Origin of the sequence: Ensifer canadensis (assembly GCF_017488845.2) — a bacterium.
Lineage (GTDB): Bacteria > Pseudomonadota > Alphaproteobacteria > Rhizobiales > Rhizobiaceae > Ensifer > Ensifer canadensis.
The window spans coordinates 1-56,273 of sequence record NZ_CP083373.1; the positions used below are offsets into that span (position 1 = coordinate 1).

General features: G+C 57.4%; 57 protein-coding genes and 3 pseudogenes. 31 read left to right on the forward strand and 29 right to left on the reverse strand.

Annotated elements, in window-relative coordinates:
* Window positions 1-1,257 (forward strand): arsenic transporter, encoded by a 1,257-nt coding sequence (locus tag J3R84_RS29550; RefSeq protein ID WP_203528440.1) that lies wholly within the window; start codon window positions 1-3, stop codon window positions 1,255-1,257.
* Window positions 1,258-1,719: 462 nt separating this feature from the next.
* Here the strand turns inward: J3R84_RS29550 and J3R84_RS29555 are convergent, their stop codons facing one another.
* The 8 genes from J3R84_RS29555 to J3R84_RS29595 all read right to left on the reverse strand — a co-directional run bounded on the left by J3R84_RS29555 (window position 1,720) and on the right by J3R84_RS29595 (window position 9,483).
* On the reverse strand, window positions 1,720-2,019 hold the full coding sequence (locus J3R84_RS29555; RefSeq protein WP_203528442.1) for a hypothetical protein: 300 nt from the start codon (window positions 2,017-2,019) through the stop codon (window positions 1,720-1,722).
* Window positions 2,020-2,178: 159 nt separating this feature from the next.
* Window positions 2,179-4,428: a heavy metal translocating P-type ATPase gene (locus J3R84_RS29560; RefSeq protein ID WP_203528444.1), complete on the reverse strand. Its 2,250-nt coding sequence runs from the start codon at window positions 4,426-4,428 to the stop codon at window positions 2,179-2,181.
* A 2-nt stretch (window positions 4,429-4,430) separates the two neighbouring features.
* The gene (locus tag J3R84_RS29565; RefSeq protein ID WP_203528446.1) at window positions 4,431-5,237 is read right to left on the reverse strand and encodes a DUF2189 domain-containing protein; all 807 of its coding nucleotides are present in this window, start codon (window positions 5,235-5,237) and stop codon (window positions 4,431-4,433) included.
* Between the two features lie 213 nt (window positions 5,238-5,450).
* Window positions 5,451-6,332: a cytochrome-c oxidase, cbb3-type subunit III gene (gene ccoP / locus J3R84_RS29575; protein ID WP_203528448.1), complete on the reverse strand. Its 882-nt coding sequence runs from the start codon at window positions 6,330-6,332 to the stop codon at window positions 5,451-5,453.
* Window positions 6,323-6,490 (reverse strand): CcoQ/FixQ family Cbb3-type cytochrome c oxidase assembly chaperone, encoded by a 168-nt coding sequence (locus tag J3R84_RS29580; protein WP_057209352.1) that lies wholly within the window; start codon window positions 6,488-6,490, stop codon window positions 6,323-6,325. Before J3R84_RS29580 ends, ccoP begins: the two co-directional genes overlap by 10 nt.
* A 17-nt stretch (window positions 6,491-6,507) precedes the next feature.
* Window positions 6,508-7,260, reverse strand: coding sequence for a cytochrome-c oxidase, cbb3-type subunit II (gene ccoO / locus J3R84_RS29585; protein WP_203528450.1), 753 nt, complete (start codon window positions 7,258-7,260; stop codon window positions 6,508-6,510).
* Window positions 7,261-7,264: 4 nt separating this feature from the next.
* Window positions 7,265-8,917, reverse strand: coding sequence for a cytochrome-c oxidase, cbb3-type subunit I (gene ccoN, locus J3R84_RS29590; protein ID WP_203528452.1), 1,653 nt, complete (start codon window positions 8,915-8,917; stop codon window positions 7,265-7,267).
* A 362-nt stretch (window positions 8,918-9,279) separates the two neighbouring features.
* Window positions 9,280-9,483: a hypothetical protein gene (locus tag J3R84_RS29595; protein WP_203528454.1), complete on the reverse strand. Its 204-nt coding sequence runs from the start codon at window positions 9,481-9,483 to the stop codon at window positions 9,280-9,282.
* 389 nt (window positions 9,484-9,872) lie between these two features.
* Here J3R84_RS29595 and J3R84_RS29600 point away from each other — a divergent pair, with 389 nt between their 5' ends.
* The 6 genes from J3R84_RS29600 to J3R84_RS29625 all read left to right on the forward strand — a co-directional run bounded on the left by J3R84_RS29600 (window position 9,873) and on the right by J3R84_RS29625 (window position 16,659).
* Entirely contained in the window at window positions 9,873-10,793 is a 921-nt protein-coding gene (locus J3R84_RS29600; RefSeq protein WP_057221677.1) for an ArsR/SmtB family transcription factor, read from the forward strand.
* A gap of 114 nt (window positions 10,794-10,907) precedes the next feature.
* Window positions 10,908-12,416, forward strand: coding sequence for an arabinosylfuranosidase ArfA (gene arfA / locus J3R84_RS29605; protein WP_057221678.1), 1,509 nt, complete (start codon window positions 10,908-10,910; stop codon window positions 12,414-12,416).
* Window positions 12,417-12,442: 26 nt separating this feature from the next.
* Window positions 12,443-13,540, forward strand: a complete 1,098-nt coding sequence (locus J3R84_RS29610; protein ID WP_057218581.1) for an ABC transporter ATP-binding protein — start codon at window positions 12,443-12,445, stop codon at window positions 13,538-13,540.
* Window position 13,541: 1 nt separating this feature from the next.
* Window positions 13,542-14,423 (forward strand): carbohydrate ABC transporter permease, encoded by an 882-nt coding sequence (locus J3R84_RS29615; RefSeq protein ID WP_057221679.1) that lies wholly within the window; start codon window positions 13,542-13,544, stop codon window positions 14,421-14,423.
* Window positions 14,420-15,271, forward strand: a complete 852-nt coding sequence (locus J3R84_RS29620) for a carbohydrate ABC transporter permease (RefSeq protein ID WP_057221680.1) — start codon at window positions 14,420-14,422, stop codon at window positions 15,269-15,271. Before J3R84_RS29615 ends, J3R84_RS29620 begins: the two co-directional genes overlap by 4 nt.
* 77 nt (window positions 15,272-15,348) lie before the next feature.
* On the forward strand, window positions 15,349-16,659 hold the full coding sequence (locus J3R84_RS29625) for an extracellular solute-binding protein (protein WP_203528456.1): 1,311 nt from the start codon (window positions 15,349-15,351) through the stop codon (window positions 16,657-16,659).
* Window positions 16,660-17,541: 882 nt separating this feature from the next.
* Here the strand turns inward: J3R84_RS29625 and J3R84_RS29630 are convergent.
* Window positions 17,542-18,793, reverse strand: a pseudogene (locus tag J3R84_RS29630) (MgtC/SapB family protein); the annotation flags it as partial.
* A gap of 849 nt (window positions 18,794-19,642) precedes the next feature.
* The gene (locus tag J3R84_RS29635) at window positions 19,643-20,050 is read right to left on the reverse strand and encodes an alpha-hydroxy-acid oxidizing protein (RefSeq protein WP_203528458.1); all 408 of its coding nucleotides are present in this window, start codon (window positions 20,048-20,050) and stop codon (window positions 19,643-19,645) included.
* A 363-nt stretch (window positions 20,051-20,413) separates the two neighbouring features.
* Between J3R84_RS29635 and J3R84_RS29640 the strand changes: the two genes are divergently transcribed.
* The 3 genes from J3R84_RS29640 to J3R84_RS29650 all read left to right on the forward strand — a co-directional run bounded on the left by J3R84_RS29640 (window position 20,414) and on the right by J3R84_RS29650 (window position 22,236).
* Window positions 20,414-20,824, forward strand: coding sequence for a PAS domain-containing protein (locus J3R84_RS29640; protein WP_057218574.1), 411 nt, complete (start codon window positions 20,414-20,416; stop codon window positions 20,822-20,824).
* A gap of 501 nt (window positions 20,825-21,325) precedes the next feature.
* Entirely contained in the window at window positions 21,326-21,532 is a 207-nt protein-coding gene (locus J3R84_RS29645; protein WP_057218573.1) for a hypothetical protein, read from the forward strand.
* 206 nt (window positions 21,533-21,738) lie between these two features.
* The gene (locus J3R84_RS29650; RefSeq protein WP_225968602.1) at window positions 21,739-22,236 is read left to right on the forward strand and encodes an adenylate/guanylate cyclase domain-containing protein; all 498 of its coding nucleotides are present in this window, start codon (window positions 21,739-21,741) and stop codon (window positions 22,234-22,236) included.
* Window positions 22,237-22,510: 274 nt separating this feature from the next.
* Here the strand turns inward: J3R84_RS29650 and J3R84_RS29655 are convergent, their stop codons facing one another.
* Both J3R84_RS29655 and J3R84_RS29660 read right to left on the reverse strand, forming a co-directional pair.
* Window positions 22,511-22,756: a hypothetical protein gene (locus J3R84_RS29655; protein WP_057218561.1), complete on the reverse strand. Its 246-nt coding sequence runs from the start codon at window positions 22,754-22,756 to the stop codon at window positions 22,511-22,513.
* 768 nt (window positions 22,757-23,524) lie between these two features.
* Window positions 23,525-23,740, reverse strand: coding sequence for a hypothetical protein (locus tag J3R84_RS29660; protein WP_057218560.1), 216 nt, complete (start codon window positions 23,738-23,740; stop codon window positions 23,525-23,527).
* 396 nt (window positions 23,741-24,136) lie between these two features.
* Here J3R84_RS29660 and aac(3) point away from each other — a divergent pair, with 396 nt between their 5' ends.
* Window positions 24,137-24,955: an aminoglycoside 3-N-acetyltransferase gene (gene aac(3), locus J3R84_RS29665; protein WP_203528461.1), complete on the forward strand. Its 819-nt coding sequence runs from the start codon at window positions 24,137-24,139 to the stop codon at window positions 24,953-24,955.
* Between the two features lie 539 nt (window positions 24,956-25,494).
* Here aac(3) and J3R84_RS29670 read toward each other — a convergent pair.
* The 4 genes from J3R84_RS29670 to J3R84_RS29685 all read right to left on the reverse strand — a co-directional run bounded on the left by J3R84_RS29670 (window position 25,495) and on the right by J3R84_RS29685 (window position 29,575).
* A complete protein-coding gene (locus J3R84_RS29670; RefSeq protein ID WP_347376844.1) occupies window positions 25,495-26,010 on the reverse strand; it encodes an alpha/beta fold hydrolase in 516 nt (171 codons plus the stop codon).
* A gap of 211 nt (window positions 26,011-26,221) precedes the next feature.
* Window positions 26,222-26,611 carry a hypothetical protein gene (locus J3R84_RS29675; protein ID WP_203528463.1) on the reverse strand — a complete coding sequence of 130 codons (390 nt, stop codon included), beginning with the start codon at window positions 26,609-26,611 and terminating at the stop codon, window positions 26,222-26,224.
* Between the two features lie 124 nt (window positions 26,612-26,735).
* Window positions 26,736-28,613: a PBP1A family penicillin-binding protein gene (locus J3R84_RS29680; protein WP_373688534.1), complete on the reverse strand. Its 1,878-nt coding sequence runs from the start codon at window positions 28,611-28,613 to the stop codon at window positions 26,736-26,738.
* A gap of 770 nt (window positions 28,614-29,383) precedes the next feature.
* On the reverse strand, window positions 29,384-29,575 hold the full coding sequence (locus J3R84_RS29685) for a hypothetical protein (RefSeq protein WP_057218555.1): 192 nt from the start codon (window positions 29,573-29,575) through the stop codon (window positions 29,384-29,386).
* A 22-nt stretch (window positions 29,576-29,597) separates the two neighbouring features.
* Between J3R84_RS29685 and J3R84_RS29690 the strand changes: the two genes are divergently transcribed.
* On the forward strand, window positions 29,598-29,912 hold the full coding sequence (locus J3R84_RS29690; RefSeq protein WP_057205554.1) for a PepSY domain-containing protein: 315 nt from the start codon (window positions 29,598-29,600) through the stop codon (window positions 29,910-29,912).
* Window positions 29,913-29,950: 38 nt separating this feature from the next.
* Window positions 29,951-30,565: a general stress protein gene (locus tag J3R84_RS29695; protein WP_057205552.1), complete on the forward strand. Its 615-nt coding sequence runs from the start codon at window positions 29,951-29,953 to the stop codon at window positions 30,563-30,565.
* Between the two features lie 79 nt (window positions 30,566-30,644).
* Here J3R84_RS29695 and J3R84_RS39125 read toward each other — a convergent pair.
* From J3R84_RS39125 to J3R84_RS29710, 4 genes and pseudogenes are all read right to left on the reverse strand, one after another.
* A pseudogene (locus J3R84_RS39125) lies at window positions 30,645-30,965 on the reverse strand (hypothetical protein); the annotation flags it as partial.
* Between the two features lie 192 nt (window positions 30,966-31,157).
* On the reverse strand, window positions 31,158-31,817 hold the full coding sequence (locus J3R84_RS29700; protein WP_057205612.1) for a DUF6766 family protein: 660 nt from the start codon (window positions 31,815-31,817) through the stop codon (window positions 31,158-31,160).
* 138 nt (window positions 31,818-31,955) lie between these two features.
* Complete coding sequence (locus J3R84_RS29705; RefSeq protein WP_057221758.1) at window positions 31,956-32,183, reverse strand: DUF6894 family protein; 228 nt, start codon at window positions 32,181-32,183, stop codon at window positions 31,956-31,958.
* 127 nt (window positions 32,184-32,310) lie between these two features.
* Entirely contained in the window at window positions 32,311-33,234 is a 924-nt protein-coding gene (locus tag J3R84_RS29710) for a hypothetical protein (RefSeq protein ID WP_057221683.1), read from the reverse strand.
* A 178-nt stretch (window positions 33,235-33,412) separates the two neighbouring features.
* On the opposite strand from J3R84_RS29710, the gene J3R84_RS29715 reads away from it, so the two are divergent.
* The 3 genes from J3R84_RS29715 to J3R84_RS29725 all read left to right on the forward strand — a co-directional run bounded on the left by J3R84_RS29715 (window position 33,413) and on the right by J3R84_RS29725 (window position 36,232).
* Window positions 33,413-33,727, forward strand: coding sequence for a hypothetical protein (locus tag J3R84_RS29715; RefSeq protein ID WP_057218552.1), 315 nt, complete (start codon window positions 33,413-33,415; stop codon window positions 33,725-33,727).
* A gap of 403 nt (window positions 33,728-34,130) precedes the next feature.
* Window positions 34,131-34,715 (forward strand): DNA-3-methyladenine glycosylase, encoded by a 585-nt coding sequence (locus J3R84_RS29720; protein ID WP_113567621.1) that lies wholly within the window; start codon window positions 34,131-34,133, stop codon window positions 34,713-34,715.
* A gap of 257 nt (window positions 34,716-34,972) precedes the next feature.
* Window positions 34,973-36,232: a DUF763 domain-containing protein gene (locus J3R84_RS29725; RefSeq protein WP_057221684.1), complete on the forward strand. Its 1,260-nt coding sequence runs from the start codon at window positions 34,973-34,975 to the stop codon at window positions 36,230-36,232.
* Window positions 36,233-36,293: 61 nt separating this feature from the next.
* Here J3R84_RS29725 and J3R84_RS29730 read toward each other — a convergent pair whose 3' ends face one another.
* Window positions 36,294-36,746, reverse strand: a complete 453-nt coding sequence (locus J3R84_RS29730) for a hypothetical protein (protein WP_057218545.1) — start codon at window positions 36,744-36,746, stop codon at window positions 36,294-36,296.
* 112 nt (window positions 36,747-36,858) lie between these two features.
* Window positions 36,859-38,193, reverse strand: coding sequence for a PQQ-dependent sugar dehydrogenase (locus J3R84_RS29735; protein ID WP_113567609.1), 1,335 nt, complete (start codon window positions 38,191-38,193; stop codon window positions 36,859-36,861).
* A gap of 269 nt (window positions 38,194-38,462) precedes the next feature.
* Between J3R84_RS29735 and coxB the strand changes: the two genes are divergently transcribed.
* From coxB to J3R84_RS29765, 6 genes are all read left to right on the forward strand, one after another.
* A complete protein-coding gene (gene coxB, locus J3R84_RS29740) occupies window positions 38,463-39,404 on the forward strand; it encodes a cytochrome c oxidase subunit II (RefSeq protein ID WP_082555704.1) in 942 nt (313 codons plus the stop codon).
* On the forward strand, window positions 39,401-41,920 hold the full coding sequence (gene ctaD, locus J3R84_RS29745) for a cytochrome c oxidase subunit I (protein WP_057221686.1): 2,520 nt from the start codon (window positions 39,401-39,403) through the stop codon (window positions 41,918-41,920). The genes coxB and ctaD overlap by 4 nt, the downstream gene beginning before the upstream one ends.
* 8 nt (window positions 41,921-41,928) lie before the next feature.
* The gene (locus J3R84_RS29750; protein WP_057221687.1) at window positions 41,929-42,306 is read left to right on the forward strand and encodes a hypothetical protein; all 378 of its coding nucleotides are present in this window, start codon (window positions 41,929-41,931) and stop codon (window positions 42,304-42,306) included.
* 23 nt (window positions 42,307-42,329) lie between these two features.
* Complete coding sequence (locus tag J3R84_RS29755; protein ID WP_162255934.1) at window positions 42,330-42,941, forward strand: cytochrome c oxidase assembly protein; 612 nt, start codon at window positions 42,330-42,332, stop codon at window positions 42,939-42,941.
* 17 nt (window positions 42,942-42,958) lie between these two features.
* Window positions 42,959-43,981, forward strand: a complete 1,023-nt coding sequence (locus tag J3R84_RS29760) for a c-type cytochrome (RefSeq protein ID WP_057218538.1) — start codon at window positions 42,959-42,961, stop codon at window positions 43,979-43,981.
* A gap of 123 nt (window positions 43,982-44,104) precedes the next feature.
* Window positions 44,105-44,380 (forward strand): hypothetical protein, encoded by a 276-nt coding sequence (locus tag J3R84_RS29765; RefSeq protein WP_057221689.1) that lies wholly within the window; start codon window positions 44,105-44,107, stop codon window positions 44,378-44,380.
* Window positions 44,381-44,632: 252 nt separating this feature from the next.
* On the opposite strand, the gene J3R84_RS29770 is transcribed toward J3R84_RS29765, so the two are convergent.
* The gene (locus J3R84_RS29770) at window positions 44,633-44,848 is read right to left on the reverse strand and encodes a hypothetical protein (protein WP_156408518.1); all 216 of its coding nucleotides are present in this window, start codon (window positions 44,846-44,848) and stop codon (window positions 44,633-44,635) included.
* A gap of 292 nt (window positions 44,849-45,140) precedes the next feature.
* Here J3R84_RS29770 and J3R84_RS29775 point away from each other — a divergent pair, with 292 nt between their 5' ends.
* Complete coding sequence (locus J3R84_RS29775) at window positions 45,141-45,566, forward strand: CBS domain-containing protein (protein WP_203528467.1); 426 nt, start codon at window positions 45,141-45,143, stop codon at window positions 45,564-45,566.
* Window positions 45,567-45,603: 37 nt separating this feature from the next.
* The gene (locus J3R84_RS29780) at window positions 45,604-46,053 is read left to right on the forward strand and encodes an HD domain-containing protein (RefSeq protein ID WP_057221759.1); all 450 of its coding nucleotides are present in this window, start codon (window positions 45,604-45,606) and stop codon (window positions 46,051-46,053) included.
* A gap of 226 nt (window positions 46,054-46,279) precedes the next feature.
* Here J3R84_RS29780 and J3R84_RS29785 read toward each other — a convergent pair whose 3' ends face one another.
* Window positions 46,280-46,570, reverse strand: coding sequence for a hypothetical protein (locus tag J3R84_RS29785; RefSeq protein ID WP_057221691.1), 291 nt, complete (start codon window positions 46,568-46,570; stop codon window positions 46,280-46,282).
* Here J3R84_RS29785 and J3R84_RS29790 point away from each other — a divergent pair.
* The 3 genes from J3R84_RS29790 (at window position 46,569) to J3R84_RS29800 (ending at window position 49,360) form a co-directional block, all read left to right on the forward strand.
* Entirely contained in the window at window positions 46,569-47,924 is a 1,356-nt protein-coding gene (locus tag J3R84_RS29790; RefSeq protein WP_203528469.1) for a PQQ-dependent sugar dehydrogenase, read from the forward strand. The genes J3R84_RS29785 and J3R84_RS29790 overlap by 2 nt on opposite strands.
* Before the next feature lie 122 nt (window positions 47,925-48,046).
* Window positions 48,047-48,388: a PRC-barrel domain-containing protein gene (locus tag J3R84_RS29795; protein ID WP_057221693.1), complete on the forward strand. Its 342-nt coding sequence runs from the start codon at window positions 48,047-48,049 to the stop codon at window positions 48,386-48,388.
* 333 nt (window positions 48,389-48,721) lie between these two features.
* Window positions 48,722-49,360, forward strand: a complete 639-nt coding sequence (locus J3R84_RS29800; RefSeq protein ID WP_057221694.1) for a BON domain-containing protein — start codon at window positions 48,722-48,724, stop codon at window positions 49,358-49,360.
* 134 nt (window positions 49,361-49,494) lie between these two features.
* Here the strand turns inward: J3R84_RS29800 and J3R84_RS29805 are convergent.
* The 4 genes and pseudogenes from J3R84_RS29805 to J3R84_RS38570 all read right to left on the reverse strand — a co-directional run.
* Window positions 49,495-49,608: pseudogene (locus J3R84_RS29805) on the reverse strand (GNAT family N-acetyltransferase); the annotation flags it as partial.
* A gap of 40 nt (window positions 49,609-49,648) precedes the next feature.
* Window positions 49,649-49,816: a LuxR C-terminal-related transcriptional regulator gene (locus tag J3R84_RS29810; RefSeq protein ID WP_225906355.1), complete on the reverse strand. Its 168-nt coding sequence runs from the start codon at window positions 49,814-49,816 to the stop codon at window positions 49,649-49,651.
* On the reverse strand, window positions 49,777-49,977 hold the full coding sequence (locus J3R84_RS38565; protein WP_255753467.1) for a hypothetical protein: 201 nt from the start codon (window positions 49,975-49,977) through the stop codon (window positions 49,777-49,779). The genes J3R84_RS29810 and J3R84_RS38565 overlap by 40 nt, the downstream gene beginning before the upstream one ends.
* Before the next feature lie 44 nt (window positions 49,978-50,021).
* Entirely contained in the window at window positions 50,022-50,264 is a 243-nt protein-coding gene (locus J3R84_RS38570; protein ID WP_255569864.1) for an autoinducer binding domain-containing protein, read from the reverse strand.
* 651 nt (window positions 50,265-50,915) lie between these two features.
* Between J3R84_RS38570 and J3R84_RS29820 the strand changes: the two genes are divergently transcribed.
* From J3R84_RS29820 to J3R84_RS29835, 4 genes are all read left to right on the forward strand, one after another.
* Window positions 50,916-51,092, forward strand: coding sequence for a hypothetical protein (locus J3R84_RS29820; protein ID WP_156408519.1), 177 nt, complete (start codon window positions 50,916-50,918; stop codon window positions 51,090-51,092).
* 388 nt (window positions 51,093-51,480) lie between these two features.
* The gene (locus J3R84_RS29825) at window positions 51,481-51,855 is read left to right on the forward strand and encodes a hypothetical protein (protein WP_057205516.1); all 375 of its coding nucleotides are present in this window, start codon (window positions 51,481-51,483) and stop codon (window positions 51,853-51,855) included.
* Window positions 51,856-52,242: 387 nt separating this feature from the next.
* Window positions 52,243-53,316: a PAS domain S-box protein gene (locus tag J3R84_RS29830; protein WP_203528482.1), complete on the forward strand. Its 1,074-nt coding sequence runs from the start codon at window positions 52,243-52,245 to the stop codon at window positions 53,314-53,316.
* A 165-nt stretch (window positions 53,317-53,481) separates the two neighbouring features.
* Window positions 53,482-54,561, forward strand: a complete 1,080-nt coding sequence (locus J3R84_RS29835; RefSeq protein ID WP_203530146.1) for an IS630 family transposase — start codon at window positions 53,482-53,484, stop codon at window positions 54,559-54,561.
* 94 nt (window positions 54,562-54,655) lie between these two features.
* On the opposite strand, the gene J3R84_RS29840 is transcribed toward J3R84_RS29835, so the two are convergent.
* Window positions 54,656-55,633 carry a YihY/virulence factor BrkB family protein gene (locus tag J3R84_RS29840; protein ID WP_057221695.1) on the reverse strand — a complete coding sequence of 326 codons (978 nt, stop codon included), beginning with the start codon at window positions 55,631-55,633 and terminating at the stop codon, window positions 54,656-54,658.
* Window positions 55,634-56,273: the final 640 nt, after the last annotated feature.

The following is a 56,273-nucleotide window of genomic DNA, read 5'->3' on the forward strand; positions in this document are numbered from 1 at the left end:
ATGAACGCATTGACCATGACCTGGGGCATAGCTGGCTTGACCGCACTCGGGGTGATTACACGGCCCTTTGCCTGGTCGGAATCAATATGGGCGATGCTCGGCGCGGTTCTGCTTGTTGGGTTTGGGCTTATCGGTCCGACCGATGCCTGGGCTGGTATTGCAAAGGGTATTGATGTCTATCTGTTTCTAATCGGCATGATGTTGCTCTCCGAGCTCGCTCGTCAGGAGGGGCTGTTCGACTGGCTGGCTTCGATCGCCACCACCCACGCCAAGGGATCGCCCAAACGCTTGTTTGTCCTGATCTACGCGGTCGGAGTTGTTGTGACCGTATTCCTGTCGAACGACGCTACAGCGGTCGTGCTCACTCCTGCAGTCTATGCGGCCTGCCGGGCAGCGAAGGTGAGGGACCCTATGCCCTATCTCCTTATCTGCGCTTTCATCGCCAACGCTGCAAGCTTTGTCCTTCCCATCTCCAATCCGGCCAACCTGGTGATTTTCGGAGGCGGGGACATGCCGTCACTATCGCGTTGGTTCGCCAACTTCGCACAGCCTTCGCTCGCCTCTATCATCGTTACATTTCTCGCACTGTACTGGACGCAACGCTCGGTCATTGCGGCTGATGGCGTCGCGTCCAATGTACAGGCCGTGCCATTATCCTTCAGTGCGAAGCTTGCTGGTTTTGCTTTGTGCGGGACGGCCGTCATACTGCTTGGCGCATCGGCGCTGCATTTCGATCTCGGTCTCCCTACGTTTCTCGCCGGTTGTGTGGCAACCGCCGCAGTTCTGCTGATCACGCGAAAAAGCCCTATCGAGACGCTGAAAGATGTTTCGTGGAGTGTGCTGCCTCTGGTCGCCGGCTTGTTCGTCGTTGTTGAGGCATTGAACCGAACAGGACTGATTGATCATCTCGCGCAGTATCTTTCCGACCAGGCATCGGCCTCTCCGGCACAGACCGCAGCTGCTGCGGGCGCAGTCGTGGCTCTGACGTCCAATCTCGTCAACAATCTGCCCGCGGGGATTGTCGCTGGAAGCGCCGTTCAGTTGGCACACGCGTCCGATAAGATTGCCGGCGCGGTGCTGATCGGCGTCGATCTTGGCCCCAACCTCTCCGTCACCGGATCGCTTGCGACGATACTTTGGCTAACCGCGCTTCGCCGCGAGGGACTTCAGATCGGAGCCTGGGCATTCATGAAGACTGGCTTTGTCGTGATGGTGCCCGCGCTCGCTGCTTCGTTGGCCGTCCTCGCGATCCAGTGATCATAGTGGCCAGGCTTTGCTGCAGATCGCTTGGCAACAATCCTGCGCTCTCGTAGGTAGCGAGGGGTAGACTAGAGGCGAGCCGCATGAGGCTGATTTGATGCTGATGTTGGGCGAAATGTCGACTCTCTACAGCCCTGTGCGGGCCAATGCTGTGCTCGATCCTTACGGTTTAGCGCTGACAGGGTTCATGCTGCTCGTAGCCTGGAAAGCGCCGCCCTGGATTGTTGTCAGCTGGTGGGCAGGTGGAGCCTCACTCTCAAAAGAGCGCCGACTGTCGCTGAGGCAGTAGCAACCAGCTGGTCTGTCAGGATGTGTCGCCGGGCTTGGCGGTGTTTTGCTTGCCGCCGATCTCGGCTTTTCGATCGAGCCGGGCGAGGATCACGCCCCATCACATCGCCGCGCCGCATCAAGAGCCGTCGCTCCGTCAAGCTGACCTAGGCTTATGGATGGCCATTCGGCTCAAGGTTGCTCAATGGCCTTTGGTACGCGGCGGCCCCGGACGACGCCTAGAACCGCTCCCAAAGTTCCACCTGTAACCGCGCCTGCGGAACCGCCCGCAAGAACTGCGATGAAGGCGTTCAGCAGTGCAGGCAGGACGCCGGACGCGGCCTGCACGTAAATCCCTGCCGCCAGCCCCAAAACGGCACCCACAATGCCAAGCATAATTGCGAAGCCCGTCACCGTTTCCGACGGATCGATCATTGTTGAAGGTGCGGTGTCATCAATCGGCGGATGTTCGTTTTCTGCGCCTTGCTCCATTTTCCACTCCCTATCGCCGCTTCAATTGCCCACTTGCGAAACGCCCTTGTATCGCCGGCGACCCTCGCCGCTGCACCGTCCAAATCGCTGAACTGGTGTCAGCACACAGGCCGACTGGGCCCATAAGGAGTGCCACGGGTATGAGAACCACCAGATAACTCATGATATCACGGCGGGGTGGCCGCTCCATTGTTCCCAGCGAAATATCGGGCTAGCTAACCGCAAGGAATTGCAAACGACAAGAACCGACGACAACGACATTGCAATTGCTGCTGCTAGCGGCGTGACGCTTCCCGCAATCGCAAACGGAATACTGACGACGTTATAGGCCACCGCGAAACCGAAATTTTGGCGGACAAGATCGTTTGCTCGTTTGGCGGTCTCGATAATGTCTCGCACAGCCAACAGATTATCGCTCAGGAATATGAAGTCAGCATGGTTTCGGCCAATGTCCGAGGCCGTTGATGGCGCGATCGAAACATCGGCTGCGGCGAGGGCAGGGGCGTCATTTAACCCATCGCCAACCATCACGACTTTATCTGATGAGGATTGGAGAGCCCTTATCGCGGCAACCTTGTCAGCCGGGAGCAGCTCCGCGCTGTATCTTTCAATACCGAGACGGTTTGCAACGCGAGATACGGCACGTTTATTATCTCCCGAGACAATACCGAGCGAGGTCCCACCCGCCCTCAGTGTTTGAACCAGCTCTGACGCTCCTGGTCGGACGACGTCCTCAAATTCAAAGACGGCAAGTATCTGATCGTCTCTGGTGAGCACCGAAGCGGTCCCATCGAAGTCTCGTGAAAAGTCCGGAAGGTTCGTTGCCCAGGATGCTCGGCCCAAACGGTAGGTCTGCCCGTGCCTGCGCCCTTCGATACCAAGACCGTGAATTTCGTCTACACTGTCGAATACTTCCGGCTTCGAACCCGCGCGCGTACCCGCATCGGCAACTGCTCGCGCGACGGGATGGTTTGAAAGCTGCGCAAGGCTGGCTGCAATTCCAAGAGCGCCGGGAGGTATTTGCTCGGCCTTGACCAACTGAGGTAGGCCAAGCGTCAGCGTTCCTGTCTTGTCGAACAACACGGTGCGCGCGTGGCATACCCGTTCCAGGGCAGAACCGTCCCTCACCATGATGCCCCGTTCGAAAAGCCGCCGTGTTGCGACGACCTGGACCATGGGAACCGCCAATCCAAGTGCGCATGGGCAGGTGATGATCAGAACCGCGATCGCAGTTGTGACGGCTTGGTGAAGGTCTCCCGAGACGTACAACCAGCCAGCAAGCGTGATTGCGGCAATGGAGTGGACCACCGGCGAATACAAGGCTGCGGCGCGATCCGCCACGCGCCTGTAGTTTGTTCGAGCGCTCTCGGCCGCGTCCACCATGCGTGCCATTTCTGATAAAAAAGAGTCGCCGGCATTTTGGGTCGCAATAACCAGGATTGGGCTACCAGCGTTCAGTACGCCCGCTGACAACGTTGCGCCCACGTCGACGGACCTCCATCGACTTTCCCCTGACACTAAGGACGAGTCGATTTCGGTTCCTCCCTCGTGCACAACGGCGTCGACCGGTACGCGATCGCCTGACCGGACAAGCAGGCGCATTCCCGGCTGAACTTCCTCGAGTGGGGTGTAAGAAAACGTCCCATCCTCATGCACGACGTTGGCGCCCATCGGTATGAGTTTTTGAAGATCATCGATCGCGGAACGTACCTTGCCCCGCATCATTTGATCCAGGGTCCTGCCAGCCAGGAGGACGAAGATGAGCGCCACGCTGGCATCGAAATAAGCATGTCGCGCGCCTGTAAAGGTATCGTACAAACTGAGGATGAACGCGAGGATGATGCCGACACTGATAGGTACATCCATGTTGGTCTGTCCGCTCCGCAGCGCCCTCCATGCGGATGCATAGAAAATCCTGCCGGAGTAGAAGACAGCCGGAAGGGCCAAACCAGCGGAAATCATGTGAAATGCGTTTCGTGTTGCTGGATCTGCCCCTGACCAGACCGAAACAGAGAGGATCATGATGTTCATTGAGCAAAAGCCGGCAACCGCAAGCGCTACCAAGAACGACGACAAGGATTCATCGGCGGACACATCAGTGACGATGTGAGCAGAATAGCCCGCCATGGCTAACGCCCCGATGAAATCGGGGCATTGGGCCTTTTCGCTGTCCCAACTGACTGTGACGCGTCTTCGTGACAGGTTCACGCGCGCGGATTCAACAGCTTGGAGGTCGCCCAACGCCCGTTCGATCTTTGCGATACAACCTGCGCAATGCACCTCAGGTGTAGAAAGGGTTACCTGTCGAAGTCCATTTCCAACACCCCGGCTTGCCAGGAATATTTCCTCGCCACGAGAACGAACCGCATCCTTGTCTGGACAAATATCAGCGAACGAGCAGCAAGCCATGGCTATTTCACCGCTTTATACGCGTGCCAGGTTGCGTGGCCGAGAAGCGGGAAAATGACGATCAACCCGATGCCCGCGGTGGCCACTGCGATCACAAACAGAGCCAAAATCAGCGCACCCCAGAGCAGCATTGGACGCAAGTTGTTCCAGACCAACGCGGCACTGACACCCATCGCCGTGAAGGCATCGATCTGCTGGTCGAGTAGCATTGGAATCGAAAAGGCGCTGATTGCAAAGGAGAAACCTGCGAACAAGGCCCCCACAAATAGCCCCACGGCTAGCATCGCCCAGCCGGTCGGCGTGGTGAGGAGCAGTTCGGCGACGTGCTGGAGGCCGGGGAAGGGGCGAACGCCAAAAAAGAGTGCATAAATCAGGACTGCGGCTCGCATCCACAAAAGCATGAGCATGCAAAGGAGCAATCCTGTGAAAAATACCTGAGCGCCAGCTCTCGGGCGGACGCCAAGCATCCCACCGAAGGTGGTCTGCTGCGCGCTCTCAAGGCGAGCACTCTTCAAATAGAGACCCGACGCCAGAAGTGGTCCGATGATCATCAGACCGGCAACAACTGGAAAGAGAAAGTAATCGCGCCGGGTTGCAAACAATACCCATACCGAGAGGCTGCAAAGAGCGCAGACGACGACGCCATAGGCCAGGCTTTGGGCAGGGGAGATCAAGAAGTCGCGCCAGCCTTTAGCCAGCCAGGTGAACGGGGCGTTTATGGGCAGGTGTCGTTGCCATTTTGGGTTCCAAGTTTCTTCTATACCCGAGACCTCACTAATGAGACGCCTGGTTTTGTTGTGCGAAACCATATGACTCTCCTTAAGCTCGCGATCAGCACGATGACTTGGCTGCCTTGAACTGCCCCGGTCCAGTTCCGGCAACCTTCAGATGCGCTACACATCCAGGATCGCTGTCGTACGCCACAAACAACAAATGAGCATTCGCGCCCACAAAGAGCGCGCATGCCGCAGCAATGAGAGAGAAAACCAGGATGGCCGATTTTGATCGGTGTCTTATCGTCATCACGGCTTCTCTACTCCAAGGGAGTTCACATAAAGAGCCAGGACCTTGATCTCGAGGGGCGTCAACCGCTCGTCCCAAGTTGGCATGTGGCCCTGCCGTCCGCCGTGAACTGTATCGATGATATTTTGAAGGCTACCGCCATACACCCAATACTGGTCTGTAAGGTTGGGTGCCCCAACCTCCTGATTTCCTTGGGCATCCTCACCATGGCACGCAGCGCACGTTGTGAGGAAGACTTCGCGGCCGCGCTCCATTTGCCCGACGTTATCGGCAGTGGAGGCGGCGGGAATAGTGAGGGAGCGAACATACAATGCGACATCCCTGACCTGATTGCGATCCAGCATTTCGTCACGGCCAAAGGCGGGCATCTGCGCCACCCGGCTCTCCTCATGCTGGGTGTTGATCCCGACTTTGAGCGTCTGAGCAATGTTTTCCGGACTGCCGCCCCACAGCCAATCGTCATCCGTGAGGTCTGGGTAGTTATTCCTACCCCGCCCATCGACGCCATGACAGGCAGCACAGTTATCTCCGAACAATTGGTGCCCCATCGATCTGACGGTGGAGATCAAACGTTCGTTGGCTCTGATTTCGTCGAAAGATAGAGTTTCAAGTTGTGTCGTCAGGGCGGCCCGGGCTGATGTGGCACTTGCCAATTTCTCTTCGACGGTTTTGCGCTGGTCGATACCCAGCAGCCCCTTGGTGTAGGTCGAACCAAGCGGCCATGTAGGAAGCAGCACCCACCATAAAAGCGCGAAAATATGCGTGATGATGAGGAAAAGAAGGACCCCTCGCGGTACCGGAGTGTCCAGTTCTTTTATGCCGTTCCATTCGTGCCCGGTTGTTTTGCGGCCGCTAACGGGATCGATTTCGTCTACTTCCATGGCACATCGTCCTCATCGAGAATGTTGTGTTTTGCCCGGTCGAACCGAGCCTTGTTAGACGGCCAGAAAGTGTAAACAAGCACGCAAATCGAGAAGCCGATGAGGTAGAATAAGCCCCAACTCTTGGCTGCTTCAACCAGAGTATCGTGCGTAAACATTTCGGCTCTCCCCGGGTTCAATCGTTGGGATCGGGTGCTTGTTCCGTCGCTGCCGTGTTGGCATAGGCGGCTTCGGTCAGACGGCCAAGCACTTGGAGGTAGGCCACGAGTGCATCCATCTCGGTCACGTTCGTGGCAACGCCATCGAAGGCAGTGACTGTCGTTTTCTCCCCGTATCGCTCGGAGACGCCTGAGGATTGCGTGCTGTCGGGCATTGCCTGGCCGTAGGCGTCAGACGAGGCATTGGCAATCATCGCGTCTGTATAGGGCACGCCAACCACTCGCTGAGCTTGGAGGTGCTCGGCAAGGTCGTTCATCCGCAATGGCGTCCTCGCAAGCCAAGCATATGCCGGCATGTTCGATTCCGGCACAACGTCACGAGGATTGCTCAGATGAGCGACGTGCCAGAAGTCTGAATACTTCCCACCGATGCGGGCAAGATCGGGTCCCGTGCGTTTAGATCCCCATAACATTGGATGATCGTATTTCGACTCGACTGCAAGCGAGTAGGGACCGTACCGTTCAACCTCATCGCGTAGCGTGCGGATCATCTGGCTGTGACAGGCGTAGCAACCTTCCCGGACATAGATATTGCGGCCCGCTAACTCGAGCGGGGTATAAAGCCGCATATCGTCGACGGTTTCGACCGTCTCGTCGATCGTGAACAAGGGGGCAATCTCCACAATGCCTCCTACACTTGCCGCAGCGATGATTGCCAGTACAAATCCGATTGCAGTCCGTTCGAGCTTGCGATGAAACAGTTCTGGCATCGCTTTACTCCGCTGGGCCTGTTGCCGTGTTCTGTGGGATTGACGTGATGGGCGGCGCATCTCCTGCGTAACCACCCACAGGGGCTTCCCGAACGGTCATCCAGATATTGTAGGTCGCAACGATCGCGCCCAACAGGAAGAGGAACCCCCCGAAGGCGCGGGCGATATAATAGGGATACATTGCAACAAGTGAATCGACGAACGAGTAGGTAAGATTGTTGTCTTCACTATAGGTGCGCCACATCAGACCCTGGATGATGCCCGAGTTCCACATGGCAAACACATAGATCAGCGTGCCTGCAAGAGCGAGCCAGAAGTGGACTTCGACCAGCGTGGCTGAATACATGCGTTCCCGTTTCCAGATGGCGGGCACCAGCGTGTACAGTGATCCGTAGGTGATCAGCGCCACCCACCCGAGTGCACCCGCATGCACGTGCCCGACGGTCCAATCCGTATAATGGGAAAGGGAGTTCACCGGGCGTATGGCGAGAAACGAGCCTTCGAAGGTGGACAACCCATAGAAAAAGGCGGCGGTCATCATGAAACGAAGTGTGGCGTCATCCCGCACCTTATGCCACGCGCCGTTGAGCGTGAGCAGCGCGTTCCCCGCTGAGGCCCATGATGGAACGAGCAACATGACCGAAAATGTCATGCCAAGATTTTGTACCCAATGGGGCAATGCCGTGTAGTGTAAGTGATGGGATCCGGCCCACATATAAAAGAACGTAATACCCCAGAAGCTTAGTATCGATAGGCGATACGAAAAAATAGGTCGTTCGGCTCGTTTCGGCAAATAGTAGTAAAGCATTGCCAGAAAGCCTGCAGTCAAAAAGAAAGCAACAGCGTTGTGCCCATACCACCATTGCACCATAGAATCCTGGACGCCTGCCCAGATTGTATAGCTTTTTGCGTGGCCGAGTGAGACGGGGATCGTCAGGTTGTTGACGATGTGCAAGATAGCGACCACCAGGATGAAAGCCATATAGTACCAGTTGGCGACATAGATGTGAGGTTCACGGCGACGCGCCAAAGTCCTGATGTACAGGATGAAGTAGGTCACCCAGACAATTACAAGCCAGAGATCAGCATACCATTCCGCCTCGGCATATTCTTTCGATTGGGTGATCCCCATGAAATACCCGGTGACTGCCAATATGCAGAATAGATTATAGCCCATCAGCACGAACCACGGACTGAGCTGGTCGGCCAACCTTGCGCGGGACGTTCTCTGGACGACGTGGAATGAAGTTGCGATCAAGGCATTGCCACCAAATCCAAAAATGACGCCCGTCGTATGCGCTGGACGGATGCGGCCGAAACTTGTCCATGCCGTATCGAAATTAAGACTGGGCCAAGCGAGCTGTGCGGCCGCCCAAACACCGATGAACATCCCAAAGATCGCCCAGGCGAGGGTCAATGCGACACCGGCCTTGATCGGATCATCATAGTATCGCTCGATACGGGTCGGATCGGGCACACCCTCAAATGCACGCGAAATGATGATGAATATGAGCGCGACACTGTAGAAGAAGATTATTGCGCCATGAACGCCCAGGGGGTCGGTTCGACCAGCCACTCCCATCGCGATCCCGATAATCGCGAGCAAAATTAATATGGCGGACGCCAGCCCCCGTTCGATGGTCGTCAACTGTCCCATGGTTCGACCCCTCCTGCGGTGCCTCGTGTTCGACCATCTATCTTCCGCTAAGTGCTTTTCAAGTGCGAAAACAACGAATTGATATTCGTCAGTGGGACACGAGAGGTGACAACAAACTACCCTACTGTTCACTGAAGCCGTGGTCAGTCGGTTGCGCCCTAGCAAGGTAGCAGAACTTTCCTCGCAAGGGCCATGAAGAGTTGTCGAAAGCCGCTTCGCGGCTTGAATAGCTTGGACCTTTCCAAGGCCCAGACAGGATCAAAGACGAGCTATCGATCCTGCCCTCATTGCTCTGCCGGTTCGAAATCTTGAGCAGTTGCGGCCTACGCAGTTGCCCGCTTGTTTTGGAGCGGCGACGACCGCTAACAGCTCATAAGGTGCCTGAGGGCCTCCGCGTCTTGGATGCCGCTTTGGTACAGCCCTATAAGGCGGGCGGCGAGCGCATCAGCCTCTTCACTTTCCAGTGCAACCCGCTTTTGACGCACCAAATCGCGAAACACAACTTCGATTTTCCTAAAGTCTTCAGGCGCTATTATCTCTTGGCGAGATCCAACGGTTTTGTTCATCACACATAACTCCCCACCGGTAAGGAGGACATGTCATGCTGTCCCAGCGCAGATAATTATGCGCCGCATTTGGCGCGGTGCAATCGAGAATTTCCGGGAGTAATGCCTGCTCAAGTGCTGGGGTGTGTGTTGCGGCAGAATTGGCGAATTTGCTGTCGCGCTGTCCGCAGGGATCGGTCAGCGGCCCGGTGTTGCTCGCCCACGTTGGCGGCAAGCATCTCAATATCGAACTGCACGTCCCTGGCTTGACCAACCACATCATCCAAAGCCTGGAGAACGCAATTTTCAGCTGGGGAAACGCGCGAGGCGTCGAGTTCCGGAATGGCTCTGTGGCAATTGATTATATCAAGGTATCTGATACAGATCGGGTGCGACGTTTCGGAGGACATATGAGTACGCGATTTCTGATGATCAGCCCGGAAGACGGCAAGGACGTGTTGAGATGCCTTGCCGCTCCCGCGCGTCTTTCGATGTTGGAGCTTTTGCACAATCGCGGACCGCTGAACGTCAATGAAATAGCGGAGGCATTGGAGCTGCCGCAGTCGACCACGTCAACGCATCTCAATCTACTGGAGGAAGCGGGTCTTATCCGAACCGAGGTTTCCAAGGCGCGCAAGGGCAGCCAAAAGATCTGCCACGCCGTGCACGAGGAGATCATTCTCTCTTTTGCCAGCCCGGCCCGAACAGCGCAGGAGTTGATCGAGGTTGCGATGCCAGTCGGTCTCTATAGCGGATACGAGGTCTACGCGCCCTGCGGCATGTGCTCCCGTGACGGCATCATCGGTTACCTCGACAGCCCCGACACATTCCTCGCGCCAGACCGCATGAAGGCTGGTTTACTATGGTTTTCAAAGGGATATGTCGATTATCAGTTTCCCAACAATGCCCGCATCAAGGGTGCGGAGGTCAAGGAACTCGAGGTCATCCTAGAGCTCTCCTCCGAAGTGCCGGGAACCTCGGACAACTGGCCATCGGACATCACGCTTTCCATCAATGGCAAGAGTATCTTCGTGTGGACCTCGCCTGGCGACTTTGGCGATCGCCGGGGAAAATATACTCCCGACTGGTGGAAGCTTCGGGGCAGCCAGTATGGCGTACTGAAGTCCTTCCGCGTCACCGAACATGGTACCTTCATTGATGGTGTGCGCTTTTCCGACACCAATCTCGCTGACCTCAACCTGCTCGAACATCGTTCAATTCGTCTACGGATTGAAGTTCCGGAAACGGCCGAACACCCAGGTGGAATCAATATCTTCGGTCGAGGTTTTGGCAATTACGACCAAGACATCGTGCTGCGTTTGAAGATCTGATTTGGTGATTGGGCGCTTGTTGCCGAAATTGGCGGATTGACGCCTGCGCCTTCCCGTGTAAATTATCATACTAATTGATATATATCTGTATTTTGGATATACAGGGAGGAAAGCATGCGCGCAGTCGGTACCGCACACAGCGGTTACGTCATCAGTACCGTTGATCCACGCCTTTACGGCTCGTTCGTCGAACATCTCGGCCGCGCCGTTTATTCGGGGATCTACGAGCCGGATCACCCGACGGCTGACAAGAACGGAATGCGCCAGGACGTGATCGACCTCGTTCGTGAAGCCGATGTTCCGATCGTACGCTATCCCGGTGGTAACTTTGTATCGGCCTATAACTGGGAAGACGGCATCGGCCCGCGCGAAGAACGTCCCGTGCGCCTCGATCTCGCCTGGCACAGCTCCGAGAGCAACCACGTTGGTATCCATGAATTCGCCGATTGGGCGGAAGCGGCCAGCACCGACATGATGCTCGCCGTCAATCTCGGGTCGCGCGGCCTGGATTCGGCTCGCGCCTTCCTCGAATATGTCAATCATCCGGGCGGCAGCTACTGGTCGGATCTTCGCCGCAAGAACGGCCGCGACGAGCCCTGGAACGTCAAGATGTGGTGCTTGGGCAACGAGATGGATGGCCCCTGGCAAATCGGCCAGAAGACGGCGGAAGAATACGGCCGCATCGCGTTCGAGACCGCAAAGGCCATGCGCGCCTTCGACAAGTCGATCGAACTTGTGGTCTGCGGTTCGTCCTCGCCGAAGATGCCGACCTACCCGGCGTGGGAAGCCACGGTTCTCGATTACACCTATGATTCCATCGACTACATCAGCCTCCACATGTACTTCGATAATCATGCAGGAAACACGGCCGATTATCTGGCGCAGAACGCCCGTCTCGACGACTACATCGCCACCGTTGCAGGCGTGATCACCTACACCAAGGCCAAGAAGCGCTCGAAGAAGGATGTCTATATCAGCTTCGACGAGTGGAACGTCTGGTATCACTCGCGTGAGGCCGACCGGAAGGTGCTGGAAGGCAACGACGGTTGGCCGCATGCCCCGGCGCTTTTGGAAGACATCTACAATTTCGAGGATGTGCTGCAGGTCGGCTGCATCCTCAACACCTTCATCCGCCGTTCGGACGTGGTAAAGGTCGGTTGCCTGGCACAGCTCGTCAACGTCATCGCACCGATCATGACTGTCCCGGGTGGACCCGCCTGGCGGCAGACCACGTTCTTCCCCTACGCCTACGCCTCGCGATATGGTCGAGGCAAGGCGCTGCAATTGGCGCTGGACTGCCCCGGCTATTCCACCGACTTTGCAGAAAATGTCGCCTATCTCGACGTTTCCGCTGTCGAGACTGAGGCCGATGGTGCCCTTACCTTCTTCATCGTCAACCGACACCAGAAGGAAGCGATCGAGCTTGAACTCGCTCTTGAAGGCTTCGGCGACCGCAAGGTGATCATGGACAAGGTCATGGAGGGTCACGATCTTCGCGCCGTCAATGGTCCCGGAGGCGAAGCGATCGAGCCGCGGGATGGCTCGGGTGCATCGGTTGCTGGCAGGCGTTTGGTCGCCGCAATCGCGCCGCTGAGCTACCGGATGATCCGGCTCGGCGCGTAAGACGGCAACGACAGGGAGGAGGGACCATGTCAGCATCGATCGAGATCAGCAACGTCACAAAGCGCTACGGTGCGCTTACCGTGCTGGACGACATTTCGCTGTCGATCAAGGCAGGCGAGTTCGTCGTCTTCCTCGGGCCTTCGGGCTGCGGTAAGTCCACCCTTCTGCGTATGATTGCAGGTCTGGAGGATGTGACGAGCGGCACGATCGCGGTGGGCGATCAGCGCGTCGACACGCTGCCACCAGGCAAGCGCGGCGTCGCCATGGTCTTCCAGTCCTATGCGCTTTATCCGCATATGTCCGTCGCCCAGAACATGTCCTTCGGCCTAGAAAACATCGGCATGCCGAAGAAGGAGATCGGGCGTCGCGTCCAGCAGGCCGCCGCAACGCTGGAAATCGCCCATCTTCTCGATCGAAAGCCACAGAAACTTTCCGGTGGACAACGCCAACGCGTGGCGATAGGGCGCGCCATCGTCAAGGAGCCGAAGGCCTTCCTGTTCGACGAGCCGCTGTCTAATCTTGATGCTGCCCTTCGCGGGCGCACCCGGCTGGAACTTGCGCAGCTTCACGGCCGCCTCGGCAGCACGATGATCTTCGTAACGCATGATCAGGTGGAAGCGATGACGCTCGCCGACCGCATCGTCATCATGCAGAACCGCAGGATTGAGCAGATCGGCACACCGATGGAAATCTATCGACGTCCCGCAAGCCGGTTTGTTGCAGGCTTCGTCGGCTCGCCAGCCATGAACTTCGTGCCGATCAAGAGTGTGGCCGACAAAAGCAACACACTGACGCTCGGGACGAGGGGCCTTGGCGACATCCATGCGGCCTTCCGCTTGCCACCGAGTTTTTCGCCAGAAGGTGCAAGCCTCGGCATCCGCGCCGAGAATGTGGCCGTCCTGCCGGCCGGTCAGGAAGGCATTGCTCTTACGGCCGAAGTCGTCGAGCGGCTTGGCGATCGCACGCTGATCTACGGACAAATGTCTGACGGCACTAAGTTGACGGCCGAAACCGACGGACGCAGCGAGGCGCGCGGCGGCGAGATATTGCAGATCGCTATCGATACGACTGCCATCCATCTTTTTGACGCCGCCGGTATCGCCCACCATTCGGAGCGCGACTGACATGGCCGAGAGTTATCGCCGCAGCCAGTGGAGCAATGGCCTTTTCATCGTACCTTACCTATCCGTCTTTATGGCGCTGCTCGTCTTTCCGCTCTTCTGGGGCGCGTGGCTGAGCTTGCACAAGGCCGATCTGTTCGGGCCGGGTCGTTTCGTCGGTCTTGGAAACTATGCGCGCGTGCTTGCCGACCCAGTTTTCCTGCAGGCTCTGCGCAACACGATGGTCTTCGTGCTTGTGAGTGTGCCGTCGCTGGTGGCGCTCGGACTTTTCCTAGCACTTGCCCTCAATAAAACGACACGGACAACCTCGTTCCTGCGCGGCCTGTTCTTTTCTTCGTCAGTACTTTCGGTGACGATCGTGACGCTGATTTGGCGTTTCGTCTTCATCCCCGGTGACGGACTGTTGGCGGTTGTTTCCGAACAGTTCGGGGTACAACCGATAAACGTCCTCTCGACGAGCGGCTGGTCTTTGTTTTCGGTTGGCGTCGCGACCGTGTGGTGGTGCCTCGGCCTGCCGATGATGCTGTTTCTTGCCGCTCTGCAACAAATCCCGAACGATCTCTATGAAGCAGCAGCACTCGACAATGCCAACCCTTGGCGCGTGCTCACCCGCGTTACGCTCCCCTCGATCGCTCGCACCATCATGCTGGTCACGATTATCCAGATCGTCATGCAGTTTCAGCTTTTCGGACAGGCGCAGATCATGACCAATGGCGGCCCCAACGGCACGTCTCGACCGCTGGTCATGTATATTTACGAAGTAGGCTTCGTGCGCTGGGATGTCGGCAAGGCTGCTGCAGCTTCCGAGTTCCTGTTCCTCATCATTCTCGTGGCGGCGATGGCGCAGTATGTGGTCTCGACGCGCAAGACGGAGGCCTCCGAATGAGCACGGATCAAACGACCTATCGCCCTGAGGCCCTGACTGGTAATCGGACGCTGCTTACGATCGCCATTGTGCTCTCGGTCGTCATGATGGCGCCCGTCGCCTGGCTCGTCGGCCTGTCGGTCAAGGACAATAAGGAGCTGATGCTCGGCACGGAATCGGTGTTCCAGTTGCCCTACACGCTTGTCAATTACGTCAATATCATCCACTCGTCGCAGGCCTTCGGCTGGTTCTTCAACAGCGTCGTAGTTGCGATCGGGCAGACGGCCGGCGTGCTGATCCTGTCCTCGCTTGCAGGTTATGCTTTCGCGCGCCTCGAATTTCCGTTTCGCAAGACGATCTTCGTCATCGTGCTCTTCGGCCTTGCCGTGCCCGAGCAGGCGGTCATCATCGCCCGTCACCAGATGGTCAACTGGTTTGGCCTGCATAACTCCTATATCGGGCTGATGCTGCCTGGCATGTCCTCTGCCTTTGGGGTCTTCCTGATGACCCAGTTCTTCAAGGCGATCCCTAAGGAGATCGACGAGGCGGCACTGCTCGACAATGCCTCGTCGCTGCGCATTTTTTGGAAGGTCCTTTTGCCGCTGACGCTGCCGGCCCAGGCGACGCTTGGTATCTTTACTTTCCTGCATGCCTGGAATGACTACTGGTGGCCGCTGATCTCGGCCACGAGGAAGGAGATGTTCACGCTCACCATCGGCATCGCCTCCTCTCAGACCAATTTCGCCCAAAGCGAAGGTCTCGGCTTCCTCAGCGCACAGGCCGTCTTTGCCAGCCTGCCCGTGCTGATCGTCTACGTGATTTTCCAGCGCCATATCGTCACCGCGGTTTCGAGCGGTGCTGTGAAGTGACTGCTGCTGTGGCCGGGAGGAAAGGGCCGCAGCAGGCTTGAACCAGGGCGAGAGCCCCTCAAAGGGAGAGATATACCATGAGACGTTTTCTACTCAGTACGGCAGCACTGATTGCGCTGACCTGCGGCACCTCGGCCCACGCGCAGACGAAGATCGAGCTGCAGCGCTTCTTCGGCGCCTGCGACGCAGAGTATGGTTCCGTCGCCGACGTTTCCAAGGCCGTCGGCGAGTGCGGCATCATTACTTCGCTGGTCAACAAGTTCGAGGCCGACAATCCGGATATCGACGTCAATGTGACCACCGTGGAATGGCCGGGTTACGACCAGCTCAACGCCCAGCTCTCATCGGGCGCCGCTCCAGATGTCGTCTCCATGCACTACTCCGCGATCTCTGACTACCAGTCGCGGGGCCTGATTGACCCGATCGATCAGGTTCTTTCCACCCAAGGCATCTCGCCTGACAGTTTCACGGATGCCGCCCGTGACGGAGTGACCAAGGAAGGCAAGATGTTCGGTTTGCCCTTCGACAACTGGACCATGCTCTTCCACGTCAACATGAACCTGATGAAGGAAGCCGGCCTCGTGAACGCAGACGGCACGCCTATTCTTCCGAAGTCGGCCGACGAACTCATAGCTCAGGGAAAGCAGTTCAAGGAAAAGACTGGCAAGCCCTATCTCGTGCAGATCCTCGCCAATGAGACGGCCGCCTATGCGCGTGTACTCTACACGCTGCTGCAGCAGCAGAACGCTGACTTCTTCGCCGATCCGACCAAGATCACGCTGAACACGCCGGAAGCCAAGAACGTCGTCGAGTTGATGAAGAAGATCAAGGACGTAGGCCTGACGACAACCGGTCTCGACTATGCGGCTGCTGTTACGGCCTTCACCAATGGCGATGGTGGCATTGCGGTCAACGGCACCTGGCTGATTGGCGATTTCGTCGCCCAGTCGGAAAAGGAGGGTACGGCTCTTGCGAAGGGCTACACCGTTTATCCGGTCCCGCAGCTCTATCCTGGTCGTGACAGTACCTATGCCGACGGCCACAGCTGGGTTATGCCGCACAAGGATCGCTCGCCGGAACAGATCGAAGCGATCGGCAAGCTCTTCAAGTTCCTCGCCGAGAACGACTTCCAGTGGGCTCGCACCGGTCACCTTCCGGCGGTCAAGGTCGTCTTCGACATGCCAGAATTCAACTCGCTGCCGCACCGTGAAAACATCGCCGAGATTGCCGAGACTGGTCGCTCGCTGCCCGGTGCTGTCCAGCGTCAGTTCGCCATCCAGGACATCATCGGCGAAGAGGTGGGCGCGGCCGTGAACGGCGACAAAACAGTCGACGAAGCTCTTGGCAGCGTGGAGAGCCGCATCAACGACCTGCTTGCCAATCTCTGATGGCAAACAGACCAATTCGGGCGTGGGACCTGGGTCCCACGCCCGAATGCAAAAAAGGATGACCTCCGTGGCGAAGGTCATCCTTGCACACGATCCCGACGGATCATCATCTGGATCGTTTTTTTTGCGCGTGCACTAATATAACCGCTAAAGCACAGTTTTGTTCCCCCGGAATGGCGGGTGGTAACGGGATCGTCTCCGACCAGGCCGCTTTTGCTCACTGGGAGACTGCGCCGCCCGCAGGTCAGACGCGTTGGTCTGCGGCAGTGCCGGGACGGTTCATCGGCTTGAGAAATTGACCGGAGAGGAGTGTCTCGGTATCGAGGTGAGGGATGAAGCCGACGGCGGGATCTCAACGTTACTTCCATGCCTTGAACCTGGCTCAAACGGGATTTTTGGTGAGAACCGGTAGCAAATGGCGCGTTCGATCGGCGGGTGGGTAGCCTTTCTCGCCTTCACCGAACTCGGTGCCGAAAACCAATTCGAGCTGAGCCCGCTTCAATTCACGTTTGCTTTGGAACCTTAAGCCCCACACGCCGCTTCCTCTTGTTGAAACGGGAGTAACTGGCTATGCCCAAGAAAATTACTGTAGCTAAGAAGCAAGCGGACCGCCGCCCCAAGCACCAGGAAACGATACCGGAACCCGATGATCTCAATCATCCGTGCCGAGACACGAGAGAGACGCCAGCGCCGAACCCAAACGGCGAGCCTGTCAGACCTCGTAACCGCGTCCCGGCCACTGCAAAAGAAATCTTGCGGCGGCGGTGATTGATCTCGGCTGCGCGCCTTTACTGCCGCCAATCGCACGGCTGGCGAAGCGACTCTCGTCGATTTTCGGATTGCTGGGACGTGCTGCTTACTGAGAATTGGGAAAGCTGGTACCAACACGAAATAGGCGAACAAACCTGCGGCGATTGCAGCAAGCGTCGCCAAAGCGAGCGTGAGCGCGTATGGTCCTTTGCCGCCGGCTGAAAAGGCCAGCACCACTTTCGTCAGCAAATTGATCATCACCGCGATCAGGATCGCCGCGACGGCAGTCGTGAGATCGACTGACGTCGGCGTAAGACGTGCAGTCGAAAGCGTGATCGCATCGAGATCCATCAGGCCGGAGACGGCGGCGACAACAAAAAGCATGACCTGGCCGATTCTCTCGACCAGAAACTTTGACGCCACGATAACGCCGCCGAGCAGGGCGCCGAAACGCAGTACCTCGCCGAGTTCGAATGGGTTTTTCAGGTGAAGATCCGGCGCATCACGCTTACCGCCGCTTCGCCACAGAATCAAACCACTTGCAGCCAGTAGCACGAACACGGCCGGCGTTAATACGATCGCGAGAGGTACCAGGAGAACAGGCGCTATGACGACACCGATAATGACGCCACGGACCAGCGACAGGGCGCCGGCAATCACCGCGCCGCAAGCCAGTCGCCGAGCACTCTCCGGTGCGTCAACTGCGAAGCGAGCAAAGGAGAGTGTCAGCGCCGTGGAGGAGACCAGTCCACCGGCGGCACCAGCAAACAGAATTCCGCGATTGGGGCCGGCAACGCGGATTGCGACATAGCCGGCAAAGGAGATGGCGGCGATCGTGATCGTCAGCAGCCACAGCGCGAATGGGTTTAGCGCCTGCCACGGATCGATGGGCTCGTTCGGCAACAGCGGGAGAGCAACTAAGCTCATGGCAAGAAGAACGAGGGCTGCTCGAACCTCCAGCCAGGTCAATTGCCGGAGAAAGCCATGCAGGCTGCGTTTGGCCGCAAGAAGTGCCGTGGTTGCAACCCCACCGGCGGCGGCTAGCCGTATGTCGCCCACGACCGCAACCGCGCCAAGCGCGACGACCACGAAACTCGCGATGACTGTCGTTGCGCCGTAATCCTCTTCTTTCTCCGCCTCGCGCCGCTTGAAAATGACGAAAGCAGTGCCGAAGAGCAATAGCAGCACCGCAGGTGACAGGACCCGATCGTAGCTGGAGATAGCCGGCAAGTCCGCCGAGGAAACCTGAAAGTCCGAACGTCCGGATGCCCGCGGTTCTGCCGCCGGATGGCAAATCGCGGTCCTGCCAGCCTCGCTCGCAACCCACAATGAGCCCGATTGCAAGCGCCACACCGAGTTGTTGGAAGGCTTCAACAAATTCCATTCGAAATCATAATCTTCGGCGGGCAGAAGGACAGCGTGCACAGCGGTTACAAAGTGACATTCATGCAGTTCCGTAACGGTCAACCAGCCGACCAGCCAAAGGACATTCTCTTCATCGGCGCACGCGATACGCCCATGGGGAGTCGGTCGCGGTGACTTTCGACCAGACGGGGCGCCCACTGTCGCCGACGCGGTGGGCAACGTCATCTCGCGGGTACACCCGTCTAACGTGGGAACGAGCCAACCTGCTGGCGGGGATTTCTGTCGTGAGCATCTTCCTCTGTCCGAACGGCAGGAACACGATGGAACATTTCTATTCGAAAGAAGTTTTGGCAGTTGTGAGTGAGCCGGACGGTATCTCACCCTTCATCGTGCCTGCCCCCCCCGGGGGTGAGCCGTCCGGTTTTACTCCTATGCCGCTTTATGGAACCCGTCTCGACGAGGGTTCATTCCCCCAGCGACAAGATTTGGTGGGTTGGTGCGCAGGCGACGATCGTCTTACCTTAACCAATGATGCCATCCCATCCCCCGCTAGCCCCGACTTGACGTCTCAGCGATGGTCGTGCCCAACGCGACGAGCTTTCCATCGACGCATGTAACAAACCGCCCACTACACCTTGGCTTTTGTATTCTCTCAATCGAAAGAATTCGTCCGCACAGCTTCTTCGGCGTCGGCGAGGCTGCATCTGCGAGATGGCCCCTTGTGACCGGGTGAATAATTGTAGAATCGGACCTGATGCTAAAAGTTCCATTAGGGCGCGCGAATATACGCAACCCTTCTATTTGGGCTGGCCGCTGACAAATCCACCGCGGACGCCGACCCGCTGCACTAGCAAGACTGCCCGCCGCCTCATGCGCTGACGACTCGCGCAGCATGCCCGACATTGATCGAGATGTCGCTGCCACGGCAGATGATGCTGTCAGCGAGGATGGTCATGCGTCCGCCCACGGTGTCGGTGATCCCGGGAAGCGCGTCGACCGCCGTCGGCGCGCAATCCATGTTCCCGCACGCGCTCGTTGACCACCAAGCCCTCGGGTCTCTCTTCGGCATAAGTCGGCAGGTTCGGGATAGGCCTACAAGCGCAACCGATCGGTAGCTGCGGCGTTGGGCGTCGGGCTCGAAGGGCTTGCCCTTGATGATGCCAAGTGCGGCCAGCGACCCCATAATCTCTGGATCGAGCGCCTCTGCCGGTTCCTTTTGCACCAGGTCATTGATCATCTCGAAATAGCTGAAATCATTGGGCGGTATGGTATTCATCGCCTTGCCGGTTTCCCGGTGAATTTGACCGGCTCTTGGGGGTTATGGTCGGAACGACAGGCCGCATTTGCGAGATTTGCTGCTGCAGCAAGGTCGTGCCCACGCTTTTGCCCCCTAGCGATTGTTCGATCTTGGCTGGAGTTGTTAGTTTATGCTAATTCAAGGCGGGCGCAGGTCTATCTAAATTCGCTTGAAGACGACAGCATCGGATGCCGCGACAAACAAATCTTCATGATTTTTGGGAAAAAATTGGTGGCTGCGAATGCCGGAGATGTAAAATCGCCAATCGACTGTGACGCTGGGATTGACGATGCCCCTAGAGGGCATTGTCTACAACCGTGTAGCCCAAAACAGGGAGGATCGATGGTAGAGGTTGGAGAGCGCACGTTCGTTGTGGATCTGCCCGATGCGGATACAACGGACTCTGGAATTTTTACCTGGGATATTGCCCAAGACCTTGTTTATGGCGATGCCGCCTTGGCGGAGCTTTTCGGTCTTGTCGCCGAGGAGACCAATTGCGGATTGCCCCTCAAACTCTACCTTGATCGAGTCCATCCCGAAGATCGGCCACGCTTGGCAAAGAAGATCACCGAAACAATAGTTGGAGGGCGGGCGCAGCAATCCGCCTATCGCGTCAAAACGCATGGTGGCCGCTATGTTTCAGTCATTGCCTTCGGTAGATGCTTCCGCGATCGCAAAGGCAGTCCGGTTCTCTATTCGGGTATCGTGGTTCTGGAAAGCGCGACCTCAACAAACGACAACCGAAAACACTGATTTGCTTGCGGCGGGACAGCACGCGGCCGGGAATTGTAGTCCTTTGACCTGGTAACAGCCTGTCGCGAAATCGCTACCAAGCTGTTCGCCGATTGAACGGCACAGGTGCTACATCTCGTTGGTCCACCGACCGCCGGCCAACCGGTGTTGGACCTTTTGAGGTTTGATCACGATAACCCATAAGAATTAATTGATTTTCTTCTCCGTACCCATAGACTTGCACTGCGGGGCACCAACCTGGTCTTGACGAATTTGCTAACAAACTAGGCATATTGCGGCGCCGATTGCTGGATATTTGCAGGTTAAGATTCAAAGTCATCGGACGAGCCCTGGTTCCTGGACCAGGGCTCTTTCGTTAGGGCTGCCCAGAGATGATAAGCCGCTGACAACTCGCGTCGCCGAGTGCTCCAGGGCGCATGACGGCCGGCTAAAGCTCGAATGAACCAACGGAGCGGTTGAGAGTTTAAGAGACATGATCGATTCGCGACGAAGGAATACATCATGACCACTTCCGTCTTCAGTTCAGCGCATCACACCAACAAGATAAAATCCGAAATGAACGCCCTCATCCAGCATCTGCGCGAAGACGTCAATGCCGTCGACGACACGCAATTGAGAGCCCTATGCGAAACTTCGGCAGAAGTCCTTGGTGGATTGGTAAAAGCATTCACCGACTATGAGTTGAAGAACGAAGCCGCCTGGAAATAGTGTGTCGCTCGAATTCATATGTAGCTCGTTCTGCGCCTCAGTGGCTCAGCAACGTTGGTACTAAGGATTGGGTGGGTAGCGGCCTGTCCGTTTCTTGAGATCAGAAGAGGCGCCGCCGTCCCAGGGCGCCGGATCTGTGGTTATGTACCCGAGATATCTTACCTCACACCCCGCTCGCCATCCGCGCATGGTCACATAAATCTTCAATTTCGAGGCGTTCAGACCGACGCTGCGTGATCACCATCCTCAATAGCTTTTTTAGCGCGGCGACGGCGATCATCGATGAGCGCGGTGGCGTCGTCGTAAACTACATCGGTGATGCCTTGATCGCGGCTTTCAATGCGCCACTTCCCGCCGAAGACCACCCGGCACGGGCGGTTGCCGCCGCTCGCGATCTGCTGGCTCTGGTTTCATTACGCGAATTCGAAGGCCACGCGCTCCGTCTGAGAATCGGTGTTGCTACAGGCCAGGTGGCCGCCGGGACCGTCGGGGGTGAGGAACGTCACACCTACACACTGTATGGCGACACGGTGAATTTGGCGCAGCGACTCGAGGAATTGAATAAGGAGTTTTCAACCGATTGCCTCATTAGCGGCTCCACATTTAACGCCGCGCGTGAGAGTTGCGTTGATGCAGTTGCGATGGGATCGGTGCAGGTGCGTGGACGTCAAACCGCGGTCGAGGTTTTTGCCCTCAGGCGCTGAGCGGGTCAGCCCCGCCGCTGCATTCGAGCTCGGCGCTTGATCCGCTGTTTCAGCGACCCCAAGTGCATTCTTCACGGACTTCCTGCCGTAATCGGTACTTAACGGCCCGACGCGATTTGAAATGGAGGCTGAGATAGCGGCGATTTCCTCGGACGTGAACAACATCGAAACCCGCCAGGCGATTGTGAGTTCACAGTGGTGTCGGACTGGCCTCTTCCAAACGGGCTGTTAATTCCGATTGAAAGCCAAGTGCGTTCGGTCGTTCGCTTGGTCATTATTTGATCACCTTGACTATCCCAGCCAACTTGTCCCCGTGGGAGGCGAGTTGTTCTCCGAGTGCTTTGGCTTGGAGGGCGGTGAGTCCAAACTGCAAAGCCGAAACTTGTTCCAGATCGTGATCGACACCGAATTCGAGGCGAAGGAAAACATCGGAGTTCTGGTTTATAAGCGTCGCGGTCTTCCAGCCAATGATAGGCGACACCCTTATGTTGCCTTGGCCGTCCTTGTTCCAGCGGTTCATTTTATCTCGCCTCCGATGTGATGGGACGTATGAACATTACGATGCCAGGACCGTGACAGGGCTACGCCGAAGCTCGGCGCGGCAGGCAGCCCGACGCGTCCTACTGCCGGCGATACGCAGGTAGTTGGACCATCAAAGCCTCCAGACAATCGTTTCGAAGTCCACCGCCGATCAGCAGCTTTTAAACCTCAGGACTCCAACCGAAACCGGAAAGAATGGTTCCATTATGACACGCCGCATCAACGAGGCGGGTCCCGCTGGCACCTTCGAATGAAGGTGGACGACATTGGTTCTCCGTTCTCGAACCGTCCTAGAACCAGAATTATCTGGCCATCTCGTTAGGCGCCTCAGACTGATCAGGCGCGCCGCGCGGCTCCTTCACTGCCTAGGGGGAGGTGCCTTTCCCGAACTGCTTCCCTGGAGACGCCGACTAAATTCTTGAAGTGGTCAGGCATTATCACCTCAGTGCGAAGTCCAATCACTTTTACTCATAGCCTTAATCCCAGCCGGCCCCTCGGGGATAGCGGACGTTGCCGTAATCAAGCCCTCGTTCTGGGATTTTCGCGTGGAGATCGGACCTTCTCGAAGAAGGTCCCAGCTGCTTTTGTTGTCACTCCTTGGAGATTGTGGCGTATTCCAGCAGTATTTATCACAAAGGCTTAGTATCTGGATTAGCTCCAGCCACTGCACGGAGCATTCCATGTGAAAATGACAGAGCTTAGTGGTGCATCCAGGTCGGCTGTTCGCTCTGAATACGAGGTGTGGGGGCTACCGCCTGCAGAACCAGCGGCCACATTCGGTCAATGCCACTTCATCAGTATTGCCGAACCTGAGTTCATCCATCAAGAATTTTGCGAGGCGGCGTGCGCGAATGTCTTGGCGCGGGATTCTCGCTTCGAAGCAAATTCGATCGAATATCCTTTGCAGGGTGCCGATCTGCTGAGGTGCGAGTTCAAAGCCTGACTGGTCAAACTGAATAGCCATATAGACCTCCCTCTATGAGCTATCGCTTTCACCGGGGGAGAAAAGATAGCGAAATCTCCAATTGGCTCCAAGTGAGCAAAAGTTGAGATTTTTATGGCGGCGGACTGCTTCTGGTAGAGGACGCAGTGGCGCATAATGAAAAGGCCCTTGCTGAAGGGGCCGGGAGGCTATCGCCGACGTCGGGCAGCGGGTTTATTTGGCGAGATATGGGGGCCACGTTCCGCTCGCGCTTTGCGGGCGGTCTGTGGGTGCGTCTCGCGCGCATTGCACGAGCATCTCATCGATGGGACGATGCCACCATGAATTTCTCTGCCTGGTGCTGGTCATCCGGTGCGTAGTCGATCGGCTAGATATCGCCCAGGGCCTACACGAAACGCGTGAGGGGTGAGCCGATAGATGAACGACAAAGCGACAATCACCGGCAACCTTCGAGCGCTGGGCGTTCAATCTGGCGATCTACTCATGGTGCACGCATCGCTGAAGGCTATCGGCGCCGTGGAGGGTGGCCCGCGTGCCATTGTGGCATCGATCCTTGAGGCCGTCGGGCCGAACGGCACTTTGATGGGCTATGCCTCATGGGATCGATCACCCTATGACGAGACTCTGAACGGCGCCCAATTGAGCGAGGAGCGACGCCGGAATTGGCCACCGTTCCACCCCGAGACGGCGGGAACATACCGCGGCTTTGGCGTCCTTAACCAGTACCTCGTCGATACGCCGGATGCTTTGCGCAGTGCGCACCCGGATTCATCCATGGTCGCGGTGGGATCGCTTGCAAGAGAGATGATCGAGCCGCATGTTCTCGGACGGGCATTCGGTCAAGGGTCTCCCTTGGAGCGTTTTGTCAAGCGGGGCGGAAAGGTGCTGTTGCTCGGTGCTCCCCTGGATGCCGTCACTGTTCTACACTATGCCGAGGCAATAGCCGAAATTCCTGGAAAGCGCCGCGTGACCTATGAGATGCCGCTTCTCGACCCGCAAGGCCAAACCATCTGGGCGCATACGGAAGACTTCGATTCGAACGGCATCCTGAGTTGCTTTGCGATCGATGGAGAGCCCGATGCCGTCGAAACGATTGCAAATGCGTACGTGCTCTTGGGTCGGCATCGCGAAGGCCCGGTGGCGCGTGCGCACAGCTACCTGTTCGATGCCAAGGACATCGTCGAATTTGGCGTCGAGTATCTTGAGCGGAATTTTGGCGCGGCGGGACTTACCTGATGCTGGGCTGGCTCCGCTGGCGGTGAACGGATTCCTCGTTATCGGCATTGCTTATGAGCGCAGAATGGATCACGGCATCGCTTTGAATTTTTGACCATGATGACGAAAGTCAGTGTTATTTCGCCCCGGCCGTCTAGGCCAACAGGCGCCCTCAACTCATTCCTACTCCGGGGAAGCTAATCCAGACCAGATATACACGGTATGTCCTGTGGATGTTCGCTGCTTGTTCGCGACGCCTTGACGGTCTTTCGCCCGATTAATCATCCTCGATCGCCATTCAGGCGGGGAGTTGGTAACGATCCTGGCGATTACCAAAGCCAATGCAATGTGAAGCTGTTGAATACAATCCCCGGCATCAGCGAGATCTTCGCCCGGTTGATCGAATGGTGATGGCTACCAATTCCTCCACATTCCAGTTTGTAAGGCGCACGCAGCCATGATCGACCGGATACCCAAGTAGTCGATCGCCGCAATCATCCTACCGGGCTGTGAAAACCCGAAGCGTGCGGCAGGCTCAAGTGCGGCAACTTGCCCCGAAGTCATGCGGACAGCCGAGAAAGAAATTCGCGCACAAGCACTCGTGCTTCATCGAAGTGGGTTTCCAGCAGCCAGTGACCGGCACCAGCGATCAGATGCAGCTGCGCATTCGGCAGATCACGCAAATAGGCTCGGGCAGACTGGGCCGGCATGTAGCCGTCTTCTGGTCCCCATACGATCAAAGTCGAAGGCTGGTTCTGCCGCAAATAGGCTTGATAGCGGGGAAACCAGGTAAAATTCTCTTCCCAGATTTCGATCAGCCGGACTGAAATCCTTCGTCTTTCCGGCGTATTCATCAAGGGCCAATGCAGTTTCCACAAATCCGGGGGAACTCGTGCGGCAACCTCGGCCGACACTTCACCCACAAATTCCGCGCGAAAGCCTGCTTCCGATACCGCGTCTTCCAACACCCGGTGCGTCTCGGTCGTGCGATCCGCCCACCAGGATTTCAGCGCCGCATACTTGGGGCCCATGACATCCTCGTAGATGTCGCCGTTCTGAATGATGAGGCCTGTTATCCTATCGAGGAACTGTCCTGAAACTGTTGCAGAAAGCGCTTTTTGAACTCTCCTCCATCGAGGCGCGGACTTGGGCTTCCCTTTCTGGGGATAAGATCAACTTCCAAAATAGTGTCATCGTGCGGCGATCTGCACTTTCGTTGCAAATGACGAAACTCCCGCTCCGCGCATCCTCCGGTGGATGAACGACTGCCCGCGTCACCGTTTGTGATCATGATTTGGCGTCAGGATGATCAGTTCTTCTCGTGGGAATCGTGCTAACGGTGGCGGCGGGCGGATCACTTGCTGGAAAAGACGCCTTCAGACCTTCGTCAAGCTGTTCCTCCAATGTGCCCGTGTCCTTGGCGGTGCGCGCGCTGCGCAGTGATTCTACAGCGGGCGATACCTGGGGATCTGTCTCTGGCTCCACCTCGGTGGCGACCTTATCGAACGTGGCCACCTGGACCATGAGCGCCTTAGCCTTTGCGACGGCACTATCAACGTCCAGATCGTGTTCGCTGTCCTGCAGCCGAACCGAGATCACGTTGCCACCCTCTGCGACCCATTCAACAGTCATCACGCCCCCTGGGTCGGAAAGCACCTGTTGTCCGATGATGTTCATAGCTATCTCCGTTGGTGATAAGGAGAACCACTTCGGACGGCAGATGTTCCCCCTCGAGGCCCGACAGACTGCCAATCGAGCAAAAATCATAATTCGTCTGAAAATATGATCGTATCGCGAACAGCTACCGCTCACACAGCCGGCGCTCTCCCCGATAAGGCTGGTAGGTGCAGTCGGACGCTCGAAACGATCGATAGCTCCGCGCGCAAGCCCTAATATTGCAGGACGCTGCTGGCCCTTCTTGGCTTGTCATCAGCCCTGTATCTGGATCAATCTGAGGTTCAGGTTGGGCCATTGCCGCTTGCATGAAATCCCGCCAAATGCGCGCCGGGAGCGCACCACCGGTGACGCCCTTCATAGGCGTGTCGTCATCGTTACCGACCCAGACGCCGGCAACAAGATCTTCCGTAAAACCTACAAACCAGGCGTCACGGTTGTTCTGGCTGGTGCCGGTCTTTCCGGCTGCAAATGAACCCGGGAAAGCATCACGTCCGGTGCCGCGCTCGACCACAAGCTGCAATAGGCTCACCAGATCCTGTTGGTAGGTGGAGAGATCGGTCGAAGCGGCTGTGAGCGGGCCGACGCGGAACGCCTTGGTTTGGGTCGACGCCTGAAAATCGATTACGCCCCAAGGTTCGACCGGCGATTTTCCCAGGCGGATCGAGGCATAGGCGCCCGTCAGGTCAAGCAGACTGACTTCGGATGATCCGAGCGCTAATGCCGGCACGGGATTTAGTGGAGCATCGATTCCGAGCTCTCTTGCGGCCGCTACAACATTCTCGATGCCCACTTCCTGCGCCAGCGCAACCGTTGCACCATTGAGAGATCGGGCGAAGGCTTCCGCAATTGTTACCCATCCATGATAGCGGCCTGTCGAGTTTTGCGGCGACCACCCGTCGACTTCAATCGGGCCATCGAAGACCTGATCACGCAAGGTAAGTCCGTTCTTCAATGCGGCATAGAAGACGAAAAGCTTGAACGTTGAGCCAGGCTGTCTCTTCGCGGCAACGGCGCGGTTAAACTGGCTGGCCTTGTAGTCGCGTCCGCCGACCATCGCGACCACCGCTCCATCTGGCGTCATTGCGACCAGTGCGGCCTGTGACGCACCCAGAGTTTTTCCTTCCTTATCAAGATTGCGAGCGACGACATCTTCGGCAAGCTGCTGAAGGCGTGGCACCAGCGTCGTGCGCACTGTTGTCGAACCTGGAGAGGCACCTGCAATTTCGCCGGCCTGGGGCGAAATCCAGTCAGCAAACCAACTGCCCGAGCGCGGCGTCGGCGTGGTCGGATGCAATTCGGCAAACTTCGCCTTGGCGGCGGACGCATCTTGCGCTGCGAGCTTGCCGTTTGCCACCATCGCATCGAGGACCGTTGTCGTCCTTTCGCGTGCGGCTTCGAAATTGTCGATCGGATTCAATTGGCTCGGCGCCTTCAACAGTCCGGCCAGCATCGCAGCTTCCTGGACGTTGAGTGCGGCAATCTCCTTGTTGAAATAGATCCGGGCTGCCGCGGGCATTCCTGTCGCGCCGGACCCGAGGTAAACGGAGTTCAAGTATCGCGTGAGGATCTCCCGCTTGCCAAGCTTCCACTCGAGCCAGAACGCGATAACCAGTTCCTGCAGCTTGCGCTTCAGCGTGCGATCGCTTTCAAGGTACTGCACTTTGATCAGTTGCTGGGTAATCGTGCTGCCGCCTTGAACGACCGAGCCGGCCTGGAAGTTTCTCAATACGGCCCGCATGATGCCTTTCAAATCGACTCCGTAATGATCCATGAACCGCCGATCCTCGATTGAAAGTACGGCATCGACCAAATGCGCTGGAAATTCCTCGTATCGGGCGTAGGGGCCCTGGAAAGGACCTTGTCTTACGATTGGCTGGCCGTCCGCGGCTTCAAGGACCACGATAGGTTTTAGGGAGCCGTCGGCGATTTCTCGCCACGGCACATCCTTCAGTGCCCAGATCAGCATTCCGATCACGAAGATCGCAAAGGTCAACGTCACCATCAAGATCCCGGCTTTCCATGAGCGAGGCTGAAGTCGCAAGGCGGGAAACCATGCCGGCGTGGAGACGACGCCTACTGCACCGGATATTCCTTTGCGGAGGGGGGCCATGGCTGATGCCGCCCTCTGTCGAAATTTGGGGGGGAATGAGGCGCGCGAAGCTCTCGCGACCAGTTTGACCTTCTTGATCAGCGCGGGCGCACCTGCGAGGCAACGCTGTCCGACTGTGCCGAGATCGCGGCGAAAAGCGGATGCAAGATGGCGAAGTGCGCGCTTGCTTTCCGTAAAGGCGGGTGGGTGCGGCTCGCTCTCGTCTGACGATGCAACCGCAGCGGCGCTGTCGCTAGAGCTGACAGCCGGCTCCACTGCTGCCCGAATGGTTTCTGGTTCGACCCCAATCGTCGAAGAATTGGTATCTTCATCATCGGTCTGATTTGGGCTGTCAGCGGAGTGGGTCATTTCCTGCCGGCGATATTGTTCCTTCTAAGAAATTAGTGCGAGAAAGGGCAGAAGAAAGGCGTTGATGCCAACCGGCCGCGATCGCTATACAGACCGAGTACGAGCGGCCTGGCTGTAACGAACGCCAAGCGCTTCGTCGTTCATCGTGACTCGGAGTACGTGATCCGCAAATTCAGGCGCTCGATGATCTGCCAGTCGAATTTCCATCGCAGTACGGACATCGTTAGTTTTGTTCCTGCCGCGGGTTTGCGGTAACCCGCACGTCCAAACTCGGCATCCGAATTGAGCGCCTCGGCGGTCGAATTGGGGAACTTTCAGCTCGCGTCGAAGTTTGACTGAAGCGCCTCGTCATCGAGCGAATTTTTAAGAAGTTCGGCCTCACCTAGGAAGGTGGTTGGCATACGAACGGTTTTTGTAAGCCATTGTAACTTATAGATAACCAAAATCTTCTTTGCGACGGAAAAGGAACCATCGCCAAGCACCCGCGTTGTCTCAGCGTCGTTCAATTTTCGCATCGAGGAGACAACAATGAGACAAATGATCGTCGCGACAGCCTTTCTGGCGGCAAGCGCATTCAGTGCCTATGCACAGACCGCAACAACGTCGCCGGACCCTGAAACGCCGGCAATCGCCACGCCCGACACCACCAATCCGACCGCGCCTGTCGAGGGCGCCAACAGCTTCACCGAAGAGCAGGCGCGCGCCCGACTTCAGGAGAACGGCTACACCGCGGTGACCGGGCTGAAGCTGGACGAGAAGGGCATATGGCACGCCTCTGCCACCAAGGACGGAAAGCCCGTAACCGTCACCCTCGACTACCAGGGCAACATCGTCGCCAACTGAAGTTGTAATCTCAGCAAACCCATCGAAGGAAAACCAACATGAAAACCGTGACTGGACTTTTCGACACCTATGACCAAGCATCTGAAGCTGTACGAGCGCTGAAAGCCGCCGGCATTCCCGATGACGACATCAGCATGGTCGCGAGCAACGGCGAGGGCCGATACAAGGTTGACGACACAGAAGGTGCGGCCGAAGGGGCGGGTACCGGTGCTGGCATCGGTGCTGCGGTCGGCGGCGCAGGCGGTCTTCTGACCGGCCTCGGGCTGATGGCGATCCCGGGTGTCGGCCCGGTCGTTGCTGCCGGCTGGCTTGCGGCGACTGCTGCGGGTGCTGCTGCCGGTGCGGTTGCCGGTGGTGCGGTCGGCGGGATTATCGGGGCGCTGACGGATTCCGGCGTGCCGGAAGAAGATGCGCATGTCTATGCCGAGGGTGTGCGCCGAGGCGGCACATTGGTAACAGCGCGCGTTGCCGACAGCGAGGCTGCCGAGGCGGAGGCGATCCTCAGGCGATCGAACTGGGTGGATCTCGAGGAGCGGCGCTCCTCTTATCGCGAGCAAGGTTGGAACCGATTCGATGAGACACTCGATCCCTATAGCCCGGCGCAAATTGAAGAGGAACGCACACGATACGCTAGCCGTGGAACGTTGATCTAACCAAACAGAACTTCGAAAAGGCCGTCCATGTGGGCGGCCTTTCTTATTTGTTTACTTTGCTTCAGAGCGACAAACGTGATCATCCATGCCTCTGGCCAATAACGATAGTGTGCGATCCATTGGGAACACGTGCTTTGGCCTTGAGTCGCCGGTAATCGGCGAGGATCTCTCTGCTCATGTTTCTAGAACAATGCAGATAAGAAAATGTAGGGTTGCGCGGTCGCTTCATGGGAAGGTTGGGCCCGAACTTCGGCGATGCCTCCTTGTCGCTTGGATTGAGCGGCCTCTACACCGGGTCTCATGGCGTGGATACCTCCCTTGTCCATCGAATAGTCAAACAGCTTTTTTCGCCGTCAAGACCCGTGACCGAGCCGGTTGTGATGATTGCCGAGCCCGGCCTGTAACGGTGCAAGAAGAGTGGCGCTTCACGCCGGTCGTTGCGGAAAAGCTGTGTCCGACATAGCTACCGCATCGGCATATCCATTGGCCGGCCGCACCAAGACATTTTTTCGGGCACTCCGGACCGCGATCGGCCCGGCCAACTATCAGCTATCCGCACCGTATCGGCGCACGCGCGGGCCAAGCGCTGCTCTTATGAGCCGGTCTCGCGGTGAGGCGCGCCTACAGGCTTGGATTCAGGAGAGCCCCGGTACCTCAAGAAGATCGACAAAACAACAATCAGCGCCGTTGACAGGAATTCCGATTGCCAGTTTTGAAGGGATTCAAACCAGAATTGTGCGCTGCCGAGATGCTGCATGACCGTCGTTGTCGCTTGGCCATGCAATTGCGCCGTCTCGCTCTCCGATCTGGCGCTGGAGACAAGATGGAGTACGAAACTCGCAAGGAAGAGACCGGTGAGAACAATTCCCAGCGAGTACGCATAAAGCAGCCGTACCATACCGCCCCTCTTGACTGGCCACGGCGCCTCGGGATCTTCTTCTCGGTGCGCAAGTCCTTCATCTTGAGGCGACCTCTCGTCAGGATCCTTGGATTCCGCAGAGCCCCTTTGATAGAGATAGGCGGTCAGCACGACATAAACCGACATTTGCAGAAATTCACTTTCCCAGTTCTCGAAGACGGCGGATAGAAAGTCGCCGCTTAAGCCATACTGCATCAATGTCAGCGCCGGCGATCCGTGGGCCGCCAACTCTTCATTGTTCGCCAGCCAGCCGGCTATGTACATGCCGGCGATGGTCATGAGTGTCGCGGTCACGAGGACGATCGTCAGGCTGTTGTCTCGTAGAAAACGCACGTCACGCTCCTCCGTTTGGATGTGCCACTAACCGCGACCGGATCAAGATAGTTCCGAAATCGCAATCTCCGAGGCGCAAGGCGGTAAATCCTAAGAGCTGGTCGAGCGACGCCGTAAAACTTCCCCGGCTCGCGACAATCAATCGAGCCATTGATTGCGAAACGTGAGCGTTGCGACCGAACCGGTTTTGCCGATGTCGGTACGAACCAAAACGGATATGTCTGTGCGGTTGCGATCTGGGAGTTCATCCCGAGCAACGTCCAAGAGGATTTCCTGCATCACGGCATCCCGCGAACCAAGCTCGACGCCTTGCTCATCTCGTGTTTCGCCGTCACCGTTATGAAGATCGAAAAAATAGCGCGTCATCAAACCTCCAATCGAAAGGAAAAAGCAGGAAAAGCCCTCATTCTTCCCGAGGATGACGAGCATCAGTGCACGCTGCCTCCGCAGAACGACGTTCACGCTCTCGTACACTTCCAACTGCTTGACATGCTCAATGGGTGCCTTCGTGTGCAGCACCACGGGCCCTCTCACTGGGGGGCGCAGTTCTCCTTTGTTTTTTTCGCTCCAGGCGGCGCGCCTCCGATCGCGCTTCACGCAGCTCGTCCAGAACTGGCCGCCACCAGCCCCGCGCCTTCTCGAACGCGTTCGGCTTCTCACGCGCCGGCCAGGTTGCCACCAGTTCGGCTAGCGACGCCGGGCGCCAACGAACCCAGACAAAATCGCGCGGATCGCCTGCAGCATGGGGATAGAAGCGCTTGATATCATCCGGCTCGGCGTATTCTCCGGCCACCTCGGCTATAATCACCACGCGGTAGGAACATGTCGTCACCGCCTGACCGATCGGTGGTAGCGCCCCGGCTGGAACCGGATAACGCCGGCGGCGACGTTCGGCATAGCGCAATTTCGCGCGCTCGGACTTCGCCGTATGTTTTTCCGCTTCCTTCCGGCGCTTGCGCTCCTCAGGTTCGCTAGCGCGCGCAGCTGCGTCTATATCAGGCCACGAACGTCGCAGTGCTTCGTAGGATCGGAACGGCACCCGCCAAGCGTGCATCTCATCATCCCACCGAGCCCAAGGGATTAACCGCAATTGCTCAACAACGTCCCTGGAATAAGGGGTGCGTATCTGGATATCGTCTTCGATTTGAAGATATTGACTGGAAATAGGATCGAAAGCGTACGCATCGCGGCCTTTGGCATCCGCATATAAATCGAGGTTTTCGCTCTCGCGCGCCAGCCACTGTGCAATGCGTTTGCCGGCGGTCTTGCCCGGCACGAACCAACTGCGTTGCTCCTCGTTCCAGCGAGCGCGTGGGAATGCATTGCGGAAGCGTTCCACCGTCATTCTGTCGTAGGCGAATTTCGCTGTGGCGCCAAGACGGGGTTCGCTATCAGACCTTTCCTTGGGCTTAGGCATCGTCGTCACCGTAAAATACTATCTGGTGAGCCTAACGCTCACGAACGCCACAGGTTCATTCGTCACGAACGCTCCATTGGGGCTGGCATTTGTAAATGCTCGCCGCGGTCGTTTCCGATGGAACAACACGACGTTTTCACCGTTGAGTGGCATTGCCTTCATGTGAGAGGAAACAGCGATGGTGGATCAGACCGGCTACGAAAGCGATGGCGATTTCGCAAAAGTCGGGGTCGTCAACGAGCCACTCGAGACGGCACCAGAAAATGACGCCACACTGGCACGACAGGCCCAACTTGAGGCGCTGCGGACAGAAATTGTGAACCTGCGCGCGGAACTCGCCGCAATCGTTGGTGGGACGTCCCGGTTGGCCGTGACTGAGGCTGTCGTCGCACTTGAAACAACGCAGAACCGGATCAGAGACCACCTCGCCCCCGTTCTGATTGCGGCCGCCGCCATAGGATACCTCTGGGGGGCGTCTATCCGACGGCGTTAATGATCGTCTCTGCCTTCCAGATCAGGCCGTTGATCCGGCGCGCTCGATGTTGATCGCTCACGTGGATCGAAAAGGTAAACACGTACCAGCCGGCAAGCTTGATCGCGATGGTCGATCTTCGGTTCTTTATGATGCCGTCGCGCTTCTGGCATCCAAGAAAGGTTCGGATGTGTTCCAACGCTAAGCGAACGCGAGGATTTGCGCCGATGTTTCGTCCATTGCAAGTTATTGCCTTTTGAGACGAGCGTACCGCTTTTAAACATAGGACGGGTTGCGTAAGGCGTCAGCGAAAGGTCGACTGAGCTTGCCTATCGATCTGGGCCGCCAGACGCTGGCGGCTTCTGTTGGGAACGGCCCAATTTCGTCGCCCACAAGGCCACCGGAGAAAGGAGGAACAGCAGTGATTTCGCACGCGTTTTTCAATCGTTACGCTGTTGATGTTGCCAAAGCGCTGATCGGGACCGTCCTGGAGGTCGACGGCGTCGGCGGCATAATCGTCGAAACAGAAGCTTACACAATCGAAGATCCCGCTTCCCATAGTCACAAAGGCCCGACGAAACGCAACGCTTCCATGTTCGCTGCAGCTGGCAATGCCTACGTTTACAGGTCCTATGGGCTGCATTGGTGCCTGAACTTCGTGTGCGAAGCAGGCAGCGCTGTGCTGATCCGGGCGATCGAACCGACCACTGGCATCGAATCGATGCGACAGCGACGCAGCGGCGCCAACACATTTCTTTTATGTGCAGGCCCCGGGCGCCTTTGCCAGGCACTGGCTGTGTCACAGGAGTTCGACGGATTGTCACTTTTTTCGGCCCCCTTCAGGCTTTCCGCCGGCAGCAGTGCAGTCGAGGTTTGCCGAGGTCCGCGTGTTGGCATCAGCAAGGCTGTCGATCTGCCGTGGCGATTCGGCGCAAGGGGTTCTGGTTTTCTAAGCCGGAGTTTTCCAGACCCGACCGTTTTGTCGGAAATTGACGCGCCGGCGTCATAATCAATCCATCGAAGGGAATGACGGTGGAACATCCCAGCACCGGGTGCATTCCCTATAAAGGTCACAGGCTGTGCCCGGACGCGATGGGGATGGAGAACATCAGGGTTTTTCCGCTTTCACCTTTTGGCCAACGAAACGGCAGTCGAGCTTCTTACCCGTCCAGCCTGCGACCGTCCGCCTCAAGCGCAAACTTCCCAATCCGGCACCGCAAATGCTAAAACGCGCCATCCGTCGTTGCGGATCAACAGGATAAGCTCATGGTAAAACGTTCCGGTAGTGCCGATCTTCCCCTCCACGGCGGGCGCGTGCCGAAGTGGCTCGGAGATCGCATGACGAAGCTCGGTGCCATCATTACCGAAGCTGTCATCCTGCACTACGGACGAGACGAATTCCTGCGTCGAATGGCCCACCCTTTCTGGTTTCAGTCCTTTGGCGCCGTGATGGGCATGGACTGGCACTCTTCCGGTATCACCACCAGCGTCATTGGCGCTCTGAAGCGCGGACTGACGCCGCTGTCCGCGGAACTTGGAATTCATGTTTGCGGCGGGCGTGGTGCGCAGTCACGTAAAACTCCCACGGAGCTGCTTGCGATCGGTGATCGGGTCGGCTTCGACGCTCACCGTCTCGTAACCACCAGCCGCCTCGTCGCGAAGATCGACAGTGCCGCGGTTCAAGATGGATTTGATCTCTACCTGCACGGTTTCATCGTCACCGACGATGGACAATGGGTCGTCGTCCAGCAGGGTATGAACGGCGATCAACGACAGGCCAGGCGCTATCACTGGCTGTCGGAAAACCTGGAATGCTTTCTCGATTCCCCGCATGCTGCCATTGAAGGAAACGCCCAAGGCATCATCGTCAACCTCGCCGACCGGCGCGCTGAGCGATCGCGAGAAGGACAGCTTGACCTGCTTGCAAATATGGGACCCGACAGCATCGTGCGCGAGGCCCTCGCCGTGCGGCGGGGAGGGCCCCTTGCCGAAAGTCTTCCAGATCAACTGTCGCTCCCGCATCTGATCATGCCGGCTCACCACGACGTGCGCGAAAAGGACGTCAATATGGGTCGTCTGCATGCAGCGCTCGCCTCTGCAGCCGAGCGGGGACCGAAGGATTTTCAGGAGCTGCTTTTGACGCCTGGCGTCGGCGCGCGAACCGTCGAAGCACTGGCCATGGTTGCTGAAGTCGTCCACGGCGCACCATGCCGCTTTTCCGACCCTGCACGCTTTTCGTTGGCTCACGGCGGCAAGGATCGTCATCCGTTCCCCGTTCCGTTGAAAGTGTATGACGAAACACTCAAGGTGATGAAGTCCGCCGTTTCAAGAGGCAAGCTCGGTAACACGGAAGAGCTCGACGCACTTCGGCGCCTTGACGAGCAGGCGCGTCGCCTTGAACATTACGTGACCGGCCCTGACCTGAAAGAAATCGTTGCCGGCGAATTCCGAAACTCCGCCTCACTTGGCGGACGCAGTGTCTTCGGCTGGGAGCCGCCGTCAGAGACCGAGCCATCAAGAGAATAGAGGCTGAAGCATTCAGACTGTCGCCATCGTCAAACAGACCGAGCTTCTCCCAGCGTGACACTCAGATCTGTACCGGCTTTATAGTCGCTATCGATATGTCGCCTTCCATCAGGCCGCGCACAAGCCCTGGCTTTGCATGCTCGACCTCAATGACCGTGTAGAGCTTTTCGTCACGGAACGCGCTTGCATCAAGCGTGCTGACGCCTTCGGCGGGTGCGGCATCGACCTCCATGTAGTCTAGTTCGCATCCCGAAGCGACGACACGCGCATCGCCCGACGAACGAGCGGCCACCAGCACCTCACCTTGATTGAGGGCATTCTGCCACCGCGGGTCCGTGGGTGCGGCCACCGGCACCAGCCGATAGACGTTCAACGTCTCGCCATCCCCGACAAAATCGGTCGATTGGCGCCGCGCATCGGCAAACTGTGCCTTGCTTTCCATTGATCTCCCAAACTCCGTATCGCTCTCGCCGGTGGACTTCACGTCGCCACCACGCTGCACATTGTTGGACATTTTTATCTCCTTCGGGGTTCGGCCGCGGTTGATCAGTAGGTAGGGGTCGGAATTCCCCTGTCAGGAAGAAACGGCGCGCTCGGCAACCGGTTCCGTATTATCGAAAGGTCTCTCATTTGGCGGGCGTCACCCGCCAGATCGCATTGCCGACGTCGTCGGCTACGAGAAGCGCACCCTGCCGGTCAACGGCAACGCCGACGGGACGACCGCGGGCCTTGTCGTCGCCTCCGATGAACCCGGTCAAAATATCCTTTGGCGGCCCGGACGGCTGACCGTTGGCAAAGGGAACGAAAATTACCTTGTAACCGCTGCGCGGTCGGCGGTTCCAAGAGCCATGTTGGCCCACAAAAGCCCCATTCCGATATTGCTCTCCAAAGAGCTCGCCGGTGTAAAACGTCAATCCGAGGGAAGCTGTATGAGGTCCGAGTGCATAGTCCGGCACGATTGCCTTTTCGACGAGATCGGGTCTTTGCGGTTTTACTCTGACGTCGACATGGGTGCCGAAATAGCTGTACGGCCAGCCGTAGAACCCGCCGTCCTTGACTGAGGTCATGTAATCAGGGACGAGATCACTTCCGATTTCGTCACGCTCATTGACGGCAACCCATAGCGCGCCGGATTCGGGCTGCCATGAAAGCCCGTTGGGATTGCGCAGTCCGGATGCGAAAAGGCGGAGTTGTCGGCTCACCAGATCGACCTCCAGCACGGCTGCCCTGTTGGTTTCCGCCTCGATGCCGTTTTCACCGACATTGCTGTTGGAGCCGACGGTTGCGTAAAGCTTGGTGCCTTCCCGATTGGCAATGACGTCCTTGGTCCAATGGTGATTGATCGGACCGGCAGGCAGATCGACGATTTTTTTGCCCTTTGCCGTGATCGTCGTGTCGCCATCCTTGTAGTCGAACGCCATGATGGCATCGGTGTTGGCGACATAGAGGATCCCGTTCGACAGGGTCATGCCGAATGGCGAGTTGAGGTTTTCGAGGAAGACTGACCGGGTTTCTGCAACGCCATCGCCATCCGCATCGCGCAACAGCGTGATCCTGTTAGCGCTCGGAACCTCTGCCCCGGCTCGCCCCATGAACAGTCCCATGGCAAAGCCGCGCAAGCTGAAACCTGTGTCTTCCTTTTCTGGCTTGTTCGTTTCCGCGACAAGAACGTCGCCATTTGGCAGGACGTGAAGCCAACGCGGATGATCGAGTTCCTCGGCGAAAGCGCCGACAACGAGCCCATCGGCAGCCGTCGGCTTTTCGCCTGGGGCCCAGTGGGACGCCTCCGCCACATTGACCGTGGGGATAAGGGTGGGATTGGGTGCAGGCAGTAGCGGGGCTGTTCCGTAACCCTGTTCAGCCGTTAGTTTCGCCTGTTCTTGAGATAAGAAAACAAGCGCTGCACCGACAATCAGAAGGACGGCGAACAATGCCGCCATCGATATCAGAACGCGTTGCATGCTGACACTCCTCGGAAGACTGTGACAGCCGTCTAACTCGCCAATCCGTCGTTCGTTTCATCGCTTGTCTCCAAATGCGCCGAAACGTGATTTCGGAAGGAACTTCCCGCCAAGGTCGCAGTTTCCATCTCATCAGGGAAGGGGAGGGCCATTTGACCTGTCGATGCAGCCGCTGGGCGATGCGTAGTCTTGTTCGCAAAAAGACGAGTAGTTTCATCCACCGTCACATTGTCATTGGCGTTCGCGGTTCCGTCGCAATGCTGCTTTCCATGCCGCTCGCAAGCTGCGGCGATTGGCAATCCACCTTCGCAGCGGCTGGCCGCGAGGCTTCGGCAATCGAGAGCCTGATCACGGTAACGGTGGTCGGTGCAGCCTTCGTCTGGCTAGTCGTCATATCCCTCCTGATCTACGCCGGCCGTGCGCGCCGGGGCCAGTTGAGCCAAGAGCAGGCCCAAAGGTTTATCACCTGGGGCGGCGTGGTAGCGCCGACGGCGGTTCTCTTTGCGCTTCTGTCCTATGCGGTGTGGAGCATGCCGGCGACGAGACCATGGTTCGATCGGCAGCAGGCGGACCTGGCGATCGAGGTCACGGGCGAACAGTTCTGGTGGCGCATTCGATACCTCGACAAGTCAGGGGGGATTGCTTTCGAAACCGCAAACGAACTCACACTGCCCGTCGATCGACGGATCCGGATTTCGCTCAAGGCGCACGATGTCATCCATTCGTTCTGGATCCCCGCGCTTGCGGGCAAGATGGACATGTTGCCCGGGCGAACCAACACCCTCTGGCTGGAGCCGACCCGCATCGGTTCGTATCGCGGGCCATGCGCGGAGTTTTGCGGCACGTCGCATGCCCTCATGAACCTTACCGCAGACGTTCTGTCCGCAGAAGATTTTCAGACATGGCAACAAAGCCGCGCGAAAAGGCGATCAACAAGTAACCACGCCGCAAACGCTTTTCTCGTTCATGGCTGCTCGGCCTGTCACGCGCTTGATGGGACACAGGCACAAGGCTTGACAGGACCGAACCTGACAGGGTTCGGGCAGCGCAAGCATGTGGGAGCAGGGGCGCTGGCCAACACGCCGGAAAACCTCGCCCGTTTCATTCGTGATCCTTCCTCCGTCAAGCCCGGCGCCCAAATGCCGGCATTCCCTATGATCCCGCAGGACGAATTGAACGAAATCATCGACTACCTCGCAGGTGAAACATGACCACCACCGAGGACCGGCTCGGCGAACAGGCGTCGAAGAGCGAGGAAGAGCGGCAGCTTCGAGCTGTCTGGGCCAATCCGTCGGGATGGCGCTATTGGACTTCGGTCAACAATACCCAAATCGGCCTTTGGTATGCGGCCACTGCCTTCATCTTCATGTTGTTTGCCGGCGTCCTCGCGTTGCTCGTGCGCGCGCAGCTCGCCATACCCGAAAACGATTTCCTGTCGGCGGATTTCTTCAATCAGGCGTTCACCCTGCACGGAACCGTCATGATGTTTCTGTTTGCCGTGCCGATCTTCGAGGCTGTGGCGATCTTCCTTTTGCCGCCGATGCTCGGCGCGCGCGAACTACCCTTTCCGCGGCTTTCGGCGTTTGGTTTTTGGAGTTTCCTGCTCGGCGGGTTGTTTGTATGCGGATCGATCTTCTTTGACGCAGCACCCAATACGGGCTGGTTCATGTATCCACCGCTGGCCACGGACAAACAGTATTCGGGTATTGGCGCTGACATCTGGCTGCTCGGGCTATCCTTTATCGAAGTGGCCTCGATTGCCGCAGCAGTAGAGTTGATCGTCGGCATCATGAAATGCCGCGCTCCGGGCATGCGCATCAACATGATGCCGCTCTTTGCCTGGTATCTGCTGATTGTCGCCGGTATGATCCTTTTTGCCTTCCCGCCTCTTATCGCCGGCGACATCCTGTTCGAAATGGAGCGGATGTTCGACTGGCCATTTTTCGATGCCGAGCGTGGCGGTGATCCGCTGCTGTGGCAGCATCTTTTCTGGATCTTCGGTCACCCTGAGGTCTACATCATCTTCCTGCCGGCGATCGCCCTGATGGCGATGATCGTTCCAACCTTCGCCCAACGACCGATCGTCGGCTACTCCTGGATCGTGCTGGCGGCGGTCGGAACCGGTTTCTTAAGCTTCGGCCTTTGGGTCCACCACATGTTCACCACGGGCCTGCCGCAAATCTCCCTTGCCTTTTTCTCCGCGGCCTCCGAGGCCGTCGCGATTCCGACCGGCGTCCAGATATTCGTATTCATAGCAACGATGCTGGCAGGGCGCGTGACCCCTTCCGTACCGATGCTCTTTGGCGGCGGCGGTCTCGTGATCTTTGTCATCGGTGGCCTGACAGGCGTCATGGTTGCGCTCGTACCGATCGACTGGCAGGCGCACGACACCTACTTCGTCGTCGCGCATCTGCACTACGTTCTGATCGGCGGCATGCTCTTTCCCGTCGTTGCCGGCATCTATTACTACTATCCGCTCATCAATGCCCGGAAGCTCTCTGACCGGTTGGGCAAGATTGCTTTCTGGCTGATGTTTTCAGGCTTCAACCTCGCCTTCTTTCCGATGCACCTCGCCGGATTGCGCGGCATGCCCCGGCGTGTCTTTACCTATCCAAGCGATGTCGGTTGGCATTGGTTCAATCTGATCTCGACGGTGGGCGCCTTCATCTTCGCCTCGGGCATCCTCATTGTTGTCGTCGATGTCTTGAGGCCAAAGCATCGCCAGCCCAGGGGCGAGGCTAATCCCTGGAATGCCGGAACCCTCGAGTGGATATCCGAACCAGAGGAAAACTGGGGTGTGCGCTCGATCCCGATCATAAGCAGTCGCTACCCGCTTTGGGACCAGCCGGGAATTCGCGAAGATATAGACAACGCGCGCTTTTATCTGCCCGATGCAGCAGAGGGCTTTCGCGAGACGCTCGTCACCTCTGTGCTCGATGCCGAACCGATCCAATGTCTGCGCGTCGGCGGTACATCCTATCTGACCATCCTCAGTGCGGCCGCGCTAGGCGGGGTGTTTGTGGCCGTTACCTTTCACTGGTGGCTCCTGGCCACGTTGTTTGCCGCCGCCTTCCTTGTTTTCGTGGTCAGCTGGTTGTGGACCGGCACGGCGACCGTGCCCGAGAAAGCGGGAAAAGATGTCGGCCTTGGCCTTTCCTTGCCACTCTACGTCTCTGGACCCGCATCGGTTGGCTGGTGGGCGATGTTCATCACCATGGTTGGTGACGGAACGGCGTTCGGTAGCCTGGTTTTCGGCTACTTCTTCTATTGGACCATCCATCGCGACTTCACGGCCGGCCTTTCCGGGCCTGGTATCGGATGGCCAATGGCGTCCCTCTGCCTGTTTCTCGTAGCTTGGTTTGCAATGGTTACGGCGCGGTCGGTGAACCGCAGGGGTCAGAGACTTGCGATGCGTCTGCTTGTCTTGTGTGCACTTGCTCTGACGCTTCTCGGCAGTGTCGCTACATTGGCCGGGCCGTGGCTCTCGCAGATGGATCCGACGCAGCATGTCTATCCGGCCATCGTCTGGGTTTTGGTGCTTTGGCTCGTTTGTCATGCCGGCGTAGGCGTGGTGATGCAGGTCTATTGCCTGGCGCGAAGCTTTTTCGGTCACCTGACCGCTGCTCATGACATCGATCTCGTCAATGTGGTTCTATATTGGCACTTTCTGACGATCACCGCGTTTACCACCCTGGGTGTCATCGGTTTGTTCCCGGCAATGATGTGAGAGGAACTATGCGGCTATTACCGCGAGAGATCGAGACTTTTTGGACTCTGTTTACGGCGCCGATTGTCTGGGCGCTGCATTTCCTCGTCTGTTATCTGACGGCGGCGATCTTCTGCGCCAAGGGAGGAAGCGCGCAACAATATGTCGGCCTTCAGTTGATGCTTGGCGCCCTAACTTTGCTGGCACTCGTAGCGATCGCGATTTCTGCCTATCTCGCTTGGAGACAGTGGGGATTTGGCACGGCGGACCCACCGCATGATGAATCGACGGATCGGGCGCGCAGACTCTTCCAGGGCTTTGCAACCCTGCTTCTATCGGCCCTGAGTTTCGTCGCCGTCCTGTTCGTGGCGACCCCGATCATGCTGATCAACGGGTGCTTTTCATGAGATGGGCCAGTCTCATCGCTGCTATGATTTTGCTGGTGGCGGCGGTATGCACATCTCTGTTTGTTTTCGACCCACGGGCATTTTCCGGACATATGGGGACGCACATGGCGCTCGTTGCTGTGGTCGCCCCGCTCGCTGCTTTCGCTGTCTCGGGAACACGATGGGACCCGAGCAGCCACTGGCATCCTGGCGCCGGCCTTCTGTTGTCCTTCGTCGAGCTCGTCGTCGTTTGGGTTTGGCATGTCCCGGCGATGAGGGATCTGGCGGAAGCCTCGATTGGCATGCGTTTGGCTGAGCTTGCAATTTTTCTGGTCGCGGGCGGCCTTCTCTGGATTGCGTGTCTTGGAGCCGGCAGGAAAGCAGATGCAGGGCTTAGCGGCGCTGTCGCACTCCTTCTCACCTCGATGCATATGACGCTTCTCGCAGTGCTGCTGACGATGGCTCCGCGCCCTCTTTATGGCGTGGCTGATGTGACCTGCTTTGGCGTGACCATGACTGCGAGCCAAGATCAGCAGCTTGGCGGCATCGTCATGCTGTTTGTTGGGGCAGTTGCCTACCTTGCAGGTGGCGTTGGCCTGGCCGCGAGACTCTTGCGTGCGTCATTTGCGAAACCGACCGAAGGGCAGGCACCATGAAGCGCTGTCTGAAATGTTTGGCTGCCGCCGCCGCCCTGGCGCCCGTTGCCGGCTTGCTGATCGCCTGGCTCGGCATCATTCATGTTGGTGCAACCGGCGGTCATTGGGCAGTCACTGAATGGTTCCTGCACTGGACAATGCGTTCGTCAGTGAGAACTGCGGCGCTCGGCATCAAAAAGCCTTCCGGTTTCGAAAGTGCCAAACACCTCAAGGTCACGGCAGTTCATTTCCAGATGAGCTGTGCCGAATGCCATGGGTCTCCGGATCGCCGCCGCTCCCCGGAAATGCTCGCGATGCTGCCGCCACCGCCCGACCTCAGGGACACTGTTGGCAACTGGAAGGATGAGGAACTGTTCGTCATCGTGCGCGACGGTCTGCGCTATACCGGGATGCCCGCCTGGCCCGGCGCTGGGCGCGACGACGAGGTTTGGGCAATGGTTGCGTTTCTAAAGGAGCTGCAGACGATGAGCCCGGCCCGCTACAAAGAGCTTTCCGGTGCGAAGGATACCGAAAGCGGCGATACGCTATCCGGCTGCCTGGCGTGCCATGAGCAAGGTATCGAAGGCAATGACCCGATAGCTCCAGTCATTGCAGGGCAATCAAACGCCTATCTTGCTGAAGCCCTTCGGGCCTACCGCAAAGGGAGCCGTGAAAGTGGGTTCATGGAGGTCGTCGTCTCGCGGTTGAAGGATGCGGACATCGATGCCACGGCCGGCCACTTTGCCCGCAAGGATGGGTTGCTGTCAGCGACGCCGAGAGCTCGCTCCGGCGACGAGCGCACATTGTCTCTGGTGCAAACCGGCGATCCCGTGAAAAAGATCGCTGCCTGCCAAGCCTGCCATGACGGCCGAAATCCTCTTTATCCTTTGCTTAGCGGCCAGTCCCGCACCTTCCTGATAGAGCAAATTCTCCTGTTCAAACAGGATCTACGCGGTGACAGTCCAACGGCACGATTGATGAGCCGTGCGGTGCGCCATCTAACCGTTGAGGATGTGGCCCGGCTTGCCGATTACTATGCGTCGCAGCCATTGGCGCGTTGACGATCGCATAAACGGCGAAACCGCCCCAAGGTGGCGGTTTTGAAGAAACTTCACAAACGCCCAGAGGGAACAATACTGAATAATTAGGGTTTGCTCATATGAAGAGATGAGAGGAGTTTCGCAATGGTCCTGATCGCGCCCGATGGTGGCAGACCTCAGGAACGCAGCGCAGACGCAGCCGCGCTCCTGGCTTCTATACGCTGTGCCGTGAGTTCCGAGACAACATTCGATACAGGAGGCCTTTGTTTTCGTTTGCTCGGCGATGTGGTGATTATTGAAGGCGTGCTGCGGGAACGAGACGCTTCAGACACCATTCGACGGATAGCCGAGGAGATTGCCGGGGCCGAGCGCGTGATCGTCCGCATTGGTTGCCCGCTGGATCTACCCGAAGCCAAGTGATGCCATCGTGCCACAGAAATGCCAGCGATTTTCACTCTGGACATGGATCGGCGGCCCGCTTTTTCTCATTTGGCGCCAAGGGCTTGGGGATTGTTCAACACAATCTACTTCAAGAAGCTTGGTGTAAGCCTCTCGCGGGAGAGTTGGTTCCACGGCGACAACGCGCCAGCACGGAACAGATAGGAATGGCCACGGTTCGATTATCTCGATGGGCGCAAAGCCGCTTCAATCGTCGATCGCACTTGGGATCTATCAATCCTCGGCAATCATCATCAAAGCCGTCGCCAGGGCACCGAGGCCAAAGGATGCGCCGAAAGCGTAGATCTGCAGCCCGAATGCAAGCGGATCAAGACCCTCGCCGTGCCCGAGGGCGCCCGGAGCGACTATTGCGATCGAAGCGGCGGTTGCTGCCCCAAGCAGAAACCCCACGCCCACATTCAAAATAACGAACCTGATCAGCGTCGGCATGATGAACCTCATGAACCTCGCGATCCATCCCAAACCTCAAAATCGACTATCGGTTCCGATCGCCCAAAAGAAATCGATCACGAACGTGGCAACGAATGAGCGGAACAAAGGAGAGGGCCGACCGTTAGCAAACAACATCACAGCGGAAGGAACCCCAATGGAAACCGAAGCGGAAAACGATTCCGCCGCCCGAGCTTCCCTGAGCATGATTGATCAGCTTCGGCGCGTTTGCCGCCCGGCGGCTCGCTGCCATGGGAGGGAACTGCGGTTTCCAGCAGGATAGGAGCTAAGCATGCAAATTGCCCAGATCATGACCAAGAACGTGCATATCGTCAGCCCGGATGATACCGTGGCTGCAGTCGCCCGCCATATGGCTGACAACGACATTGGATTTCTTCCTGTCGAACAAGATGACCGCCTCGTCGGCACGATCACCGACAGGGACATCGTCGTGCGGTGCGTGGCCGACGGCCGCGACGGGGATACGACAGTGGCTGAGGTGATGTCGGCGGACGTCAAATACTGCTTTGAAGATGAAGAAATCGGCGACGTTGCCCGTAACATGGGCGATATTCAGGTTCGACTTCCAGTGCTCAATCGCGACAAAAGGCTGGTGGGTGTCGTGTCTCTTGCAGACGCCGCCCGCAGAGATCCTTCGCTCGCGGGTGCGGGATTGCAGGGCGTGACGGCACCTGGTGGCGCCCATAACCAGGAATAGGCCCATGCCTGAGATGCCGGGCAACGAAAACGAACCGATGGACAGCGGTGTCTTGAGCTCGCACGATGCATTGCTTCTCGCCAGCGAAGTTGCTGCTGAGGCCCATCAGGGGCAATTGGACAAAACGGGGCAACCGTATTTCAGGCACTGTCAGCGTGTTGCGAACGCCGTGGACGGGATGGATGCCAAGGTCGTGGCCTATTTACACGACGTCCTGGAGAAGGGACCGGGCTGGTCGGCTCAGCGATTGCTGGAAAAAGGATTTGATCCCGTGATCGTTGGCGCTGTCGTGGCGCTGACAAAAGAACCGGCCGAGCCGGAACCAGCCTTTGTAAGGCGGGCGGCGTCAAACCCACTTGCCCTCCCGGTCAAGCATGCAGATCTCTTGGACAATTTGGAACAGGCGCTGGCGAGCAGGATGGAAACGCAAAAATACCTCGATGGGCTGCGGATCCTTGAAGCCGAATTCGGTTGCCTCTCGGATTGATCCGCGCGCAGCAATGAGCGCGTTGACGCTTAATGCAAGGGATTCCCATCGCAGGTACAAGCCCATGCGGGACTTAGCCGCCCTGATGGCGTCCAGTGCGGGAGGCGGTTGCCTGTTGATCACGATTTCAGATTGGTGCTCGCACTTTGCAAAACTATGTAGCAAATCCACAAGTAGGAACGAGGCGTCGCCGCTCCATTTGCGCAGAGCTCAACAGGCTCCCCGTTCATTCCGGCAATCCGGCCATCCGATAACCTTCAGCCAAGCGCTGGATCGTCTCCATGTCGCGGGCGGGTTGTGCAGCGGACCAGTGAGCAATCGTGAAGTTCGGTGTCGTCGCGATGAAAAGAGCTGCCTCACGCATTGCCTCGTCTCTGCGGCCGAGCACATACTTGGACGGCTGCGTGTTCAGTCCGATGATCGAGCCTGCCGTTAGCTGGGCGATAGGGAATAATTCGAAACGCCCTTGTGTCTTACTATACCCAGTCGGCGACGTTTTGCTGAGGACCACGATCATGAATTCTCGCAGAGTTCCGCTCGTTCTTGGTGTTCCGGGGGTCATTTTGCTCGGAGCGATCACGGCAGGTTGCCTCGCCGCGACCGCCCAAAGTACCGCAACGGCGCCGACGAACGGCGGCTACGGCCCTCATCCGACGCTTCCGAAACCGAAACCCACACTGATCCCGACGATCAACATCGCCCAAGCAAAAGGGTGGAACGGCGGCGCGAGGCCAAAGCCGGCGAAGGGCCTGAAGGTCAACGCCTTTGCGAAGGGCCTCGATCATCCGCGCTGGATTCATGTCTTGCCGAACGGCGACGTGCTTGTGGCCGAGACAAACGCGCCCGCCAAGAAGGACAGCGGCTTCAGCCTGCGCAAGGTCTTCATGGCGCAGGCCATGAAGCGGGCGGGCGCGGCGACGGAGAGCGCCAACCGCATTGCGCTTTTGCGGGACACGGATGGCGATGGTGTTGCCGATCTGCGCAGACCCTTCATCGAGGGGCTCAATTCGCCGTTCGGTATGGCGCTCGTCAACGGAAAGCTTTACGTTGCCAATACCGACGCCGTCGTCGCCTATTCTTATTCCTCCGGTCAAACCCGGATAACGGCGGCGCCGCAAAAGGTCGTCGACCTGCCGGCCGGAGACATCAATCACCACTGGACCAAGGATCTGATCGCCGGGCGCGACGGTGGGAAGCTCTACGTTACCGTCGGATCTAACAGCAATGTCGGCGAGAATGGCATTGCGGCGGAGAAAAACCGTGCCGCGGTGCTGGAAGTAGATCCCGCCCGCCACAAAACACGGATTTTCGCTTCGGGCTTACGAAACCCCAACGGACTTGCCTGGAATCCGCACAGCGGCAGGCTCTGGGTGGTCGTCAATGAGCGCGACGAGATCGGTGACGACCTCGTGCCGGATTACATGACTTCGTTGCGTCAGGGCGGCTTCTATGGCTGGCCCTTCAGTTACTTCGGCCAGAATATTGACATCCGCGCAAAGCCGCCGCGCCCGGATCTCGTCGCCAAAGCAATCAAGCCCGACTATGCGCTCGGCTCCCACACTGCCTCCCTGGGATTAACCTTCGACAAGGAATCATCCCTTCCTTCCCCGTACCGCGGCGGCGCCTTCGTTGGCCAGCACGGTTCATGGAACCGAAGCGTGCACAGCGGCTACAAAGTGATCTTCGTGCAGTTTCGCAACGGCCAACCAGCCGGCCGGCCGAAGGACATTCTCACGGGCTTCATCGGCGCTGGCGATACGGCCATGGGCCGCCCGGTCGGGGTGACTTTCGACAAGACGGGCGCCTTGCTCGTCGCCGACGACGTGGGCAACGTCATCTGGCGGGTAACATCCGCCCAACGCGGGGAATGAGACAACCTTCTGCGCGGATTTCTGTCGTGAGCGTCTCCTTCCGAAAGGCAGGGAACAACTTTCAAAAACAGCAGTTCTCCAGTCCAAGGAGGAATGAAAATGGGTACCCTTGATATGCGTCTATCTCCCTCATTGCCAGCGACAAGGTGGTGGGGACGTACGTCTACGACAGGACCGGCAATCACATAGGATCTATCGAGAAGATCATTCTCGAAAAGCGTGGTGGACGCGTTGCCTATGCTGTGCTGAGCTTCGGCGGTCTTTTGGGAATTGGAGATGACCACTATCCCCTTCCGTGGGACGTACTCGACTATAATCCCGGCCTCGGCGGCTTCCAGGTAAGCATCACAAAGGATCAACTCGAGGGAGCACCAAGATATCCGCGAGACCAGGATTTTGATTGGAGTGCCGAGAGAGGCCGACAGGTTTACGACTACTATGGGATTGAGCCCTATTGGGTGTAATTCAAAAAAGTCTAAACAGTGTCTGTCGGATTTGCGATAGATCGAACCAACTCAACTGCTACGACTCATAACATTCGGAGAGAAAAAAACCGACATGGCTTGGGTCGTCTTGCAGGGCACGTCGGCGAAACTGCACAGACCAAGGCTCGCCAAATCACGCATGGATCGAGACATTCTTGGCTCCCGGCGGACCTTCTTCGCTCGGGTTCATTCTCAGTAACTCGTACGACGCGATTATCGAGACCATCTGTGTCGTTGAGTCGATTTGTTGTCATTGGGATGGAACAGGAGCGCGCCAGCGTTGTTCTGCGGCAACAAGGAGGAATCATCACCATGGCAGAAGATCGATATGAACGTGAGGAACGGTATGGCCGTGACTACGAGGCTGAACGAGACGGTTACCGCAGACCGGAAAAGCGCAGCCATCAACGCCCGTTGTCGGGTCAAGGACGAGCCCGCCCGGAGACCGATTTCGAGCGCGGCAGTCCCGAGGCTTGGAGCACCGACGATCTAGGCTACACCGAGCGCGCAGATCGGGCTGGCTACGGCCAGCGTCGACGCTACTCCGCCAATGAGGATAGCTACGCGCGAAGCGGTCGCGGTTACGACGAAGAACGTGGATTTCTCGAAAAGGCGGGAGACGAGGTTGCGTCCTGGCTCGGCGACGAGGATGCGGAATATCGCCGTCGGATGGACCAGTTTCGCGGCAAGGGCCCACGCGGATACAAGCGTTCCGACGAACGCATCAGAGACGATGTCAACGATCGGTTGACGGATGACGGGTGGCTGGATGCTTCCGATATCGAGGTTGTGGTTTCGAGCGGCGAGGTGACGCTCACCGGGCTGGTATCGTCACGCCAGGATAAGCGGCGTGCGGAAGACTGCGCCGACGCCGTCACTGGCGTCTCGCATGTCCAAAACAATTTGCGGGTCCGCACCACGGATACGACTACTGGTATTGGCGAGCTTTAGCGACAACGGCAGGCAAACGGACGGGAACAGATGTCGTCTCATCAGATGGCGATGAGACGATCTTCTAGGATTGTCGGATGCGGATTTTGTTCCCGCTTTCGCGGTGCGCCCTGTGACGAAACATCTGTCGATTGCTACTCCAAGCGTAACGCCATTATGAGTTCGTCGATTTCCGTGTCGTGGCCCAATAGGCCGTTTGGAATACGCCCAACCCTTACGAACCCGTGGCGTTCGTAGAAGCGGATCGCCATTCCGGGAACGCCGACGGCGAACAACGATCGAGCGCGGTCAGATTTTTATCAATTCGAGGTAACTTGCCTTGGCGACGGCGTGATGGCTGGTAGAGGCTCCGAGCTTGAGCTTTGCCGAACGCAGGTACAACTTCACCGCATTTTCCGAAATGCCCAGGTTCGCTGCTATCTGCTTGGAAATCCGACCTGTTCCCAGCAGCTGCAGGCACTGGCATTCGCGTTTAGAGAGGTCCGATAACGACCGACTTCTCGAAGTGCAGCGGTAGAAAGCATCGTCTCATGAAGGAAGTGAGAAAGGATCTGCAGCTCGTGGATGCTCGAAGCGCGTTGCCTTAACCAATTGCGCTTGGATAGGTTTGAGGTCACGGAAAAGAGACTGCGTTCGCCTCTCGGGCCACGGATGGGGATCGTTAGGCCGTGGGGGCGATGTCGTAGGAACGCGCTTTTTCGAACATACGGGAGGTTAGTGTTGGCCGCTGATCAAGAGACGACCAATCCACCGGGAAGAATCCCGAGCGAACGACGTCAACAACCGGATCTATGTCGAAATAGCACTTGTCGACGTAGATCTCCGTCCACTTATCCGAACAGGTCGTGCAGTAATACGGATATAAGGCTGAGGTTCCTCCGCTGCAAACCAAGAGGAAGGTCATCTGCGACAAGCCGTACCGCTTGCGAAGTTCGCCCAGCAGAGGGTTGAAGATCTTCCGCACAACTGGCTGCCCGTAGCTTCCTCAAGGACAATGACAGTCTGCGGTTATCGACCATCGGGGAATACTCCAGTGTCCCGCCCATTTGGACCTGTGTTCCCGAACCGAACTTTCAGATCTCAGAACAGATCCTAATGGAGGCGCTTGGGCAGCGGAACTGCAGGAAATACAGGTAGCAGATGCGGGGCGCACCTGAAACTGCAGACTCCAGTTCCGTCAAAGGCACGTAGCGCGGGTAACAATCGACTGCGATCGGCGGCGGTACGAGCAGACTTGGCCGCCGTTCGGAAAGAACACAAGTCGTTTAAGCGGCTCCTCAATGAAGGGCGTGACAGTCCGATTGGGCTCTGCTTTAATTAGAGACGCCTTAAAGGTAATGGCTGACGGCAAGGCATGAGCGCGAGCGGAGTGAATCAGCTGGCTTTGAAACCCTCTCCTTGCGGCTGGTGATGGACTGGAGATGGACCGGGAGTTGTCGCGATTTGGACATCACTCTGGCACATCAAAAAGGGTTTTGAGGAAACAGTCTTGAGCCGTTCTTGCCGGAACGCACCCGCGACCTAGTTTCCGAAAGTCGGAAGAGAGGAGCTTCTAATGAATGACCACAAGGATCAGCGCGGCTCGATTGATGAGATGCCTAGTGCAATGGCACTTCAAGACATTTCGTTGAAGCTGCGAAAACTGGCGGATGAGCTGGCGGATCTGAAGGATCGCGCGACTGAAGAAGTTGGCGCTGACGGCTCGTCGGACGAATTGCTCCCCGAAGCCTGAGCCATGGCCCGCAAACTCTTCATAACGGACTTTGGTTAACTTTCAGAACCGAACGAAATGTCGGAGTTGACTGATGGGCTATGACTGGAATGGCGCTCGCTGGCGGCGGATGAGAGTGGCGCGATATGGCACGGCGGTAGCTTTGGCAGGATTGCTCGTAGCCGTTGCCAGCAGGGTCGTCATCAATGCACTTTGATTGTATTGGCTTACGGCGGCGATTGCACGGGGATGCCCCATCGAGACGCGATGTCGGGTTCGTCTTTCCATTTTCAAAAAAAGGGGCCAGGTGGCAACGATGTTGCCAAGGATGACATTCGCGTTTCCGGATCTAGTGGAACCTTGGACCGTGAGCTCGGTTTATGAGAGACAAACGCGACAGGAGAGTTCCATGGCCAGCTATCTCGACAACAAAAAAACCAAACAACACGACGCCGCGCCAATTCCCGCGGTCCGAGCCCGCCAAGGTTTTCTTGGCGTTCCGGTTCTCGCTGTGCTTGTCGGTGGACTTGTTCTTGCCATGGTCGCATGGGGCATAGCGGGTCTTTACGGTGAAGGTATCGACGATGACGCCGCGACCGCCCCAGAACAGGTCACAACGGAAAAACCAGCAGTAACTCCGAGCAACCAAGGCGTCGTCGACAACAATTCTTCAGAAAATGGGAGCGCGCAAACTGCCCCTGTCGATCGCGATCCGACCGCCGAGTCTGGAACTGGTGGTCCGTCAGAGATCAGGACGCCAACCGGAACCGAGAAGACCAAGTAGGTCCCGCGACTAAAGCAATGCAACCATTATAGCGATGGTCAACATAGCGAACGCGACCAGGCCGGTATTGAGCAAATGAGCTCGGCTTCGATTGGTTTTGAAGGTACGAGACATGACCTGACCTCACCATTCAAGGAGAAACGCGGGCCGTCCTTAATGGTTCAGGTGTCTTTTGAGCCATTGTTTCGCCGAGCCTGGCATAACGGTCGCGGAAACATACCGACATGGTGTTCGCGGGTGTAATGCGATGCGTCGCCAGGTGCTTATCGCGTGAAATTTAGCAGCGTTCGATGTATTTTTTCAACTCGCACGAGAGGGGACGGACTTGCGTCGCCGCTTTTCTTGTTCAAGGATGGCGCGGTCCCAGCATGGTTCGTGAGAGTGAATATGTCTTCTAATTCTTGTGTTGAAGCGTCGCGTGGTGAAGCCGTGCCCCCGGTAGGCGATTGTCCCGAGGGACCGGATGCTGGCGCTCTTCTCGCTGCAATCGTAGAATCCTCTGATGATGCAATAGTCAGCAAGAGCCTGCAGGGGATTATCACGAGCTGGAATCAAGGAGCTCAACGGCTATTCGGCTATAGCGCCGATGAGGTCATTGGCAAACCGGTCACCATTCTTATTCCCACCGATCGGCTGGATGAGGAGCCTGCTATTCTGGCTCGACTTCAGGCGGGAGAACGTGTCGATCACTTTGAAACAATTAGACGTCGCAAGGACGGTACTTTGCTCGACATTTCGCTGACGGTTTCACCTATCCGTAATACGCAAGGCAAGATCGTCGGGGCCTCCAAGATCGCGCGGGATATCACCGAGCGTAAACGTCATGCCGAACAACAATCCCTGCTGCTCCGCGAAATGCATCATCGGGTGAAGAACCTGTTTGCCTTGGCGGGTGGATTGGTGACCCTTGCAGCAAAGAATGCTGAGACGCCCTCCGAACTTGCACACGGGTTGAGGGAGCGATTGAATGCCTTGGCCAAGGCACATGAGATCACCTTGCCTAATCTCCAAATGGACAGCGTCCCTGCGCAACATACCACGACGCTTTTCCGGCTCTTGCAAACCTTGACGGCGCCCTACCAGGAGGGGGCGCGCCCGAGATGCGTCATGTCAGGCCTCGACGTCGAAATTAGTGCTGGGAGCTTGACAAGTCTGTCGCTCCTCTTGCATGAATTTATGACCAATGCCGTCAAATATGGGGCATTTTCCGCCGATACGGGCGATATTTCGGTCGAAAGCGAACTTCACTCCGGGACATTGCACCTAACTTGGCGAGAATCCGGCGGCCCTCCAGTGTCTCCGCCGGATGCAGAACTTGGCACCCAAGGCTTTGGGAGTCGCCTGGAAACGGTGCTGAGAACCAACCTTAAATGCCAGATCATGCGTGAGTGGCACCGCGAAGGCATCGTTATCCGAGCACTGTTTCCCATCGCGGTAATCAATGACATAAATACGATATGATGCCCGGCAACAAGGCGGCGCGGCGATAGGTCGGTACGAGATTGCTTCGGCTCGACGGTTACCGTCGTCCGCCCGGAGAACCTTAGCGAGCCTCTAGTGGTTTGATCGAGACAAAAGAGTCCGATTTAGGATTCCAATTTTTGCGCGCATATGCGACGATCTGGCATGCGCACGGGTATCACATTTGAGGTTTCCGCTGACGACCGGGTTCGTCTCAACGCAATCGTTTCGGCGGGCAGTTCGCCGCAAAAGCATGTGTGGCGGGCGAAGATCATCTTGATGAGCGACGCGGGTCTCGGAACCGTCGCGATCATGGAGGCCACGGGCAAGTCGAAGACCTGCGTCTGGCGTTGGCAGGAACGCTTCATGACCGAAGGCGTGGATGGCCTTTTGCGCGACAAGAGCCGCCCGCCCGGCACTGCGCCGCTTGAGCTTGATCTTGTCGACCGGGTTGTGGCCCTGACGCAGGAGCCGCCCACGCAGGAAGCCACACATTGGACTGTTCGTGCGATGGCAAAGGCTGTGGGGATTGCGGCATCCTCAGTCGTCAAGATTTGGCATGAGCATGGTCTCGCACCCCATCGGTGGCGCTGCTTCAAACTATCGAACGACAAGGCTTTCGCCGAGAAGCTTCATGATGTGGTCGGTCTCTACGTCTCGCCGCCGGCCCATGCGATTGTCCTTTCCGTCGATGAGAAAAGTCAGATCCAGGCGCTGGATAGGACGCAGCCGGGTCTTCCCATGAAGAAGGGTCGTGCCGGCACGATGACCCATGATTACAAGCGCCACGGCACCACGACACTTTTCGCTGCCCTGAATGTTCTCGACGGCTCTGTCATCGGCCGCAACATGCAGCGCCACCGGCATCAGGAGTTCATCCGCTTCCTCAACACGATTGAGGCTCAGTTGCCGAAGGACAAGGCGGTTCACGTCATCCTGGACAACTACGCCACACACAAACAGCCCAAAGTCCGGGCCTGGTTGGCGCGGCACCCACGCTGGACCTTCCACTTCGTTCCGACATCCTGTTCCTGGCTGAACGCCGTCGAGGGGTTCTTCGCTAAGCTCACCCGGCGACGACTGAAAAATGGCGTCTTCCATTCCGTTGTTGATCTTCAGGCAGCCATCAACCGCTTTATCAAAGAGCACAACGAACAGCCCAAGCCATTCATCTGGAAAGCAGACCCTGACGACATCATCGCAGCCGTCAGACGAGGGCACCAAGTGTTGGAATCAATCGACTAGTTGCAGGAACGTTACTAGGGCCGTTCTTCTACTTGCACGAACTGGAGGGGTCGCGATAGCCGGCCGTCCGAACGGCGCCGGGTAACAAAACGTTTCAGTTGGGAGGGGGAGCCGGGTCACCCACCGTATCCGCGACATAGGCGCCTCGTTCGCCCATCGGAAGAGGTCTACCTGTTGTGGAATCGCACATCGTTTGATGCTCAAGTTCAGCGTTGATTTCCGCCCCAAGGATGAGGATGATGACCGAGATCCAGGTCCAAACCATGAAACCGACAAACGCGCCGAGTGTGCCATAGGTTGCATTATAGTTTGCAAAATGGTCGAGGTAGAATGAAAACAGCAGTGATGTGCCCAACCACATGAGGGTGGTAAAGGCAGCACCCCAGGTAAGCCATGGAGACTTCGCCGGTTCACGACTTGGTCCAAACCGATAGAGCATCGCGGCACCTCCGGTGAACATAAGTAGCAGTATCGGCCATCGAGCGAAATCCACGAGTAGTTCAGCCCATCGCTCGAGCCCGATGAAGCCCAGCCAGACAGGTAACACCGCGACCGCCAGGACCGCCAAAATAGCTGCAATCATGCCGCCGACGGTGAAAGCCATCGCTAAACTGGTGCGGTGCAAGAAGCTGCGCTTCTCGCTTTCGCCGTACGCAATGTTCATTGCTTCAAAAACCGCCGCGATCCCGTTATGCGCGCTCCATAACGCCATGCTTGAGCTGATCAGCAGTCCAAGGCCTGCCGTGGTGGGCTTCTGCGATGCAAGTGTGCCTAATTGGTCCAGGATCAGTCTCAGGGCCTCCGATGGCACGATATATACGAGGAATTCCATCTGCCTTGAGATATCTGCTGGGTCCGCGGCAAAGGCATACAGAGAGACAAAGATGCCCAATGCGGGGAAAATTGCGAGCAACAGGTAGTAGGTCACACCGGCCGCAATCATCGCAACCCTGTCCTCGGTAAAGCTGACATAAACCCGCCAGGTCACATCCCACAGTCCGTTCGCGGGTATCTGCCCTGGCGATTTGGCGTCTCGACCCTTTGGGTCGTTCCCGGCGTTGTTCTCTGGCACTCTGGGGTTCCCTTTCGCCGTCGATAGCTTCCGTCTTCGATTAAACGGATTGGTGGGAAACTGGTTCGACCCTCTGCAGTCCAAATTGCGTGTGTGGTCGGCCAGTGGCCGGTTACGAGCGCATCTACCGATGCTACGTCGAAACTCCTGCGTTCTCGGTCTTGCAATATCGGAGCGCGCATATCGAGACCAACCACGAGCGAAATTGAATGTTCCAAAGAACCGGATCAGCGATAGCCGCGGCTTGCTGGAAGAGCGGACCAACCCAATGCCCTCATCGTTAGGCCGTTAAGCGTCGGCGCATCAAAGTGTTTCATGGAAAGGGGATCGTCTGGCCTTTGACTTAAGGCAGATCCTTCACGTCGCATGCGCCTCGATATCTTAAGGGGAATGGCCGTCTCGAATGTTGTGGCGATCGCAAGCATGTCATTTGCCGCGGCCACACTTCTTGCTGCTAAGGGTTCTATAGTGTTGTCGCGGCAATATTGCTGGCGCTGCCAATCGACTTCCTTAAAATTCATCGACAGCGGTTTTGCCTTGGAGCGCTGTTATGACGGCGCTGTAGCCCAATTCTAAGCTGACGAATACAGAGGGAAGCGCTCGGAAGGCTTTCGGGTGGTCGGCGAGTGCTGCGATGGGG

Excerpts from the sequence above, each read along its gene's own strand:
- J3R84_RS29715 (WP_057218552.1), top strand. The coding sequence starts at position 33,413 with ATGGTGGATCAGACCGGCTACGAAAGCGATGGCGATTTCGCAAAAGTC.
- J3R84_RS29625 (WP_203528456.1), top strand. The coding sequence starts at position 15,349 with ATGAGACGTTTTCTACTCAGTACGGCAGCACTGATTGCGCTGACCTGC.
- J3R84_RS29825 (WP_057205516.1), top strand. The coding sequence starts at position 51,481 with ATGGCCAGCTATCTCGACAACAAAAAAACCAAACAACACGACGCCGCG.
- J3R84_RS29775 (WP_203528467.1), top strand. The coding sequence starts at position 45,141 with ATGCAAATTGCCCAGATCATGACCAAGAACGTGCATATCGTCAGCCCG.
- J3R84_RS29770 (WP_156408518.1), bottom strand. The coding sequence starts at position 44,848 with ATGCCGACGCTGATCAGGTTCGTTATTTTGAATGTGGGCGTGGGGTTT.
- ctaD (WP_057221686.1), top strand. The coding sequence starts at position 39,401 with ATGACCACCACCGAGGACCGGCTCGGCGAACAGGCGTCGAAGAGCGAG.
- J3R84_RS29725 (WP_057221684.1), top strand. The coding sequence starts at position 34,973 with ATGGTAAAACGTTCCGGTAGTGCCGATCTTCCCCTCCACGGCGGGCGC.
- J3R84_RS29655 (WP_057218561.1), bottom strand. The coding sequence starts at position 22,756 with ATGAACCGCTGGAACAAGGACGGCCAAGGCAACATAAGGGTGTCGCCT.
- J3R84_RS29800 (WP_057221694.1), top strand. The coding sequence starts at position 48,722 with ATGGCAGAAGATCGATATGAACGTGAGGAACGGTATGGCCGTGACTAC.
- J3R84_RS29640 (WP_057218574.1), top strand. The coding sequence starts at position 20,414 with ATGGTAGAGGTTGGAGAGCGCACGTTCGTTGTGGATCTGCCCGATGCG.
- J3R84_RS29660 (WP_057218560.1), bottom strand. The coding sequence starts at position 23,740 with ATGGCTATTCAGTTTGACCAGTCAGGCTTTGAACTCGCACCTCAGCAG.
- J3R84_RS29835 (WP_203530146.1), top strand. The coding sequence starts at position 53,482 with ATGCGCACGGGTATCACATTTGAGGTTTCCGCTGACGACCGGGTTCGT.
- arfA (WP_057221678.1), top strand. The coding sequence starts at position 10,908 with ATGCGCGCAGTCGGTACCGCACACAGCGGTTACGTCATCAGTACCGTT.
- J3R84_RS29785 (WP_057221691.1), bottom strand. The coding sequence starts at position 46,570 with ATGATCGTGGTCCTCAGCAAAACGTCGCCGACTGGGTATAGTAAGACA.
- coxB (WP_082555704.1), top strand. The coding sequence starts at position 38,463 with ATGCCGCTCGCAAGCTGCGGCGATTGGCAATCCACCTTCGCAGCGGCT.
- J3R84_RS29560 (WP_203528444.1), bottom strand. The coding sequence starts at position 4,428 with ATGGCTTGCTGCTCGTTCGCTGATATTTGTCCAGACAAGGATGCGGTT.
- J3R84_RS29735 (WP_113567609.1), bottom strand. The coding sequence starts at position 38,193 with ATGCAACGCGTTCTGATATCGATGGCGGCATTGTTCGCCGTCCTTCTG.
- J3R84_RS29730 (WP_057218545.1), bottom strand. The coding sequence starts at position 36,746 with ATGTCCAACAATGTGCAGCGTGGTGGCGACGTGAAGTCCACCGGCGAG.
- ccoO (WP_203528450.1), bottom strand. The coding sequence starts at position 7,260 with ATGCCAGAACTGTTTCATCGCAAGCTCGAACGGACTGCAATCGGATTT.
- ccoP (WP_203528448.1), bottom strand. The coding sequence starts at position 6,332 with ATGGAAGTAGACGAAATCGATCCCGTTAGCGGCCGCAAAACAACCGGG.
- J3R84_RS29820 (WP_156408519.1), top strand. The coding sequence starts at position 50,916 with ATGAATGACCACAAGGATCAGCGCGGCTCGATTGATGAGATGCCTAGT.
- J3R84_RS29610 (WP_057218581.1), top strand. The coding sequence starts at position 12,443 with ATGTCAGCATCGATCGAGATCAGCAACGTCACAAAGCGCTACGGTGCG.
- J3R84_RS29755 (WP_162255934.1), top strand. The coding sequence starts at position 42,330 with ATGATTTTGCTGGTGGCGGCGGTATGCACATCTCTGTTTGTTTTCGAC.
- J3R84_RS29705 (WP_057221758.1), bottom strand. The coding sequence starts at position 32,183 with ATGACGCGCTATTTTTTCGATCTTCATAACGGTGACGGCGAAACACGA.
- J3R84_RS29790 (WP_203528469.1), top strand. The coding sequence starts at position 46,569 with ATGAATTCTCGCAGAGTTCCGCTCGTTCTTGGTGTTCCGGGGGTCATT.
- J3R84_RS29750 (WP_057221687.1), top strand. The coding sequence starts at position 41,929 with ATGCGGCTATTACCGCGAGAGATCGAGACTTTTTGGACTCTGTTTACG.
- J3R84_RS29780 (WP_057221759.1), top strand. The coding sequence starts at position 45,604 with ATGGACAGCGGTGTCTTGAGCTCGCACGATGCATTGCTTCTCGCCAGC.
- J3R84_RS29620 (WP_057221680.1), top strand. The coding sequence starts at position 14,420 with ATGAGCACGGATCAAACGACCTATCGCCCTGAGGCCCTGACTGGTAAT.
- J3R84_RS29550 (WP_203528440.1), top strand. The coding sequence starts at position 1 with ATGAACGCATTGACCATGACCTGGGGCATAGCTGGCTTGACCGCACTC.
- J3R84_RS29710 (WP_057221683.1), bottom strand. The coding sequence starts at position 33,234 with ATGCCTAAGCCCAAGGAAAGGTCTGATAGCGAACCCCGTCTTGGCGCC.
- J3R84_RS29690 (WP_057205554.1), top strand. The coding sequence starts at position 29,598 with ATGAGACAAATGATCGTCGCGACAGCCTTTCTGGCGGCAAGCGCATTC.
- J3R84_RS29595 (WP_203528454.1), bottom strand. The coding sequence starts at position 9,483 with ATGAACAAAACCGTTGGATCTCGCCAAGAGATAATAGCGCCTGAAGAC.
- J3R84_RS38570 (WP_255569864.1), bottom strand. The coding sequence starts at position 50,264 with ATGACCTTCCTCTTGGTTTGCAGCGGAGGAACCTCAGCCTTATATCCG.
- J3R84_RS29600 (WP_057221677.1), top strand. The coding sequence starts at position 9,873 with ATGAGTACGCGATTTCTGATGATCAGCCCGGAAGACGGCAAGGACGTG.
- J3R84_RS29635 (WP_203528458.1), bottom strand. The coding sequence starts at position 20,050 with ATGAATACCATACCGCCCAATGATTTCAGCTATTTCGAGATGATCAAT.
- J3R84_RS29615 (WP_057221679.1), top strand. The coding sequence starts at position 13,542 with ATGGCCGAGAGTTATCGCCGCAGCCAGTGGAGCAATGGCCTTTTCATC.
- ccoN (WP_203528452.1), bottom strand. The coding sequence starts at position 8,917 with ATGGGACAGTTGACGACCATCGAACGGGGGCTGGCGTCCGCCATATTA.
- J3R84_RS29565 (WP_203528446.1), bottom strand. The coding sequence starts at position 5,237 with ATGGTTTCGCACAACAAAACCAGGCGTCTCATTAGTGAGGTCTCGGGT.
- J3R84_RS29645 (WP_057218573.1), top strand. The coding sequence starts at position 21,326 with ATGACCACTTCCGTCTTCAGTTCAGCGCATCACACCAACAAGATAAAA.
- J3R84_RS29765 (WP_057221689.1), top strand. The coding sequence starts at position 44,105 with ATGGTCCTGATCGCGCCCGATGGTGGCAGACCTCAGGAACGCAGCGCA.
- J3R84_RS29555 (WP_203528442.1), bottom strand. The coding sequence starts at position 2,019 with ATGGAGCAAGGCGCAGAAAACGAACATCCGCCGATTGATGACACCGCA.
- J3R84_RS29675 (WP_203528463.1), bottom strand. The coding sequence starts at position 26,611 with ATGAACATCATCGGACAACAGGTGCTTTCCGACCCAGGGGGCGTGATG.
- J3R84_RS29680 (WP_373688534.1), bottom strand. The coding sequence starts at position 28,613 with ATGGTGACGTTGACCTTTGCGATCTTCGTGATCGGAATGCTGATCTGG.
- J3R84_RS29830 (WP_203528482.1), top strand. The coding sequence starts at position 52,243 with ATGTCTTCTAATTCTTGTGTTGAAGCGTCGCGTGGTGAAGCCGTGCCC.
- J3R84_RS29695 (WP_057205552.1), top strand. The coding sequence starts at position 29,951 with ATGAAAACCGTGACTGGACTTTTCGACACCTATGACCAAGCATCTGAA.
- J3R84_RS29580 (WP_057209352.1), bottom strand. The coding sequence starts at position 6,490 with ATGTTTACGCACGATACTCTGGTTGAAGCAGCCAAGAGTTGGGGCTTA.